The following is a 55,459-nucleotide window of genomic DNA, read 5'->3' on the forward strand; positions in this document are numbered from 1 at the left end:
ACATCCCCGACTCGGGCATCCCGGAGTCCTTCAAGGTGCTTCTCAAGGAGATGCAGTCGCTGTGCCTGAACGTCGAGGTGCTGTCCTCGGACGGCACGACGATCGACATGAAGGAGGGCGACGAGGAGGTCTTCCGGGCCGCCGAGGAGCTCGGTATCGACCTGTCCCGGCGCGAGCCCAGCTCGGTCGAGGAAGTCTAGGCAGACGTCCGGACCCGTCGGCTCACCCCGGCCGGGTCCGGACGCCCAGCCCGTCCGGGCCGCCGCGGCGGCCCCACCTACAAGATCTAAGTCACTACCCACGAAAGTAGGAAGCACGTAGTGCTTGACGTTAACTTCTTCGACGAGCTGCGCATCGGCCTCGCCACCGCGGACGACATCCGCACCTGGAGCCACGGCGAGGTCAAGAAGCCTGAGACGATCAACTACCGCACCCTCAAGCCCGAGAAGGACGGCCTCTTCTGCGAGAAGATCTTCGGCCCGACCCGGGACTGGGAGTGCTACTGCGGCAAGTACAAGCGGGTCCGCTTCAAGGGCATCATCTGCGAGCGCTGCGGCGTCGAGGTCACTCGCGCCAAGGTGCGTCGTGAGCGGATGGGCCACATCGAGCTGGCCGCGCCGGTCACCCACATCTGGTACTTCAAGGGTGTCCCGAGCCGCCTCGGCTACCTGCTCGACCTGGCCCCGAAGGACCTCGAGAAGGTCATCTACTTCGCGGCCTACATGATCACCTCGGTCGACACCGAGGCCCGCCACCGCGACCTGCCGTCGCTCGAGGCGCAGATCGAGGTCGAGAAGAAGGAGCTGGTCAACCGTCGCGACGCCGACGTCGAGGCCCGGGCCAAGAAGCTCGAGACCGATGTCGCCGCGCTCGAGGCCGAGGGTGCCAAGGCTGACGTGAAGCGCAAGGTCAAGGATGGCGCGGAGCGCGAGATGAACGCCATCCGCAAGCGCGCCGACCTGCAGATCGAGCGCCTCGACCAGGTCTGGGACCGGTTCAAGAACCTCAAGGTCCAGGACCTCGAGGGCGACGAGATGCTCTACCGCGAGATGCGGGACCGGTTCGGTCTCTACTTCGAGGGCGGCATGGGCGCTGCGGCGATCCAGAAGCGCCTGGAGACCTTCGACCTGGAGGCCGAGGCCGAGCTGCTGCGCGAGATCATCGCCACCGGCAAGGGTCAGAAGAAGACCCGCGCCCTCAAGCGGCTCAAGGTCGTCACCGCCTTCCAGCAGACGGCCAACAGCCCGATGGGCATGGTTCTCGACTGCGTCCCGGTCATCCCGCCGGACCTGCGCCCCATGGTGCAGCTCGACGGTGGTCGGTTCGCGACCTCGGACCTGAACGACCTCTACCGTCGCGTGATCAACCGCAACAACCGCCTCAAGCGACTCCTGGACCTCGGTGCGCCCGAGATCATCGTCAACAACGAGAAGCGCATGCTTCAGGAGGCCGTCGACGCGCTCTTCGACAACGGCCGCCGTGGTCGCCCGGTCACGGGCCCCGGCAACCGTCCGCTGAAGTCGCTGTCCGACATGCTCAAGGGCAAGCAGGGCCGGTTCCGGCAGAACCTGCTCGGCAAGCGCGTCGACTACTCCGGCCGTTCGGTCATCGTCGTCGGCCCGCAGCTGAAGCTGCACCAGTGCGGTCTGCCCAAGCAGATGGCGCTCGAGCTGTTCAAGCCGTTCGTGATGAAGCGTCTGGTCGACCTCGACCACGCGCAGAACATCAAGTCGGCCAAGCGCATGGTCGAGCGTGCCCGTCCGGTCGTGTGGGACGTCCTCGAAGAGGTCATCACCGAGCACCCCGTGCTGCTGAACCGTGCGCCCACGCTGCACCGCCTCGGCATCCAGGCCTTCGAGCCCCAGCTGGTCGAGGGCAAGGCCATCCAGATCCACCCGCTCGTCTGCACGGCGTTCAACGCCGACTTCGACGGTGACCAGATGGCTGTGCACGTGCCGCTGTCCGCCGAGGCCCAGGCCGAGGCGCGCATCCTGATGCTGTCGAGCAACAACATCCTCAAGCCGGCCGACGGTCGACCGGTGACCATGCCCACCCAGGACATGATCATCGGCCTGTTCCACCTGACGTCCGACCTCGAGGACGGTCTGGGTGCAGGTCGCGCGTTCCGCTCGGCCGCCGAGGCCCGGATGGCATTCGACGCCGGTGAGATCGAGCTCGGCTCGATCGTGAAGATCCGGCTGCAGGACGTCGTGCCGCCGGTCGGCTACAAGCTGCCCGAGGGCAAGGAGCTGCGCCCCGACGGCACCGTCGACAGCCTCACGCTGGAGACCTCGCTCGGCCGGGCGCTGTTCAACCTCACCCTGCCGATGGACTACCCGTTCGTCGACGCCCCGGTGGACAAGAAGCGTCTCTCGGCGATCGTCAACGACCTCGCCGAGCGCTACCCCAAGGTGCAGGTCGCGGCCTCGCTGGACGCGCTGAAGGAGACCGGCTTCTACTGGGCGACCCGTTCGGGCACCACGGTGGCCATCTCCGACGTCGTGACGCCGGCCAACAAGGAGGCCATCCTCGATGGCTACGAGGCCAAGGCCGTCAAGGTCCAGGTGCAGTTCGAGCGCGGTCTGACCACCGACGACGAGCGCCGTCAGGAGCTCATCGAGATCTGGCAGCAGGCGACGAACGAGGTCTCCAAGGAGATGGAGGCCAACTTCCCCCGCCGCAACCCGATCTTCCGGATGGTCAACTCCGGTGCTCGTGGTAACTGGTTCCAGCTGCGTCAGATCGCCGGCATGCGTGGCCTGATGGCCAACCCGAAGGGTGAGATCATCCCGCGGCCCATCAAGGCGAACTTCCGCGAGGGCCTGTCGGTGGTCGAGTTCTTCATCTCGACGCACGGTGCCCGCAAGGGTCTCGCCGACACCGCGCTGCGGACCGCCGACTCGGGCTACCTCACCCGTCGCCTCGTCGACGTGTCGCAGGACGTCATCATCCGTGAGGACGACTGTGGCACCGAGCGCGGCCTGATGATGCCGATCGCGGTGCGCACCGAGTCCGGGGCCCTGCGGGCCCACGACGACGTCGAGTCGTCGGTCTACGCCCGCACGCTCGCGGAGGACGTCGTCGTCGACGGCGAGGTGCTGGCCCAGGCCGGCATCGACCTCGGTGACGTCGTCATCGACCGCCTCGTCGCGGCCGGTGTGGAGCAGGTCCGGGTCCGCTCGGTGCTCACCTGTGAGTCCCGCGTCGGCACCTGTGCCGCGTGCTACGGCCGCTCGCTGGCCACCGGCAAGCTGGTCGACATCGGTGAGGCCGTCGGCATCATCGCGGCCCAGTCCATCGGTGAGCCCGGCACCCAGCTGACGATGCGTACCTTCCACACCGGTGGTGTGGCGGGTGACGACATCACGCAGGGTCTGCCGCGTGTCGTCGAGCTGTTCGAGGCGCGCACCCCCAAGGGTGTCGCCCCGATCGCCGAGGCCACCGGTCGCGTCACGATCGAGGACACCGACAAGGCTCGTCGCATCGTGCTGGTCCCGGACGACGGGTCCGACGAGCACAGCTACCCGGTCTCCAAGCGTGCGCGCCTGCTGGTCGGCGACGGTGACCACATCGCCGTCGGCACCCAGCTCACGCAGGGTGCGATCGACCCGAAGCAGGTCCTGCGCATCCTCGGCCCGCGTGCGGTGCAGATGCACCTCGTGGACCAGGTGCAGGCGGTCTACCGTCAGCAGGGTGTGTCGATCCACGACAAACACATCGAGGTCATCGTCCGGCAGATGCTGCGCCGGGTGACGATCATCGAGGCCGGCGACGCCGAGCTGCTCCCGGGCGAGCTCGCCGAGCGTGGCCGCTTCGAGTCCGAGAACCGTCGCGTCGTCGCGGAGGGTGGCCGTCCGGCCTCGGGTCGTCCCGAGCTGATGGGCATCACCAAGGCGTCGCTGGCGACCGAGTCGTGGCTGTCGGCCGCCTCCTTCCAGGAGACGACCCGCGTCCTGACCGAGGCTGCCATCAGCGCCAAGAGCGACCCGCTGCTCGGCCTGAAGGAGAACGTCATCCTCGGCAAGCTCATCCCGGCCGGTACGGGCCTGCCCCGCTACCGCAACGTCAAGGTCGCTCCCACCGAGGAGGCCAAGGCGGCGATGTACTCCATGCCGGGGTACGAGCAGTTCGACTACACCGCGTTCGGTCCGGGCACGGGTGAGGCGATCCGTCTGGACGACATCACCCTGGGGTTCACCGACCGGGCGTAGCAGGTCATCGAGCCCGACCGGGCGTAGTACCAAAGCACCATCACGGGGCCGTTCCCAGCATCATGGGAGCGGCCCCGTGCTTGTGCCGGCACAACCCCTGACAAGAGCTTTCGCGACGAGCAGGAGATGAGGACGAGGTGGAGCAGGTGACCGCGATCGACCGACCAGCAGACCACAGAGAGGCTGATGGATACGCGTCCTTCCTGGACCGACGCTACTTCGGCGCCCTCGACGGGCTGCGGGCGCTGGCGATCATTGCCGTGATCTGGCACCACACCCGGGTCGAGACCTACGGCGGGCTGTCCGCGGGGGAGTACGGCGTCGACCTGTTCTTCGCGATCAGCGGCTTCCTCATCACCACGCTGCTGCTGCGCGAGCGCCGGGCGAAGGGCCGGATCAGCCTGCGCAACTTCTACGTGCGCCGCACGCTGCGGATCTTCCCGCTCTACTACGCCGTGCTGGCGCTCTACGTGGTGCTCACCTTCGTGCTGCGCCGCGACACCCCGGAGGGGCAGCAGTTCTTCGCCAACCTGCCGGCGTTCGCGACCTATACGAGCAACTGGTTCGTGGACTTCCAGGCCGGGGTCTCGACCACCTTCTACTTCGCCTGGACGCTCGCGACCGAGGAGCAGTTCTACCTGTTCTGGCCCGGGCTGCTGGTGCTGCTGCTCGCGCTGCGGCCGCGCCGGTTGTCGCCGGCGGCGCTGCCGGCGCTGGCCCTGCTGGCCCTGTGCGCCGCGAGCGTCGTGGGCTGGGTGCTGCGCGACCAGGTCGGCTTCGCGGACGCGGCGCTGTGGGTGCGGATCCTGGCGAGCCTGGCCGTCCCCATCCTCTGCGGCGCCCTCCTCGCCCTGGTCGTAGACCGTCCGCGCGGCTACGCGGCCGTCGCGCCGGTGCTCGCGCGGCCGTGGAGCCCGGTGGTCCTGGCCCTCGTCGTGGCCGTCGCCGTCGTCGCCGACCTGCACCGCCAGGCGCTCGGGGTGCTGCTGGCCGTGCTGGTGACCTCGCTGTGCCTGCGCGAGGACGGACCGCTGTTCACCGTGCTCGCGTGGCGACCGCTCAAGGCGATCGGGGTCGTCTCCTACGGCATGTACCTCATGCACATGCTCGCCGTGAACCTGGTCGAGGCGGGGTTGTCCAGGCTCTCGGTGGGCCCCGGGCCGGTGCTGTTCGCGCTCACCCTGCCCGTGGTCTACGTGGCCGCGTATCTGTCCTACCGGTACTTCGAGTCGCCCATCCTGGCGCTCAAGAAGCGGTTCGCCTAGCGGCCTACCACGTCCGGGCGCGCAGGTCGGGGATCTGGGCCGGGATTTGGGGGCGGAGTCCGCCAGGCGGTATCCTTGATTGATGTGTCGTGTCCTGGGTGACCGCACGCGATCAGCTCGGACCGGACGCCGCAACGCGCCTGCGCCCTGGCGGTCGTGAGATCGACCCCCGGACATGTCCCCTTCTGCCTGGCAAACGTCCTCCAGCATGCCTGGAGGCGGGAGTGCGGGGAGGAGCACCATCGGTCGGCTCGCGCCGGGCGATGGCCACACCAAGGAGCCGCGTCCCGGGAGCAACCCCGAGCCGGCCTGACCACGAGACCCACGGAGAATTCGTGCCTACCATCAACCAGCTGGTCCGCAAGGGCCGGGAGGACAAGGTCACCAAGACCAAGACTCCCGCGCTCAAGGGCAGCCCGCAGCGCCGCGGCGTCTGCACGCGTGTCTACACCACCACCCCCAAGAAGCCGAACTCGGCGCTGCGCAAGGTCGCCCGTGTGAAGCTGACCTCCGGCATCGAGGTCACCGCCTACATCCCCGGCGTCGGCCACAACCTGCAGGAGCACTCCATCGTGCTCGTGCGTGGCGGTCGTGTGAAGGACCTCCCCGGCGTGCGCTACAAGATCATCCGTGGCTCGCTCGACACCCAGGGTGTCAAGAACCGCCAGCAGGCGCGCAGCCGCTACGGCGCGAAGAAGGTGAAGAAGTAATGCCTCGTAAGGGCCCTGCTCCCAAGCGTCCCCTCGTCGTCGACCCGGTCTACGGCTCGCCGCTGGTGACCCAGCTCGTCAACAAGATCCTGCTCGACGGCAAGAAGTCCATCGCCGAGCGCATCGTCTACGGCGCCCTCGAGGGCTGCCGCGAGAAGACCGGCACCGACCCGGTCGTCACGCTCAAGCGTGCGCTCGACAACGTGAAGCCGACCCTGGAGGTCAAGTCCCGCCGCGTCGGCGGTGCGACCTACCAGGTGCCGATCGAGGTCAAGCCGGGCCGCGCGACCACGCTGTCGCTGCGCTGGCTCACCGGCTACGCCCGTCAGCGTCGCGAGAAGACGATGACCGAGCGCCTCATGAACGAGATCCTCGACGCGAGCAACGGCCTCGGAGCCGCGGTCAAGCGTCGCGAGGACACCCACAAGATGGCTGAGTCCAACAAGGCCTTCGCGCACTACCGCTGGTAGTCGCCTCGGGTGGTTCGGGACGATCCTCGGGTCGACCCGGACCACCCACCCCGTGGGGCCGCCTGCTGCAGGCGGGGCCCACCTGGCACGGAAGCACCCGTACCACCCGACACGAGAGATGAGTAACTGACGTGGCACTCGACGTCCTCACGGACCTGAGCAAGGTCCGCAACATCGGCATCATGGCTCACATCGATGCTGGCAAGACGACGACGACCGAGCGGATCCTGTTCTACACCGGGATCAACTACAAGATCGGCGAGGTGCACGACGGCGCCGCGACGATGGACTGGATGGAGCAGGAGCAGGAGCGCGGCATCACCATCACGTCCGCCGCGACGACGACCTTCTGGGAAGGCCACCAGATCAACATCATCGACACCCCGGGTCACGTCGACTTCACGGTCGAGGTGGAGCGCTCGCTGCGCGTGCTCGACGGTGCCGTCGCCGTCTTCGACGGCAAGGAGGGCGTCGAGCCCCAGTCCGAGACGGTGTGGCGCCAGGCCGACAAGTACAACGTGCCGCGCATCTGCTTCGTCAACAAGATGGACAAGCTCGGTGCCGACTTCTACTTCACCGTGAAGACCATCGTGGACCGCCTCGGTGTCGAGCCGCTGGTCATGCAGCTGCCGATCGGGTCGGAGAACAACTTCCAGGGCATGGTCGACCTGGTCTACATGCGTGCGCTCACCTGGCGCGGCGAGGTCAAGATCGGTCAGGACTACGAGATCGAGGAGATCCCCGAGGACCTGCGCGAGCAGGCCGAGGAGTACCGCAACAAGCTCGTCGAGCGCGTCGCGGAGTCCGACGAGGAGCTGCTCGAGAAGTACCTGGGCGGCGAGGAGCTGACCCCCGAGGAGATCAAGGGGGCCGTCCGCAAGCTGACGATCGCCGCCGAGGTCTACCCGGTGCTTTGCGGCTCCGCGTTCAAGAACAAGGGCGTCCAGCCCATGCTCGACGCGGTCGTCGACTACCTCCCCTCGCCCCTCGACGTCCCGGCCGTGCAGGCCCACGACGCCAAGGACGAGGAGGTCATCGTCGAGCGTCACCCCGACGCGACCGAGCCGTTCGCGGCCCTCGCGTTCAAGGTGATGAGCCACCCGTTCTTCGGGCGTCTCACCTACGTGCGTGTCTACTCCGGCGAGGTCGCCTCCGGCACCCAGATCGTCAACTCCACCAAGGGCAAGAAGGAGCGCGTCGGGAAGCTCTTCCAGATGCACTCCAACAAGGAGAACCCGGTCGAGAAGGCGTCCGCCGGCCACATCTACGCGATGATCGGCCTCAAGGACACCACCACCGGTGACACCCTGTCCGACCCGGCGCACCCCGTGCTGCTCGAGTCGATGTCCTTCCCGGAGCCGGTCATCCACGTGGCCATCGAGCCCAAGACCAAGGGTGACCAGGAGAAGCTCTCCACGGCGATCCAGAAGCTCGCCGAGGAGGACCCGACCTTCACCGTCCGCCTGGACGAGGAGACCGGCCAGACCGTCATCGGCGGTATGGGCGAGCTCCACCTCGACATCCTCGTCGACCGCATGCGGCGCGAGTTCAAGGTCGAGGCCAACGTGGGCAAGCCGCAGGTCGCCTACCGCGAGACCATCCGTCGGTCGGTCGAGAAGTTCGACTACACCCACAAGAAGCAGACCGGTGGGTCGGGCCAGTACGCCAAGATCCAGGTGTCCTTCGAGCCGCTGGACACCGCCGAGGGCAAGCTGTACGAGTTCGAGAACAAGGTCACCGGTGGCCGCGTCCCGCGCGAGTACATCCCCTCGGTCGAGCACGGCATCGAGGAGGCCATGCACCAGGGTGTCCTCGCGGGCTACCCGATGGTCGGCGTCAAGGCGATCCTGCTCGACGGTGCGGCGCACGACGTCGACTCCTCGGAGATGGCGTTCAAGATCGCCGGCTCGATGGCCTTCAAGGAGGCCTCCCGCAAGGCCGACCCGGCCCTGCTCGAGCCGATGATGTCCGTCGAGGTCCGCACCCCTGAGGACTACATGGGCGACGTCATCGGTGACCTCAACTCCCGCCGTGGCCAGATCCAGGCCATGGAGGACATCAGCGGCGCGAAGGTCGTGCGTGCGCTGGTCCCGCTGTCCGAGATGTTCGGCTACGTCGGTGACCTGCGCTCCAAGACCCAGGGCCGCGCCAACTACACCATGCAGTTCGACTCCTACGCCGAGGTCCCGCGGACCGTGGCCGAGGAGATCATCAAGAAGACCCGAGGCGAGTAACCGATTCGGTGAGTCTGGCGCACACGCGCTAGACTCACGGATTGCGTCTCAATCAGCATTACCCCACCAGACGACGCCACGTCCTGCTTGGTCGTACGGCGTAACACCAGACAAGTCCTGAGGAGGACCCCAAGTGGCGAAGGCGAAGTTCGAGCGGACCAAGCCGCACGTCAACATCGGCACCATTGGTCACATCGACCACGGTAAGACGACGCTGACGGCTGCGATCTCGAAGGTTCTGCACGACAAGTACCCGGACCTCAACCCCTTCACGCCGTTCGACGAGATCGACAAGGCGCCGGAGGAGAAGCAGCGCGGTATCACGATCTCCATCGCGCACATCGAGTACCAGACGGAGTCGCGTCACTACGCGCACGTCGACTGCCCGGGTCACGCGGACTACGTGAAGAACATGATCACCGGTGCGGCTCAGATGGACGGCGCGATCCTCGTGGTCGCCGCCACCGACGGCCCGATGCCGCAGACGAAGGAGCACGTCCTCCTGGCCCGCCAGGTCGGCGTTCCCTACATCGTCGTGGCGCTCAACAAGGCCGACATGGTCGACGACGAGGAGATCATGGAGCTCGTCGAGATGGAGGTCCGCGAGCTGCTGTCCTCCTACGAGTTCCCGGGCGACGACCTCCCGGTTGTCAAGGTCTCGGCGCTCAAGGCGCTCGAGGGTGACGCGGAGTGGGGCCAGTCGGTCCTCGACCTGCTGTCCGCCGTCGACGAGTACATCCCCCAGCCCGAGCGCGACATCGACAAGCCGTTCCTGATGCCCGTGGAGGACGTCTTCACCATCACCGGTCGCGGCACCGTCGTCACCGGTCGTATCGAGCGCGGCATCCTCAAGGTCAACGAGGAGGTCGAGATCGTGGGCATCCACGACAAGTCCTCCAAGACGACCGTCACCGGCATCGAGATGTTCCGCAAGCTGCTCGACGAGGGTCGTGCGGGCGAGAACGTCGGTCTGCTGCTCCGCGGCATCAAGCGCGAGGACGTCGAGCGCGGCCAGGTCGTGTGCAAGCCGGGTTCGATCACCCCGCACACCGAGTTCGAGGGCTCTGTCTACATCCTGTCCAAGGACGAGGGTGGCCGGCACACGCCGTTCTACGACAACTACCGTCCCCAGTTCTACTTCCGCACCACGGACGTGACTGGTGTCGTGCACCTGCCCGAGGGCACCGAGATGGTCATGCCCGGCGACAACACCGAGATGAAGGTCGACCTCATCCAGCCCATCGCCATGGAGGAGGGCCTCAAGTTCGCCATCCGTGAGGGTGGTCGGACGGTCGGTGCCGGTCGCGTCACCAAGATCATCAAGTGAGCTGACGCCGGTCCACCGGCATCGCGCACTCGAAGGGCCCCGGCCTCGAAGCACCTGCTTCGGGCCGGGGCCCTTCGGCGTGCCGCGGACGTGTCGAAGGCGTGGTGGGCCGTGCCAGGATGGACCCGTGCGCCCGTCCGTCTTCGATCGCCTCGTCCGGCCCACGCTCTACCAGACCCACGGCGGGGACGCCGAGCGGGTGCACGAGCGCACCTTGGCGCTGCTGGCCGGCGCCGGTCGGACCGCTGCCGGTGCGCAGGCGCTGGAGCAGGTGCGCCGGCGCACCCTCGTCCCCGACCCGGTGCGGGTCTTCGGGATCGACTTCCCCAACCGCGTGGGCCTCGCGGCCGGCATGGACAAGAACGGTAGAGCCCTGCCCGCCTGGGGTGCGCTCGGGTTCGGTCACGTCGAGGTCGGCACGGTCACGGCCCGACCGCAGCCCGGCAACGACCGGCCGCGCATGTTCGCCCTCGACGCCAGCGACGGCGTGCTCAACCGGATGGGCTTCAACAACGAGGGCGCCGACGCCCTGGCCCGCCGGCTGCAGCAGGCTCGCCCCGGATACCCGATCGGGATCTCGCTCGGCAAGTCCAAGGTGACCCCGCTCGCGCAGGCCACCGAGGACTACCTCACCAGCCTGCGACAGCTGCACCGCTACGCCGACTACGTCGCCATCAACGTCTCCTCGCCCAACACCCCGGGCCTGCGCAGCCTGCAGGACGGCGCCGCCCTCGACGAGCTGCTGCAGGCGCTCGTGGGGCAGACCCGGTCCCTCGCGGCGGCCGGCGGCCGGGCCCCCGTCCCCGTGCTGGTCAAGGTGGCCCCCGACCTCACCGACGCGGCCCTCGCCGAGCTGCTCGCGGTCTGCGTAGACCGTGGGGTCGCCGGGATCATCGCCACCAACACGACCCTGGCCCGGGACGGCCTCGCACCGGCCGACGCCCACCTCGGCGGCGAGCCCGGGGGAGTGTCCGGGGCGCCGCTGCGCGCTCGGGCGCTGGAGGTCGTGCGGTTCGTCGCCCGCGAGAGCGGACCCGCGCTGCCGATCATCGGTGTCGGCGGCATCGGCGCGCCCGAGCACGCCCGCGCGATGCTCGACGCCGGTGCGTCGCTCGTCCAGGTCTACTCGGCGCTGGCGCTGCACGGCCCCGGTGTGGTGCATCGCATCGCCCGTGGCCTCGCCGCGGACCCGGCCTTCGGCTAGGGTCCGACCATGGAGCTCGGATCCTTCCAGACCCTCGTCGTCGAGCAGGACGGGCCCTCGCTCGTCGTGACCATCAACCGGCCCGAGGCGCTCAACGCCCTCGCTGCCGCCGTGGTGCGTGATCTCGCGGCCCTGCTCGACGCGGTCGAGCCCCGGCTCGGCCCCGCGGTGGGGTGGCCGGTGCGCGGCGTCATCATCACCGGCGCGGGGGACCGGGCCTTCGTCGCCGGGGCGGACATCGTCGAGATGGTCGAGCTGAGCGCCGAGCAGGGCGAGGAGTACTCCCGGGCCATGCAGGCGGTCACGCTGCGGCTCGAGGCGCTGCCGGTGCCGGTGATCGCGGCAGTCGACGGCTTCGCCCTCGGCGGCGGGTGCGAGCTCGCGATGGCGTGCGACTGGATCTACGCGTCGGCGGCGTCGCGGTTCGGCCAGCCGGAGGTCAAGCTCGGCCTGGTCCCGGGCTTCGGCGGCAGCGTCCGGCTGACCCGGCGGGTCGGCATCGCCCTCGCGCGCGAGCTGATCTGCACCGGCCGGATGCTCAAGGCCGCCGAGGCGCACCGCACCGGCCTGGTCAACCAGGTCCTCGAGGACGGCGACGCCACGCTCGCCGCCGCCAAGCAGACCATCACCGAGATCGCCGCGACCTCGCCCACCGCCGTCGCGTCCGCCAAGGCGCTGATCAACGAGGTCGCCACCCTCGACGTCGCCGCCGGCCTCGACCGCGAGGCCGTCGCCTTCCACGCCGCCTTCGAGACCGAGGACAAGGTCGAGGGCGTGCGTGCCTTCGTCGCCAAGGACCAGCCCACCTTCCCGGGCCGCTGAGCCCCCAAGGGCCCCGAGGGAACGTCACGGCGAGTCAGGGCAGGGCAGGGCAGGGGCAGCGCACCAGCCCCCTCGATTTGGAGCGACGCGGGGGTCTCTGGCAGACTTGTCAGGTTGCTTGTCGCGTGGTGTGAGCCCCATGCTCGCCCACCGTCCCTCGCGAGAGGTTACTAGCACCTCGGCTCCGGCCGACGGATCTGGTGCCTGCGCGTGGGGAGCGGCAGGCCCGATCCAGCCGGATCCCTCTCGACCATCGCACGATCGGTCCACCTGCGTGGGCTGATTCGTGCCGCGAAGCGGGCGCGACACGCCCGACCGCGGGGGTCGGGGGCATGGCCGGATCGGCCAGGAACTTCACGATTCACGACGAGAGAGAGTCAGACGAGCGATGGCGGGACAGAAGATCCGCATCCGACTGAAGTCGTATGACCACGAGGTCATCGACAGCTCGGCGCGCAAGATTGTCGACACGGTCACCCGTGCCGGTGCCACCGTGGTCGGCCCCGTGCCGCTGCCGACGGAGAAGAACGTCTTCGTGGTTATCCGGTCGCCCCACAAGTACAAGGACAGCCGCGAGCACTTCGAGATGCGCACCCACAAGCGCCTCATCGACATCATCGACCCGACCCCCAAGGCGGTCGACTCCTTGATGCGTCTCGACCTGCCGGCGGACGTCAACATCGAGATCAAGCTCTAAGGGGAGTTTCACATCATGGCTACCTCTAAGAACGTCACCGGTCTCCTGGGCGAGAAGCTCGGGATGACCCAGGTCTGGGACGCCGACAACCGGCTCGTCCCGGTCACCGTCATCAAGGCCGGCCCCTGCGTCGTGACCCAGGTCCGCGCGGGCGACAAGGACGGCTACGAGGCCGTGCAGATCGCCTTCGGCGAGATCGACCCGCGCAAGGTCAACCAGCCGATGACCGGTCACTTCGAGAAGGCCGGCGTGTCGCCGCGCCGCCACATCGTCGAGCTGCGCACCGCGAACGCCGCGGACTACGCCGTCGGCCAGGAGATCACCGCGGAGGCCTTCGAGGCCGGCACGGCGGTCGACGTGGTCGGCACGACCAAGGGCAAGGGCTTCGCGGGCGTCATGAAGCGTCACGGCTTCAAGGGCGTCTCGTCCTCCCACGGTGCGCACCGCAACCACCGCAAGCCCGGCTCGATCGGTGGCTGCTCCACCCCGGGCCGCGTCTTCAAGGGTCTGCGCATGGCCGGCCGCATGGGCGGCGTCCGCCAGACCACCCAGAACCTGCAGATCCACGCCGTGGACGCTGACAAGGGCCTGATCGTCGTCAAGGGTGCCGTTCCCGGTCCCCGCGGTGGCCTCGTCCTCGTGCGCACGGCCGCCAAGGGGGCCTGAACCCGATGACGACCATCGACATCGTCGACCTGTCCGGTGCCACGAACGGCACCGTCGAGCTGCCCGCCGAGATCTTCGACGTGCAGACCAACGTCCCGCTGATCCACCAGGTTGTGGTGGCCCAGCTCGCCGCTGCGCGCCAGGGCACGCACGCCACCAAGACCCGCGGCGACGTCCGCGGCGGTGGCGCCAAGCCCTACCGCCAGAAGGGCACCGGCCGCGCCCGTCAGGGCTCGACCCGTGCGCCGCAGTTCACCGGTGGTGGCGTGGTCCACGGCCCCCAGCCGCGTGACTACAGCCAGCGGACGCCCAAGAAGATGAAAGCGGCTGCCCTGCGCGGCGCCCTGTCCGACCGCGCCCGCGGCGGCCGCGTCCACGTGGTGGCCGGCTTCGCGGCGGACGTGCCGTCGACCAAGGCTGCTGCGTCGCTGCTCGGTGGCCTGACCGAGCGCCCGAACCTGCTCGTCGTCCTCGACCGTGAGGACACGGCCGGCTGGGCCTCGGTGCGCAACATCGCCAGCGTCCACGCCCTCGTGGCGGACCAGCTCAACACCTACGACGTGCTGTGCGCCGACGACGTGGTCTTCACCCAGGCCGCCCTCGAGTCCTTCGTGTCCCGGGGCAAGGCCGACGCCAAGGAGGACACCAAGTGAGCACGGTCAAGGACCCCCGCGACATCCTGGTCGCGCCGGTCGTCTCGGAGAAGTCGTACGGCCTGATGGACGAGGGCAAGTACACCTTCGTCGTCGACCCGCGCGCCAACAAGACCGAGATCAAGATCGCCATCGAGGAGATCTTCAAGGTCAAGGTCGCGTCGGTGCACACGCTCAACCGCCAGGGCAAGACCCGTCGTACGCGGTTCGGCATCGGCAAGCGTAAGGACACCAAGCGCGCGATCGTCACCCTCAAGGAAGGGTCGATCGACATCTTCGGAGGAGCCGGCGCCTGAGCCGGGACCGAGGACTGACGAGACTCTAGGGAAGACAACATGGGTATCCGTAAGTACAAGCCCACGACGCCGGGTCGTCGTGGCTCGAGCGTGGCGGACTTCGTCGAGGTCACGCGTAGCACGCCCGAGAAGTCTCTGGTGCGCCCGCTGCCGAAGACCGGTGGCCGCAACAACCAGGGCCGTATCACCACGCGCCACATCGGCGGTGGCCACAAGCGTGCCTACCGCGTCATCGACTTCCGTCGCCATGACAAGGACGGCGTGCCGGCGAAGGTCGCGCACATCGAGTACGACCCCAACCGCACCGCGCGCATCGCGCTGCTGCACTACGCGGACGGCGAGAAGCGCTACATCCTGGCCCCCAACCGGCTGAGCCAGGGCGACCGCATCGAGAACGGCCCCGGCGCCGACATCAAGCCGGGCAACAACCTCCCGATGCGCAACATCCCCGTCGGTACGGTCATCCACGCCATCGAGCTGCGTCCCGGTGGCGGTGCGAAGATCGCCCGCTCCGCCGGTGCCCGTGTCCAGCTCGTCGCCAAGGACGGCCCCTACGCCCAGCTGCGTATGCCCTCCGGCGAGATCCGCAACGTCGACCTGCGCTGCCGCGCGACGATCGGTGAGGTCGGTAACGCCGAGCAGAGCAACATCAACTGGGGCAAGGCCGGCCGCATGCGCTGGAAGGGCAAGCGCCCCACGGTGCGCGGTGTGGCCATGAACCCGATCGACCACCCGCACGGTGGTGGCGAGGGCAAGACGTCCGGTGGTCGTCACCCGGTGAGCCCCTGGGGCCAGCCGGAGGGCCGCACCCGCAAGCCGGGCAAGCCGAGCGACAAGCTCATCGTCCGTCGTCGTCGTACTGGCAAGAAGCGCTGATAGGAGCCTTTGGACATGCCTCGTAGCCTGAAGAAGGGCCCCTTCATCGACGACCACCTGCAGAAGAAGGTGGACGCCGCGAACGAAGCGGGCAGCAAGAACGTCATCAAGACCTGGTCGCGTCGTTCGGTCATCGCACCGGACTTCCTGGGTCACACCTTCGCCGTCCACGACGGTCGCAAGCACGTCCCGGTGTTCGTCACCGAGTCGATGGTCGGCCACAAGCTCGGCGAGTTCGCCCCCACCCGGACCTTCAAGGGTCACGTGAAGGACGACAAGAAGGGTCGTCGTCGCTGATGGCCAACAACGACAAGGAATTTGCGATGGAAGCCAAGGCTGTCGCGCGCCACGTGCGCGTCACGCCCATGAAGGCTCGCCGCGTGGTCGACCTCATCCGCGGCAAGCAGACCGACGAGGCCATCGCGGTCCTGCAGTTCGCCCCGCAGTCGGCCAGCGAGCCGGTGCTCAAGGTGCTGCAGTCCGCGATCGCCAACGCCCGCGTCAAGGCCGACCAGGCCTCGAACGCCTTCGACGAGCGCAACCTCGTCATCAGCGCGGCCTTCGTCGACGAGGGTCCGACCATGAAGCGGTTCCGTCCGCGCGCCCAGGGTCGGGCCTACCGCATCCGCAAGCGCACGAGCCACATCACCGTGCACGTCGCGCAGCTGGAGAACACCAAGGGAGGAACCCGCTGATGGGTCAGAAGGTCAACCCGAACGGCTTCCGCCTCGGTATCACCACGGACCACACGAGCCGTTGGTTCGCTGACAGCACCAAGGCCGGCCAGCGCTACCGCGATTACGTAAAGGAGGACGTGGCGATCCGCAAGCTCATGTCCGAGGGCATGGAGCGCGCCGGTATCGCCAAGGTCGAGATCGAGCGCACCCGCGACCGCGTCCGCGTGGACATCCACACGGCGCGCCCCGGCATCGTCATCGGTCGCCGCGGCGCCGAGGCCGACCGCATCCGCGGCGAGCTCGAGAAGCTCACGGGCAAGCAGGTCCAGCTGAACATCCTCGAGGTCAAGAACCCCGAGCAGGACGCCCAGCTGGTCGCCCAGGGCATCGCCGAGCAGCTCTCGGCCCGTGTGTCCTTCCGCCGCGCCATGCGCAAGGGCATGCAGTCCGCCACCCGCGCCGGTGCCAAGGGCATCCGGGTGCAGGTCTCCGGCCGCCTCGGCGGCGCGGAGATGAGCCGCACCGAGTTCTACCGCGAGGGTCGGGTGCCGCTGCACACGCTGCGCGCGAACATCGACTACGGCTTCTACGAGGCCAAGACCACCTTCGGTCGCATCGGTGTCAAGGTCTGGATCTACAAGGGCGACGTGACCGCCAAGGAGCTCGCGGCCCAGCAGGCCGCCGCTCCGCGCCCGTCGCGTGGCCCGCGTCGTGACGGCGCCGACCGCCCCGGCCGTGGCCGTGGCCCGCGTCGTGACGCCCCCCAGGCCCAGACCGCCGAGCCGACGGCTGCGACCGCCGACACCACGCAGGCCGCGCCTGCGCAGCAGGGAGCTGAGTCCTGATGTTGATTCCGCGTCGAGTCAAGCACCGCAAGCAGCACCACCCGGGACGCTCGGGTGCCGCCAAGGGTGGCACCAAGGTCTCGTTCGGTGACTACGGCATCCAGGCGCTCGAGCCGGCCTACGTGACGAACCGTCAGATCGAGTCGGCCCGTATCGCCATGACCCGCTACATCAAGCGTGGCGGAAAGGTCTGGATCAACATCTACCCGGACCGCCCGCTCACCAAGAAGCCCGCCGAGACCCGCATGGGTTCGGGCAAGGGCTCGCCCGAGTGGTGGGTGGCCAACGTCAAGCCCGGCCGCGTCATGTTCGAGCTGGCCGGTGTGTCCGAGCCGGTGGCCCGCGAGGCCATGCGTCTCGCGATGCACAAGCTCCCCATGAAGTGCCGGTTCGTGTCCCGTGAGGGTGGTGACATCTGATGGCAGTCGGTTCCAAGGACCTCACGCCCATCGATCTGCGTGAGTTCGACGACGCCCGTCTCGTCGACGAGCTGAAGAAGGCCAAGGGCGAGCTGTTCAACCTTCGGTTCCAGTCGGCGACCGGCCAGCTGGAGAACCACGGCCGCCTGCGCGCGGTCAAGAAGGACATCGCCCGCATCTACACCGAGATGCGCGAGCGCGAGCTCGGCATCGGTGCGGCGCCGGCGAAGGGTGAGAAGGCATGAGCGAGCAGGAGACTGGCGTGACCGAGCAGGTCAACGATTCCGAGCGCAACTACCGCAAGACCGCTCGCGGTCTGGTCGTCAGCGACAAGATGAACAAGACCGTCGTGGTCGAGGTCGAGGACCGGGTCAAGCACGCGCTCTACGGCAAGGTCATGCGGCGCACGAGCAAGCTCAAGGCGCACGACGAGCAGAACGAGTGCGGCATCGGCGACCTGGTGCTGCTCATGGAGACCCGTCCGCTGTCGGCCACCAAGCGCTGGCGCGTGGTGGAGATTTTGGAGAAGGCCAAGTGATTCAGCAGGAGTCGCGGCTGCGCGTCGCCGACAACACCGGTGCCAAGGAGATCTTGTGCATCCGTGTCCTCGGTGGCTCGGGCCGTCGTTATGCCGGAATCGGCGACACCATCGTCGCCACCGTCAAGGACGCGATCCCCGGCGGCAACGTCAAGAAGGGTGACGTCGTCAAGGCGGTCATCGTGCGCACCGTCAAGGAGCGCCGTCGTCCGGACGGTTCGTACATCAAGTTCGACGAGAACGCCGCGGTGATCCTCAAGAACGACGGTGACCCTCGGGGCACCCGCATCTTCGGCCCGGTGGGCCGCGAGCTGCGCGACAAGAAGTTCATGAAGATCATCTCGCTGGCACCGGAGGTGCTCTGAGCCATGGCGAAGATCAAGATCAAGAAGGGTGACCTCGTGCAGGTCATCAGCGGTCCCGAGAAGGGGACGACGGGCAAGGTCATCGAGGTCAACCGCGAGACCGAGCGCGTCATCGTCGAGGGCGTCAACCGCGTCACCAAGCACGTGAAGGCCGGTCAGTCGGCGCGCGGGTCGCGCACCGGTGGCCTGGTCCACACGGAGGCCCCGATCCACGTGTCCAACGTGATGATCGTGGACCCGGAGACCAAGAAGCCGACCCGGATCACGACCCGCGTCGAGCAGGTCGAGCGGGACGGTCGGACCAAGAACGTGCGTGTCCGCGTCGCGGCGCGCTCGGGTAAGGACCTGTGAGCATGACTGCCACCACTTCCGAGAAGGTGCAGCCGCGCCTCAAGGCGCGCTACGCCGCCGAGATCAAGCCGGCCCTGCAGGACCAGTTCTCCTACGAGAACGTCATGCAGATCCCCGGTGTCGTCAAGGTCATCGTCAACATGGGTGTCGGTGAGGCGGCTCGCGACAGCAAGCTGATCGACGGTGCGGTCCGTGACCTCACCGCCATCACCGGCCAGAAGCCGATCGTCACCAAGGCCCGCAAGTCCATCGCGCAGTTCAAGCTGCGCGAGGGCATGCCGATCGGCGCGCACGTCACGCTGCGCGGCGACCGCATGTGGGAGTTCCTCGACCGGCTGCTGTCGGTCGCGCTGCCCCGCATCCGCGACTTCCGCGGCCTGTCGCCCAGGCAGTTCGACGGTCGCGGCAACTACACCTTCGGTCTCAACGAGCAGTCGATGTTCCACGAGATCGACCAGGACCGCATCGACCGGGTGCGCGGTATGGACATCACCATCGTCACCACCGCCACGAACGACGACGAGGGTCGCGCCCTGCTCAAGCAGCTGGGCTTCCCGTTCAAGGAGAACTGACGTGGCCAAGACCGCCCTGATCCAGAAGGCGAACCGCAAGCCGAAGTTCGCCGTCCGCGCCTACACCCGCTGCCAGCGCTGCGGCCGACCGCACTCGGTCTACCGCAAGTTCGGTCTGTGCCGCGTGTGCCTGCGCGAGATGGCCCACCGTGGCGAGCTCCCCGGGGTGACCAAGAGCAGCTGGTGAGCTCGCTCACCGTGCGGCTCGCCGGCTAGCCCTGGCGAGCCGACACACCCCACCGGCCCTCGTGGCCATCCCCTGCACGACTCACATCACGTTCATCGAAGGTCGGACCGGCACCGCCGCGACGAAACCGCGATGAGAAAGGGCATCCGCCCCCATGACCATGACTGACCCGATTGCGGACATGCTGACCCGCGTCCGGAACGCCTCCTCGGCGCACCACGACACCGTCGCCATGCCGTACTCGAAGCTGAAGAAGAACATCGCGGACATCCTCGAGGCGGAGGGCTACATCGCCGGCTCCAGCATCGCGGACGCCGAGGTGGGCCAGACGCTGACGATCGACCTGAAGTACGGCCCGGACCGGGAGCGCTCCATCGCCGGTGTGCGCCGCGTCTCCAAGCCGGGCCTGCGCGTCTACGCGAAGTCGACCAACCTGCCCAAGGTTCTCGGCGGGCTCGGTGTCGCGATCATCTCCACCTCGTCCGGTCTTCTGACCGACAAGCAGGCGGCTGACAAGGGTGTGGGCGGGGAAGTCCTCGCCTACGTCTGGTAACCCACGGAAGGTAGAGGAGGAACACCATGTCCCGAATCGGACGACTCCCCATCTCCGTACCGATGGGTGTGGAGGTCACCATCGACGGTCAGAACGTGACCGTCAAGAAGAACAACGCCGAGCTGGCCCACGTCGTGGCCGAGCCGATCAAGGTCGAGAAGGGCGAGGACGGCAGCATCGTCGTCACCCGTCCCAACGACGAGCGTGAGTCCCGTGCGCTGCACGGCCTGACCCGCTCGCTGATCGCCAACATGGTCGAGGGCGTGACCAACGGCTTCGAGAAGAAGCTCGAGATCGCCGGCACCGGTTACCGCGTGCTCGCCAAGGGCAGCAACCTGGAGTTCGCTCTGGGCTACAGCCACCCGATCGTCATCGAGCCGCCGGAGGGCATCACCTTCGCGGTCGAGGGCCCGACCCGGTTCTCGGTCAAGGGCATCGACAAGCAGCTCGTCGGCGAGGTCGCGGCCAACATTCGCAAGCTGCGCAAGCCCGACCCCTACAAGGGCAAGGGCGTCAAGTACGCGGGCGAGCAGATCAAGCGCAAGGTCGGAAAGGCTGGTAAGTAAGCCATGGCTATCACTGTGAAGCGAGGACGGGGCAAGTCGATCGCGCGTGCGCGTCGTCACCTGCGTCTGCGCAAGCGGGTCGCCGGCACGGCCGCGCGTCCCCGCCTGGTCGTGAACCGCTCGGCGCGGCACCTGTTCGTCCAGGTCGTCGACGACACCGTGGGCAAGACCCTCGCGTCGGCCTCGACCATGGAGAAGGACCTGCGCGCCTTCGACGGCGACAAGACCGCCAAGGCCAAGAAGGTCGGCGAGCTCGTCGCGGAGCGCGCGAAGAGCGCCGGTATCACCGCTGTGGTCTTCGACCGCGGTGGCAACCAGTACCACGGCCGTGTCGCCGCGATCGCCGAGGGCGCTCGCGAGGGCGGACTGGACCTGTGAGCAACGCACCGCAGACATTCGGAAAGAGGAACATCTGATGCCAGGACCTCAGCGCCGCGGAACGGGCGCCGGGAACGGCGCCACCGGCGGGAACGAGCGCGGTGACCGTCGTGACCGTCGTGACCGCGACAACCGTCGCGACAACGCCGCGGAGAAGAGCCAGTACATCGAACGCGTGGTGACCATCAACCGCGTCGCCAAGGTCGTCAAGGGTGGCCGCCGCTTCAGCTTCACGGCGCTCGTCGTCGTGGGTGACGGTGACGGCACCGTGGGCGTGGGCTACGGCAAGGCCAAGGAGGTGCCCGCGGCGATCGCCAAGGGTGTCGAGGAGGCCAAGAAGGCCTTCTTCCGCGTGCCCCGCATCCAGGGCACCATCCCGCACCCCGTGCAGGGTGAGGCCGCTGCCGGTGTCGTGCTCCTGCGTCCGGCCGCCCCCGGTACCGGTGTGATCGCCGGTGGCCCGGTGCGCGCCGTCCTCGAGTGCGCCGGTATCCACGACGTGCTGTCCAAGTCGCTCGGCTCGGACAACTCGATCAACATCGTCCACGCGGCGGTCGCCGCCCTCAAGGGCCTCGAGCGTCCCGAGGCGGTCGCGGCGCGCCGTGGCCTGCCCCTGGAGCAGGTGGCCCCGGCCGCGCTGCTGCGCGCCCAGGCCGCCGGCGCGGCCGAGGCTGCGGCGAAGGTGGGTGCCTGATGGCTCGCCTCAAGGTCACCCAGATCCGGTCCGAGATCGGCGGCAAGCGCAACCAGCGCGAGACGCTGCGCAGCCTCGGGCTCAAGCGAATCGGCGACGTCGTCGTCAAGGAGGACCGTCCCGAGATCCGCGGGATGGTCAAGACGGTGCCCCACCTGGTCACCGTCGAGGAGGTTGAGTGAACATGGCCGACAAGGCTGCCGAGCAGGACAAGACGTCCACGCTGAAGGTCCACCACCTGCGTCCGGCCCCCGGTGCCAAGACCGCCAAGACCCGTGTGGGTCGCGGTGAGGGCTCCAAGGGCAAGACCGCCGGTCGCGGCACCAAGGGCACGAAGGCCCGCTACCAGGTGCCCGCCCGTTTCGAGGGTGGTCAGACGCCGCTGCACATGCGGCTGCCGAAGATGCGTGGCTTCAAGAACCCGTTCAAGACCGAGTACCAGGTCGTCAACCTGGACAAGATCTCGGCGCTGTTCCCCGAGGGCGGCGACGTCACCGTCGACTCCCTCGTCGCCAAGGGCGCGGTCCGCAAGGGCCAGCTGGTCAAGGTGCTCGGCACCGGCGAGCTGAGCGTCAAGGTCAACGTCACGGTCGACAAGTTCTCCGGCTCCGCCAAGGACAAGATCGAGGCGGCCGGCGGAACGGCCACCGAGGCCTGATCGTTCTACGATCGGCCGACGCGACGAACTGCCGCACGCACCCCGGGTGCCCGTCTGGGCCCCGGGGTGCGTCCGTTCCGGGGCCGGCCCCCGGTGCTACCCTTCCGCACGTTGCCTAGTCGTGCACGAACGGCGCCTCGCCCGTCGAGCGCCGAGGAGGACCCTTGCTCTCAGCATTCACCCGGGCGTTCCGGACCCCCGACCTGCGCAAGAAGATCCTGTTCACCCTCGGGATCATGGCGCTGTTCCGGGTTGGTTCGCTGACCCCCACCCCGGGCATCAGCTACTCGGACGTCCAGGCGTGCATCTCGTCCTCCGACCCGAGCTCAGGCCTGCTCGGGATCATGAACCTGTTCAGCGGTGGCGCGCTGCTCCAGCTGTCGATCTTCGCGCTGGGCATCATGCCGTACATCACGGCGAGCATCATCGTCCAGCTCCTCACCGTGGTGATCCCGCGGTTCGAGGAGCTGAAGAAGGAGGGCCAGACCGGCCAGACGAAGATGACGCAGTACACGCGTTATCTGACCATCGGCCTGGCCATCTTGCAGTCGGCGACCTACGTCACCTACGCGCGCAACCCGTCCGCGCTGTTCGGGGCCAACTGCACCTCGATCATGGTCGACCAGAACTGGTGGACCCTGCTGCTGATGGTCGTCACGATGACCGCCGGCACCGGCCTGGTCATGTGGCTCGGTGAGCTCATCACCGACCGCGGCGTCGGCAACGGCATGTCGCTGCTGATCTTCACCTCGATCGTGTCCGGCTTCCCGACGGCCATGTGGTCGGGCGTCGCGCAGAACGGCGCCAACATCGGCCGGTTCGTGCTCGTGCTGCTCGTCGGCGTGCTGATCGTCGCCGCCGTCGTGTTCGTCGAGCAGTCCACCCGCCGGGTACCCGTGCAGTACGCGAAGCGGATGGTGGGCCGGCGGATGTACGGCGGGACGTCGACCTACATCCCGCTGAAGATCAACATGGCCAACGTGATCCCGGTGATCTTCGCGTCCTCGCTGCTGCAGCTGCCGCTGATGGCCGCGCAGTTCGCCGGCCGGACCAACCCGCCCTCGTGGGCGGTGTGGATCGAGACCCACCTCGCCCGCGGCGACGGCCCGTGGTACATGGCGGTCTTCTTCGTCCTGATCGTCTTCTTCACCTTCTTCTACGTGTCCATCACGTTCAACCCCGAAGAGGTGGCGGACAACATGAAGAAGTACGGTGGCTTCATCCCGGGCATCCGCGCCGGGCGACCCACCGCCCAGTACCTCGACTACGTCCTCACCCGACTGACCGTGGTGGGCGCGCTCTACCTCGGTCTGCTGTCCCTGATCCCGCTCGTCGCTCTCACGACGATGGGCGTCGGCCAGAACTTCCCCTTCGGCGGCACCTCGCTGCTGATCATGGTCGGAGTCGGTCTGGAGACGGTGAAGCAGATCGAGTCCCAGCTCCAGCAACGTCACTACGAAGGATTCCTGCGCTGATGCAGCTCATCATCATGGGCCCCCCCGGGGCCGGCAAGGGCACCCAGGCGGCCCGTCTCGTCGAGCGCCTCGGCGTGCCCGCCATCTCCACCGGCGACATCTTCCGCGCCAACATCAAGGGCCAGACCGAGCTGGGCAAGCAGGTCCAGGCGATCACCGCGTCGGGTGGCTACGTCCCCGACGAGATCACCAACGCCATCGTCGAGGACCGGCTCGCCCAGGGCGACTGCGAGCAGGGCTTCCTGCTCGACGGCTACCCGCGCACCGTCGGTCAGGTCGAGGCGCTGGACCAGATGCTCGAGAAGGCCGGCCGGGCCATCGACCACGTGCTGGTCCTCACCGTCGACACCGACGCCGTCGTGCAGCGCCTGCTCAAGCGCGCCGAGATCGAGGGTCGCGCGGACGACACCGAAGAGGTCATCCGGGAGCGGATGGCGATCTACGCCCGCGAGACCGAGCCGCTGCTCGAGGTCTACCGTCGGCGTGGGCTGCTGCGCGAGGTCAGCGGCATGGGCGAGCTGGACGAGGTCACCGAGCGCCTGCTCGGTGCCGTGGCCCCGACCGAGCCGGCGGCACGCTGAGCATGTTCGGCAGGACCCGGATCGAGACCAAGACCGACGACCAGCTGCGCGCGATGCGCGCGGCCGGGCTGGTCGTCGGTCGCACGCTGGTGATGCTCGGCGAGCACGTGCGCGACGGCGTCACCACCGGGGAGCTCGACCGGCTGGCCGAGGAGTTCATCCGCGCCGAGGGGATGCACCCCAACTTCAGCGAGGTGCCCGGCTACCGGCACACCCTGTGCGTCTCGGTCAACGACGAGGTCGTCCACGGCATCCCGGGGGACCGGGTGCTGCGCGACGGTGACCTGGTGTCGATCGACTGTGGCTGCTACGTGCGGACGCCGCAGGGCGAGCACTGGCACGGCGACGCGGCGCGGACCTTCGTGGTCGGCGGGCGGGACGCCGCCCGGCCCGAGGACCTGATGCTCTCCGACGCGACGGAGGCCTCGATGTGGGCCGGTATCGCCGCGCTGCGGGTCGGCCACCGGCTCTACGACGTGGGTGCGGCCGTCGAGGACGAGGTCGTCGCCCGCGGCCGCCTCGAGGAGCGCGAGTACGGCATCATCGAGGACTACGTCGGGCACGGCATCGGCCGCGAGATGCACATGGACCCGCAGGTGCCCAACTACCGGGTCCGCGACAGGGGCCCGGTGGTGCGCAGCGGCACGACCGTGGCGATCGAGCCGATGGTGACCCTCGGCACCGAGCGCACCCACACCCTCGCCGACGACTGGACCGTCGTCACCGACGACGGGTCGCGGGCCTCGCACTGGGAGAACTCCGTCGCCGTCACCGACGCCGGCCTGTGGGTGCTCACCGAGATCGACGGGGGCGCGGCCAGGCTCGTCGATCTGGGCGTTCCCTACGCGCCGCTGGACTGACCGTCACACCCGGCGACCTTCGTCGAGCGCGATCTGGGCGTCCGCCAAGGCGGCGGCCTCGGGGTCGTGCGTCGCCATCAGCACCGTGGCGCCCCGCTCTGCCACCCCGCGCAGCAGGTGCAGCACCCGCTCGCGGTTGCCGTGGTCGAGCTCCGAGGTCGGCTCGTCGGCGAGCAGGACGGCCGGGGCCAGGGCCAGACCGCGCGCGATCGCGACCCGCTGCTGCTGACCACCGGACAGCTCCTCGATGAGGTGCCCGCCGGACTCGCGCAGCCCCACCGCGTCGAGTGCCGTGTCGCTGCGCTCGCCGGCCGCTGCCTGGGCGCGCCGCCGACGGGTTCGGGCGAGCAGCGGGAGCGGGACGTTCTCGCGAGCCGTCAGCGAGGCGGCCAGCCCGTTGCCCTGCGGCACGAGCGCGATCCCGACCCGCTGGGCCGTGGACAGGTCGGTGACCGCGGTGTCACCGAGCCGCACGGTGCCCACCTCCGGCTCGAGGAGCTTGGCGAGCAGCCAGAGCAGGGTCGTCTTGCCTGAGCCGGACGGGCCGGTGAGCGCCACGAGCCGGCCGGGCGCCAACGACATCGAGACGTCGTCGATCGCCGCTGCCCGGTCACCGACCGTCGTCCGTCCGGTGGTGGGGTAGCGGTAGCGCAGGCCACGCGCCTCGAGCGAGCTCATCGGGGCTCCCCTGTCGCCTGGTCCGTCTGGATGTCGTCCCGCTCGAGCAGCCACCCGTGCTCGGTGGGCTGCACCCGCACGAGCGTGCCAGGCGGCAGCGCGGCGACGATCGCCTGGGGCAGCGGGAGTGACCCGTCGACGGCAACGATGCTCAGCTCCTCGCCCCGCCGACCCTCGCCGCTGACCCGGCCGTCGCGGATGGTGACGGTGCGGGGGAGCGCCTCGGCCACGTGCGGGTCGTGGGTCACGATGATGATGGTGGTGCCGTGCTCGGCGCTGACCCGTTGCAGCGTCCCGATCACCAGGGCGCGCGCCTCGTGGTCGAGCTGGCTGGTGGGTTCGTCGGCGAGCAGCAGACCGGGCCGGGCCGCGAGGGCCACACCGAGGGCGGTGAGCTGCTGCTGGGCGGGGGTGAGGGAGCGCAACGTGGCCTCCGCCACGTCACCCAGCCCCAGCTCGTCGACCAGCGCGGCGGGAGCGGGGACGTCGGGGCGTTCTGCGCGCAGGGCCGCGCGCTGGGCGAAGGCAATGTTCTCGCGCGGCGTGAGGTAGGGGATGAGGTTGCGCATGGCGCCCTGCAGCAGGAAGCCGACGTCGGTGGCACGGTAGCGGTCGAGCTCGGCGGGGCTCATGGCACCGAGGTCGTGGTCGCCGACCCGGATGCGTCCGGCGCTCGGTCGGATCAGCCCGGCGAACAGCGACAGCAGCGTCGACTTGCCCGCACCCGAGGGGCCGAGCAGACCGACGACCTCCCCGGGCCGCACGACCAGGTCGACGCCGGACAACGCGGCCACGTCGTGTCCCTCGGCCCGGTAGATGTGGACCAGTCCGACGGTGGACACGGCCACCCCGGACCGCGGGTGCAGCTCGGTCACCGCTCCTCCCTGATCAGCCGGGGACGCGCCTCGCGCGCCTGGGCCACTCCCACAGCCACGGCCACGGGTAGGAGCAGCGCCAGGGTCACCAAGACCGCCAGCACCAGCGGCCCGGTGAGGACGGTCGTCACCGGAGGGAAGGCCGCGAGCGGCCGGGTGAAGAACGGGACCATCGGCAGCGTGAGCGCGGCACCCAGCCAGCCGGCCAGGGCGCCGATCGCGATGCCGACCAGCACGAGCACGACCTGCTCGGTGGTCGCCACCCGACGGACGTCGGCCTGGGCCAGGCCGACGACCCGCAGGGCGGCGAGGTCCGCCGTGCGGGTGCGCCAGGCCGTGTCCACCACCACGACGATGACGAGCGCGGCGACGAGCAGCGCCACCACGGCCACCACCAGGGCCAGCTGCAACCCCCAGGCGGACGCGGACCGACCCAGCCGCGCCTGCTGTCGGCGGCCCGCGCCACGTCGCTCACCAGCACGCCGCGGGCGCGCAGTGCGGACGTCGCCGGTCCGGTCATGGCATCGTCCGCGAGCCAGACCTGCATCGTGCCGGTGGTCGAGAGCGTGCTCGCGCGGGCCTGCAGGGCGGGCAGGCTGACCACTGCGACGGTGGGCAGGGCCTGTGGGCCGTAGGGCAGGGCCCGCACCTGGTGGAAGCTCATCGAGATCCCGTCCAGACCCACCCCCTGGAACACGCCGTCGGTCTGCGAGCTGGAGTCCCGTAGACCAGGGCGGGCAGGGCCCCGCCGCGTACGGTCGTCTGCGTGACCAACCGACCGGATCGGGAGGCGATCCGCAGCCCGAGCGCCGTTGGTGAACCGGCGTCGGTCACCTGGATCTGCTCGGTGAAATTGTCACCGGAGTCGGCACCCGACCCGGGCTGCCACTGCGCGACGCTGCCGATCCGGACCGGTAGCCCACGGTCCACGTGGACGTCGCGGACGACCAGGGTGCCTTGGCGCAGCGCCGGGTCGTCGTAGCGGTGCTCGATGCCGAGCCCGACCAGGGAGCAAGGCCGGCTGCAGGAGATGGGCGTGGTGAGGGTGAACGACTGCGTGGGGCCCACGCCGGCAGTCGGGACCGACCCGAGATCCACGGGGATGGTCTGGCTGCTGGCATCGGCGATCAGCGCGACGACCCCCAGTCGATCCGTGGTGACGAAGACCGGGCCGTCGCTCGGGTCTGCTCCCGGTGGGGGAGTCGGAGGCGGGCCGGCCGGTGGAGCGGGTGGGGCCTCGGTGGCGCCCGGCGGGGGCACGGCGCCGATCGCGATCGAGTCGATCGTCACCGACAGCGTGCCGCCCTGGAGGATCATGCCGTCGGACTGGGAGCCGCCGAGGGCGGTCAGGTCGAAGCGGTCGCGCTCGCGGGGGAGGGCGGCCACGTGGGCGAACCGGTCGGGCTGGACGGCGAGGGTCTTGATCGCGTCCGCCGCACCCTGCGGCACCAGGGCGACGGCGGGGCGCGGTGCCCACCCGGGTCGGCGGCCTGCACGGCCTCGACGACCGGGCCGACGCGGTGGGCGTCGGTCGTGAGGACCACCGGTGCGCCGGTCTCGACGGCGGCTCGCTGCTCGCGGTTGAGGTCTCCCGCGACGAGGGCCGCGGCCGAGAACGCGGCGAGCGAGGTGGCTACGGTCACGATGGCGAGCGTGCGCCGGACCGTGGGACGGCGGGCGATGGCCAGGGCCACCAGCGTCGACCGCACCCGACCGTCGGCGCTGCGGCGGACGGCGATCCGCGCGGCCAGGGGGACCATCAGGTGCGCGAGCACCAGGCCCACGGCGACGGCGAGCAGCGTCGGGGCCACCAGGGCAACCGGCCCGGTGACGGTGCCGCTCCACACGGTCACCAGCCCGGTGAGGGCGACCGCCACGACGACGGCGTCCCCGATGCCGACCCGCCAGCTGCTCGGGCGGGGGCTGACCCGCCGCAGCAGGTCCGACACGGGCTGGGCGAGCACCGGTCGCATGACGTAGGCGAGGGTGAGAGCAAGCACCAGCACGGTCGCGAGCAGTGTCGCGACGGCGGTCCAGGGCAGCTCGGCCGGCACGCCGTCGGGCAGCCAGGTGTGCCGCGCAAGGGTCGTGAGCCCGAACGCCACCAGGCCCCGAGCACGACACCGACGAGCGTCAGGGTCCCGAGCTCGCGGGCGAGCAGACCGGCCGCCCCGCGCGAGCCGCGTCCGCGCAGCTTGGCCAGGCCCACCTCGGGGCGGCGCTGCTCGACCAGGGCGGCCGTCACCAGCGCGAACACGACGACGAAGAGGACCACGAGCTGGGCGAGCAGCAGCGGGATGATGACCGCGGCCTGACGGCGTCCCTCGGCGAGCCGCGCGACCGACTCGTCGAGGTTGGTCGTGACCAGCGGGGTGGGCGTGAGCGTGAGGGCCGCGGTGGAGGTCTGCTCGACCAGCCCGGGGATGCGCACGTAGCTGTCGAGGTCCACCTGGTCGGGGCGCAGCTGGCGGGTGAGCGTCAACCAGGCCGACCGCCAGGGCTGGTCGAAGGTCTGCGGGGTGGTCACCCAGGCGTCGGCGAGCAGCGTGCCGGCGGAGTCGAGGGCGACCAGGCCGGAGCGTTGGTCGAGCTGCAGGCCACCCCAGTGCGCCGGGTCGGGTCGGAACTGATAGCTGCCCACGACGACGAACGGCGAGGTGAATGCCTGCTGGGCAGGGGATGCCGGGCTGCACCCCTCCCTGGCGCGGATCTCGGTGCCCGGGCGCCAGCCGCGCCGCTTCGCATCGGCCTCGGAGACGAGGATCTCGAAGGACGCCTTCGGGCAGCGCCCGGTCGTGAGGGTGAGGGATCGGCAGGTGTCGACGGGCCCGAGGATGATCGTGCTGAGCGGCGCGCCCGCCACGTCGGTGAGGACGTTGGCGGCCCACATCCCGTCCGGTGGGCCGTAGAGGCCTGCCAGGCCGGGCGGCACCACGGGTGGTCAGGGCGGCCACGGTCGGGCGGGCGAAGCCGTTGCTGGTGCCGCGCACGACCAGGCCCGACGCCGAGCTGGGGGTGTCGGAGAGCTCTACCTGCAGCAGGGCCTGCTCCACTGCGCGCTCGTAGAGCGGGGCGAAGATGGCGGCGGCGGTGGCGACGAGCGTGAGCAGGACCAGCACCAGCGCCTGTCCGCGCCGATAGGTGATGGCGTTCCGTGTGCTCACGGCCCCCCTCGATGCGGACGATGGCGCGGTACGCGCGGGCTTCGTCGGAGCGAAACCGATTTCGTCCGGGTAGACCTATGCCGTAGACTGGTGCGTCGGCTCACGTGCATCTACCTGCTGGTTTCCCCGCGGCTGGTTCGGAACCAGCAGGATCGTCCACGACGCGAGCCTGCATCACCAAGTTGCTCTAGCCGCTTGCGGCGCGCCCCCGATCTGGAGGCACGCCGACACGGCCCGACGGAATGTGGAGGACATGGCCAAGAAGGACGGTGTCATCGAGATCGAGGGCACGATCGTGGAAGCACTCCCGAACGCGATGTTCCGGGTGGAGCTCACCAACGGTCACAAGGTGCTCGCTCACATCTCTGGGAAGATGCGTCAGCACTACATCCGGATCCTCCCCGAGGACCGGGTCGTCGTTGAGCTCAGCCCCTATGACCTGACCCGAGGGCGCATCGTCTTCCGCTACCGCTGACCGGTGCTCGCACCGGACCGGCAACGCTCCCGATCCCGAACCGCTCGCCGTGGCGCCACCGTGCGCCAGGCGGGCCCAGATCCAAGGACTACTAGGCAATGAAGGTTCAGCCGAGCGTCAAGAAGATCTGTGACAAGTGCAAGGTGATCCGCCGTCACGGCCGGGTCATGGTCATCTGCGAGAACGCTCGCCACAAGCAGCGTCAGGGCTGATGGCCCCGCGAGGCGCACGCCTCGCACCTTGCTCGGAGCACAGGCTTCCGCGCATCTGAAGTACCAGCAGGACCCGGCCCCTCACGATCGTGAGGACGTCACCCTCGGCACGGAGGCCGAGGACCGGAGGCTCGACGCCACCGGAACGGTCTTGCTCCAGACCTCCGCACCTGATCAGGAGAACGATTCATGGCTCGTCTCGTTGGAGTCGACCTGCCGCGCGAGAAGCGCGTCGAGGTCGCACTGACGTACATCTTCGGCGTCGGTCGCACGACCGCCGTCAAGACGCTGGAGGCCACCGGCGTCAGCCCGGACACCCGGGTCAAGGACCTCACCGACGAGGACCTCGTCAAGCTGCGTGACTACCTCGAGGGCAACTTCCGCCTCGAGGGTGACCTGCGCCGCGAGGTTGCTGCCGACATCCGCCGCAAGGTCGAGATCGGCTCGTACCAGGGCCTGCGCCACCGTCGTGGTCTGCCGGTTCGCGGTCAGCGCACCAAGACCAACGCGCGTACCCGCAAGGGTCCCAAGCGCACCGTCGCCGGCAAGAAGAAGGCCGGAAAGAAGTAACCCCACTCACGGGCACCCACGCTCCACCGCCCGATCACGCAAGTGATCCGTTGGCCCGCAGGTCAGGGACCTGCCCGGTCGTGAGTCGGTTCACTTCACCATCCTCTTCGAATCAAGCACAGGAGAAACCAGCCACATGCCTCCCAAGGGCCGTCAGGCCGCGGCGAAGAAGGTCCGCCGCAAGGAGAAGAAGAACGTCGCCCTCGGGCACGCTCACATCAAGAGCACGTTCAACAACACGATCGTCTCGATCACCGACCCCACGGGCGCCGTGATCTCGTGGGCCTCTGCCGGCCAGGTCGGCTTCAAGGGCTCGCGCAAGTCCACGCCGTTCGCCGCGCAGATGGCCGCCGAGGCCGCTGCCCGCCGCGCCATGGAGCACGGCATGAAGAAGGTCGACGTGTTCGTCAAGGGTCCGGGCTCGGGCCGCGAGACCGCGATCCGCTCGCTCACCGCCGCCGGCCTCGAGGTCGGTGCGATCAGCGACGTGACCCCCACCCCCCACAACGGCGTGCGCCCGCCCAAGCGCCGTCGCGTCTGAGACACGGAAGGAGATAGCTGACTTATGGCTCGTTACACCGGACCCATGAGCAAGAAGTCCCGTCGTCTCAAGACCGACCTTGTCGGTGGCGACCGGAGCTTCGAGAACCGCCCCTACCCGCCCGGCATGCACGGCCGCGGGCGCATCCAGGAGAAGGAGTACCTCCTCCAGCTGCGTGAGAAGCAGAAGGCCCGCTACATGTACGGCGTGCTGGAGAAGCAGTTCCGCAACTACTACGAGACGGCCTCGCGTCGTCCCGGCAAGACCGGCGAGAACCTGCTGCGCATCCTCGAGTCGCGTCTCGACAACGTCGTGTACCGCGCCGGCCTGGCCCGCACCCGTCGTGCGGCCCGCCAGCTCGTCACGCACGGCCACTTCCTGGTGAACGGCGTCCGCGTGGACATCCCGTCCTACCAGGTGTCGCAGTACGACATCATCGACGTGCGCCCCAAGTCGGTGAACGCGTTCCCGATCGAGCTGGCCCGCCAGACCTACGGCGAGCGTCCCGTCCCGGCGTGGATGCAGGTCGTGCCCGGTTCGCTGCGCATCCTGATCCACCAGCTGCCCGTCCGCGAGCAGATCGACGTGCCCGTCGAAGAGCAGCTGATCGTGGAGCTCTACTCCAAGTAAGCGGCACCACGACACGTGGCGGTGGGCCGGGTCTCGGCCCGGACCACCGCCATCGGTCTAAGACCTCGGTCTGCTCCGGTAGACCGTCCGGTCGGGCACGGACAGAGCTGCCCGGCCGCCCCGCAAGGGGATACATGCGACGTCATATAGCGGGCGTCCATGGGAAGGAAGAACAGTGCTGATCGCACAGCGCCCCGTGCTCTCGGAAGAGGTCATCTCCGAGGCGCGGTCCCGTTTCACCATCGAGCCCCTCGAGCCGGGCTTCGGCTACACCCTCGGCAACTCGCTGCGGCGCACGCTGCTGTCGAGCATCCCGGGTGCCGCCGTCACCAGCCTGCGCATCGACGGCGTCCTGCACGAGTTCTCGACCGTCCCCGGAGTCAAGGAGGACGTCACCGAGTTCATCCTGAACATCAAGGGCCTGGTCGTCTCCTCCGAGCACGACGAGCCCGTCGTGATGTACCTGCGCAAGCAGGGCCCGGGTGCCGTCACCGCCGGTGACATCACGCCGCCCGCCGGTGTCGAGGTGCACAACCCCGACCTGCACATCGCCACGCTCAACGAGAACGGCAAGCTCGAGATGGAGCTCACCGTCGAGCGCGGCCGTGGCTACGTCTCCTCCGCGCAGAACAAGTCCGGCGAGCAGGAGATCGGCCGCATCCCGGTCGACTCGATCTACTCCCCGGTCCTGGCCGTGACCTACAAGGTCGAGGCGACCCGTGTCGAGCAGCGCACCGACTTCGACCGTCTGGTCGTCGACGTGGAGACCAAGAACTCCATGTCCCCCCGTGACGCCATGGCGTCGGCCGGCAAGACGCTGGTCGAGCTGTTCGGCCTGGCCCGCGAGCTCAACGTCGAGGCCGAGGGCATCGACATGGGCCCGTCGCCGACGGACGCCGCGCTCGCGGCGGACCTGGCGCTGCCGATCGAGGACCTCGACCTGACCGTCCGGTCCTACAACTGCCTCAAGCGCGAGGGCATCCACACCGTCGGCGAGCTCGTCGCCCGCAGCGAGGCCGACCTGCTGGACATCCGCAACTTCGGCGCCAAGTCGATCGACGAGGTCAAGGCCAAGCTCGTCGGCATGGGCTTGCAGCTCAAGGACAGCCCGCCCGGGTTCGACCCGAGCTCCATCGCCGAGGCCTACGACGGCTACGACGACGACGCCGCCCTCGAGGACGAGCAGTACTGACCGCCCGCTGGTGGCCCGAGAGGTCGGGCCATCGCGTACTAGAAGTGACCAGTGCCGCGGCAGCGGACGGTCGAAGAACAAGGAGACAACATGCCTACCCCCACCAAGGGTCCGCGGCTCGGCGGAGGTCCGGCCCACGAGCGGCTGATCCTCGCCAACCTGGCGACCCAGCTGTTCGCCAACGACAAGATCACGACGACCCAGGCCAAGGCCAAGCGGCTGCGTCCCCTGGCCGAGCGTCTGATCACCTTCGCCAAGCGCGGTGACCTGCACGCCCGTCGTCGGGTGCTCACCGTCGTCCGGGACAAGGGCGTCGTGCACCGCCTGTTCGTCGAGATCGCGCCGGACATGGCCGACCGTCAGGGCGGCTACACCCGCATCACCAAGATCGGGGCCCGCAAGGGCGACAACGCGCCGATGGCGGTGATCGAGCTCGTCCGCGAGCCGATCGCCAAGAAGGCCACCGTCCGCGAGGCCGAGGCCGCCACCCAGCGCGCCGCCAAGGACGCTGCGGTCGTCGCCGACGCCGAGGCCACCGCTGCGGCGCCGGCCGAGGACTCGGTCGAGACCACCGACGGTGGGTTCGGTCCTGACTCGCACGCCCCGCTCGAGGACGGCTCCGCCCCCGAGGGTTTCCCGGTCAAGGGCAACAAGGACTCGATGAGGTACCACGACACCGACTCGCGCTGGTACGACCAGACCGTCGCCGAGGTGTGGTTCAAGGACGCCGCTGCCGCCGAGGCCGCGGGCTTCACCGCCCCCGGCGATGCGTCCACGGACTCCGCCGAGTCCGCCGACGCCGAGGACTCCGAGGACGACGCGAAGGCCTGATCGCCTCGCTCGCTCTCCGAGCTGTCATCCGCAGCCCCGTCCCTCCACCTGGAGGGTCGGGGCTTCGGCGTCGAGCGCTTCCGCTTGCCGACCCCTCGACCTGAGAGGACGCTGTGCGCATGACGGTTGACGGTGTGTCTGAAACTGTTTCTGAGGCGGGGCAGGTCGAGCGGCGTGCGGTGCTGAGCGGTGCGGTCGTGCTGCTCGGTGGCGCCCTCGTCGCGGGGGCCGGGCCGGCGAGCGCGGCGGGGCTGACGGTCCGCAGCCAGCTCGACCGCGCGGTGCGGGGTGCGATCGGCTCCCGCACGTCCTCGACCGGGCTCGCCCTGGTCGACGCCCGCACCGGCGCCACCTACTCGTTCAACGGCGGCTGGACGAACGAGTGCGGCTCCATCGTCAAGGTCCTCATCGTGGCGGCCGCCATACGACGGGCGCGCTCGCGCGGCGCCTTCCTCGACGGCACGCAGCAGTCGTGGGCCCGACGCGCGATCGTCGTGAGCGACAACGCTGCCGCCCACGCGCTCTACAGGTATGCGGGGGGTTTTGCCGCGATCCGCTCGACCGCGGCCGCGTTCGGGATGGGTGCGACCTCGCGCGCTGCCGCACCGAGCAGCTGGGGGCGCACCCGGACCTGCGCCACTGATCAGGTAGCCCTCGTGCGGGGCCTGCGCTACGGCACCGGTGCGCTGCGCTCCTCGGACCGGGCGTACCTGCTGGAGCTCATGCGTCAGGTGACCGGCTCGCAGCGCTGGGGCGTGGGCATCGTCGACACCGATGCGGCGACGACCGCGTGGCTGAAGAACGGGTGGGTGCCGCTGGCGCCCGACGGCAGCTGGCGGGTCAACTCCGTCGGGCACGTGCGGGGCCACGGTCGGGACTACTCGCTCGCCATCCTCAGCACGCGCAACGGGTCGATGGGCAGCGGAGTGGCGCGGGTCGACGCGGTCTCGCGCGCGGTCTACGGGTCGCTGGCACAGCCGCTGCGGTGAGCTCACGCCCGCCGCGGGTCCGACGGCACCGGCGCTCGCGGACAGTAGGCTGACGGGATGCGTCTGCGGGTCGACTTCGGCTATGACGGCACGGACTTCCACGGGTGGGCGGCGCAGCCGGGGCTGCGCACCGTCGAGGGCGAGCTCGGCGCCGCCTTTACGACGATCCTGCGGGCCGCGGAGCCGGTCAGTCTCACCGTCGCGGGCCGCACCGACGCCGGCGTGCACGCCCGCGGCGCCGTGTGTCACCTCGACGTCGCCGACGACCTGCTCGTAGCCCTCCCGGGCCGGTCCGCACGCGACCCGCTGGACGCGGCCCTGACCCGCCTCGGCGGTGTCCTGCCGCCCGACCTGGTGGTGCGCTCGGTGCAGGAAGCACCACCCGGCTTCGACGCGCGCTTCTCGGCGCTGTCGCGCCGCTACCGCTATCGGATCTGCGACGACCGCGCCCGGCTGGACCCGCTGCGCCGCCGCGACACCGTGGTGGTGAAGCGGCCGCTGGACGTGGCCGCCATGGACGAGGCGGCCCAGCAGCTGCTCGGGCTCGGCGACTTCGCGGCGTTCTGCAAGCGGCGCGAGGGGGCGACCACGATCCGCACGCTGCTCGACCACCGCTGGGAGCGGGACGCCGACGGCACGATCGTCGGCACCGTGCGCGCCGACGCGTTCTGCCACTCCATGGTGCGCGCGCTCGTCGGCGCGGTGGTGCCCGTGGGGGAGGGGCGCAAGCCGGTGAGCTGGCCCCTCGAGGTGATGACGGCTGGTCGGCGCGACCCCGGCGTCGTCGTCATGCCGGCGCACGGGCTGTGCCTGGAGGAGGTCGAGTACCCGCCCGACGACGAGCTGGCGCTGCGGGCCGAGGAGGCCCGGGCCGTGCGCACGCTGGGGTAGGTGCGGGTGCGTGCTGGCCCGGCGTGGCTCAGGCCTCTGACGGGAGCGTGTAGCCGTACTGCAGGATCGGGATGAAGATCAACGGCGCGAGCAGCAGGAACACCGCCTGCACCACGTGAGCTCGCGGCCAGCGCCGCAGGCCCACATAGCCGATCAGCAGCCAGGTCGACACCTGGATGGCCTCCCACCACGTGGGCACCCCGAGCCTCGACACGAGGATCTCGTACGCCGCGTAGACCATGGCGGCCACGAACCAGACCTTGGCCAGCAACAGCCAGGGCGGGTCCGTCGTCCACGTCCGGTCATGTCTTCCAGGCCCCTGAGCCGCGCGCCCCCGGAGTTGAGTCCCCGATAGTGGTGTAGCGCGGTCGCTGTCCTCGTCCCGGTAGTGGACGTGGGTGCGGCCACCGCGTGATCCTTCGAGTCAACCTTCCACAGAATCCTCGAACGGAGTCATCACGATGACCGCACCACACATTGTCGACCCTGCCGGCCTGCTGAGTGAAGCCCTGTCCGAAGCATCGCCGGACCTGATGCGCAGCCTGCTGCAGACCATGATCAACGCGTTGCTGTCCGCGGACGCCGACGCGGTGGTCGGGGCCGAGTACGGCCAACCCAGCGCCTCGCGGACGGCGCAACGCAACGGCTACCGCCACCGCGACCTCGATACCCGCGTCGGGACCGTGGATGTCGCGATCCCGAAGCTGCGGCAAGGCACCTACTTCCCGGAGTGGCTCCTCGAGCGCCGCAAGCGGGCAGAGTCCGCGCTGATCACCGTCGTCGCCGACTGCTACCTCGCCGGAGTGTCCACCCGCCGCATGGACAAGCTCGTCAAGACGTTGGGGATCGACTCGCTGTCCAAGTCCCAAGTGTCACGGATGGCGAGTGATCTGGACCAGATCGTCGAGGACTTCCGCCACCGGCCCCTGGCCGACGCAGGGCCGTTCACGTTCGTGTCCGCGGACGCGCTGACGATGAAGGTCCGCGAAGGCGGACGCGTGGTCAACGCCGTCGCGCTGATCGCGGTCGGTGTCAACGCCGACGGGCACCGCGAAGTCCTCGGGCTCCGCATCGCGACCAGTGAAACCGGGCCGGCGTGGAACGAGTTCTTCGCCGACCTGACCGCCCGCGGCCTGACCGGCGTCCGCTTGGTGACCTCCGACGCCCACCAAGGCCTGGTCGAGGCCATCGCGGCGAACCTGCCCGGCGCGACCTGGCAACGCTGCCGCACCCACTATGCCGCGAACCTGATGTCGGTGACCCCGAAGAGTATGTGGCCGGCCGTGAAAGCGATGCTGCACAGCGTGTACGACCAGCCCGGCAAGGACGCCGTCCAGGCGCAGTTCGACCGGCTGCTGGACTACGTCGACGGGAAGCTGCCCGAGGTCCACGAGCACCTCGACGCCGCCCGCGCGGACATCCTCGCCTTCACCGCCTTCCCCAAAGACGTGTGGAACCAGATCTGGTCGAACAACCCCGCCGAACGCCTCAACCGCGAGATCCGCCGCCGCACCGACAGCGTGGGGATCTTCCCCAACAGGGCAGCGATCGTGCGCCTGATCGGAGCCGTCCTGGCCGAGCAAACCGATGAATGGGCCGAAGGACGCCGCTACCTCGGCCTCGACGTCCTCGCCCGCTGCCGCATCAACCTCATCACCGACACCGACACCGACACCGGCCCCGAGATCGGAGGCGACAACCTGCCCGCCCTCACAGCCTGACCCCCAACGAAGGAACACCCACCGCTACACCACTACCCGGGACTTGACCGCCCCCGGACCGCTCTGCCCGTTGCGTTCATGACAACCCCGTCCCACGAGAGCTCGTCCAATCGATCCAACGTACGCCGACGCCCGGCGGGCATGTACACCATCCGGTCCTCGGCTTCGAGCCGTCGGGTGACATCGCGTCAGTGGAGGTGGAAACCTTCCCGACCGAGCGTGAGGTAGATCCCCCGGGTAGCGGTATGTCAGTGGTGGGACATAGGCTCCGAGGCGCCTCACAGAGACGTGGGGTATCTGGTGCCGGCTCCTGGTGAGCCGCTCTGGCCTTAGGAGTCCTCGTGAGTTCACCTGCTCGCTCATCTCGTCGGTTGCTGGCTGCTCTCACCGGCGCCGCCCTCGCCGTGATGGGGCTGACCGTCCCCACCGCGTCGACCGCCGCCGCGGCGGACCCCGCGCCCGACCGCATCGTCACGCTCTACGGGTCGCTGCAGTCCGAGCTCGGCTGCACCAAGGACTGGGACCCGGCCTGCACCGCGACGGCGCTCACCAAGACCGGGCCGAGCACCTACGCGCGCACCTTCACGGTGCCTGCGGGATCCTGGGAGATCAAGGTGGCGGTCAACGGCTCGACCGACGAGGCCTACGGTGCGGGGGGCGCCAAGGGCGGGGCCAACATCCCGCTCGTGCTCAAGGGGCCGGCGGCGGTGTCCTTCAGCTACGACGACAGCACCCACCAGATCGGCATGACGCCGACGACGCTCGCCGGCGCGGCGACCAAGGCCGACCAGGCGCTCGCGACCGACAGCCTGCGCCCGCCGCTGACCCGCGAGCGGTTCTACTTCGTGATGGCCGACCGGTTCGCCAACGGGGACCGCGCCAACGACACCGGCGGGCTCACCGGTGGCCGCCTCGAGACGGGCTTCGACCCGACCGACAAGGGCTTCTACCACGGTGGCGACCTCAAGGGCCTGACCCAGCGGCTGGACTACATCAAGGGTCTTGGCATGTCGGCGATCTGGCTGACGCCGTCGTTCAAGAATCGCCCGGTGCAGGGGACCGGAGCCGACGCGAGCGCCGGCTACCACGGCTACTGGATCACCGACTTCACCCAGATCGACCCGCACCTCGGCACGAACGCGGACATGAAGGCGCTCGTCGCCGCGGCGCACGCCAAGGGGATGAAGGTCTTCTTCGACATCATCACCAACCACACGGCCGACGTGCTCGACAACAGCGCGAAGAAGTACGACTACGTCTCGAAGGCGACCGTCCCCTACAAGGACGCGAGCGGCACCCCCTTCGACGACCGCGACTACATCAACAAGACGTTCCCGCCCCTGAGCGCCGCGACGTCGTTCCCCTACCCGCCGGTCTTCCGGACCGAGGCGGACCGCACCGTCAAGGTCCCGGCCTGGCTCAACGACCCGACGATGTACCACAACCGCGGCGACTCGACCTACGCCGGCGAGTCCTCGACCTACGGCGACTTCGCGGGTCTGGACGACCTGTTCACCGAGCGCCCCGAGGTCGTCAAGGGGATGGGTGACATCTACAAGTCGTGGGTCGACTTCGGCATCGACGGCTTCCGCATCGACACGGTCAAGCACGTGAACCTCGAGTTCTGGCAGCAGTGGGCGCCGAGCGTGCTGGAGCACGCGCGATCCCGCGGCAACAAGGACTTCTTCATGTTCGGCGAGGTCTACGACGGTGACCCGAAGGTCATGTCGACCTACACCACGGCCGGCAAGCTGCAGGCGACCCTGGACTTCGGCTTCCAGGGGGCCGCGCTGGGTGCGGTGCAGGGCAAGGCGACGACCGGCCTGCGCGACTTCTTCGCCTCCGACGACTGGTACACCGACACCGACTCCAACGCCTACGAGCTGCCGACCTTCCTCGGCAACCACGACATGGGCCGGGTCGCGATGATGCTGTCCAAGGCCGGCTACACCGGCTCGGACCTGCTCAAGCGCCTCGAGCTGGCCAACGCGCTGATGTTCACCACCCGCGGTCAGCCGGTCGTCTACTACGGCGACGAGCAGGGCTTCGCCGGCGCCGGCGGTGACAAGGACGCGCGGCAGGACATGTTCGCCACGAAGGTCGCGCAGTACGCCACCGAGGCCAACGTCCTCGGCGCCGGCGCCAAGGACCGCTACGACACCAGCTCGGTCCTCTACCGGCAGGTCGCGGCGCTGTCGGCGCTGCGCAGTGCGAACCCGGCGCTCGCCGACGGTGCCCAGGTGCACCGCTTCGCGTCGGACCAGGCGGGCATCTACGCCTTCTCCCGGATCGACAAGGCGACCGGCACCGAGTACGTCGTCGCGCTGAACACCGCAGCCACCACGGCGGGCGCCAGCTTCTCGACCTACCTGCGCAACGGTGGGTTCACGCCGCTCTACGGCTCCACGTCGACGCTGCGCTCGGGCAAGGACGGTCGCGTGACCGTGTCCGTGCCGGGTCTCGGGCTGTCGGTCTGGAAGTCCCGTAGCTCCATCCGCGGCTCCGGTGGTGGCGCCGCCTCCCCGGTCTACCTGACCTCGCCCAGCGCCGGTGGCGTGGTGGGTGGCCGCGCCGAGATCGGTGCGGCGATCCCGGCCGGGACGTTCGCCGAGGTGAGCTTCGCCTACCGGCCCGTCGGGACGTCGGCGTGGACCCCGCTCGGCACCGACGACAACGCGCCCTACCGCGTGTTCGCGGACGTGTCGGGGATGGCCAAGGGCACGCTGGTCGAGTACCGCGCCGTGGCCAAGGACCTGCGGGGACGGGTGACCGCGTCGTCCTCCTACGGCATCGTCGGGGATGCCGCTGCGGCGCCGACCGGCCCCGGCAGCGTCGGCCCGGTCACCCAGCCCGACGCCGTCTCGGTGCCTGGCGCGCACAACAGCGAGATGGGGTGTGCCGCCGACTGGGCCCCGGACTGCGCCCAGGCGCAGCTGGCGCTCGACCCCAAGGACCAGATCTGGAAGGGCACCTACGCCACGCTCCCGGCGGGGGAGTACTCCTACAAGGCCGCGATCAACAAGTCGTGGGACGAGAACTACGGTGCCGGTGGTGCGGCAGGCGGTGGCAACATCACCTACACGGCTCCGGGTGGGCCGGTGACGTTCTACTACGACCACGCCACCCACTACGTGACGAGCACCGCGCAAGGGCCGATCATCACCGCTCCCGGCTCTTACCAGAACGCTCTGGGGTGTGGCGGCGACTGGATGCCCGACTGCATGAAGCCGTGGCTGCAGGATCCGGACGGTGACGGGGTCTACACCTGGTCCTCGGCCCAGATCCCGGCAGGCAGCTACGAGTTCAAGATCGCGCACGGGCTCACCTGGGACGAGAACTACGGCGCCGGTGGGACGTTGAAGGGCGACAACATCAGCCTGAGCGTCCCCTCCGCCGGTACGGTGGTTACCCTGTCCTACACGCTCGCGACCCACCAGGTGACAGTGAAGACCTCCAAGGCCGGGTCCGCCCCTGACCTCGCGAAGGCGAAGGCCATCTGGGTGGACCGCGACACCATCGCCTGGCCGGCCTCGGCCGTCCCGGCCGGCACCTCCCCGGCGCTGCTGCGCTGGCGGCTGCACTGGGCCGCCGGCGGCGGCCTGGCGGTCGACGCGGAGTCGATCACCGCACCCGGCTCGCAGCAGGCTGGCCTGCGGTACGACCCGGCGGGTCTGCCGGCGTCCGTCGTGGCCGCCCACCCGGAGCTCAAGGGCTATCTGGCGCTGCAGCTCAGCGGGTCCGCGGCCCGCAACGCCGAGACGATCCTGCGGGGCCAGGTGGCGGTCGGCCTCTACGACGCCACCGGGCGGGTGCTGGACGCGACCGGCGTCCAGGTGCCGTTGGTGCTCGACGACCTGTATGCCCGCTCGGCGGTGAAGGCCAGCTTCGGTGCGGTGCCGAGCCGCTCCGGGGCGTTCACCTTCCGGGTCTGGGCCCCGACCGCCCAGGACGTGTCGCTGGTGACCTGGCCGGCGGGCTCGGCCGCCGACGCGCCGGTCGCCTCCGGGACGACCCGTGCCATGCAGCGGGCCTCCGACGGGTCGTGGTCCGTCACGGTCCCCCGGGCCGGTGGGATGCGCTACCTCTACCAGGTCGGTGTCTACGCACCGACCGCGAAGAAGGTCGTGCGCAACCTCGTGACCGATCCCTACTCGGTCGCGCTCACGCTCGACTCGACCCGGTCCGTCGCCATCGACCTCTCGGACCGGGCGTTCGCCCCCGCGATGTGGCGCTCGACCCCGCAACCGGTCGTGCGCCAGCAGGTCGACCAGTCGATCTACGAGCTGCACGTGCGTGACTTCTCGATCGGGGACACCACCGTGCCGGCCGAGCACCGGGGCTCCTACCTCGCGTTCGCCGACGCCGGCAACGGCACCAAGCACCTGCAGGCGCTCGCCAAGGCGGGCCTGACGACCGTGCACCTGCTGCCGACCTTCGACATCGCGTCGATCCCCGAGAACCCGGCCAAGCAGAAGTCGCCCGCGTGCGACCTGCGGTCGATGGGGCCGGCCGGCGAGGGGCAGCAGAAGTGCGTCGCGGCGGTCGCCGACCAGGACGGCTACAACTGGGGCTACGACCCGTGGCACTGGATGGCACCCGAGGGGTCCTACACCTCGACCGCGGCGGCAGCCGACGGCGGGGCGCGGGTGGCGGAGTTCCGCACCATGGTGGGAGCGCTGCACCGCGACGGCCTGCAGGTCGTGCTGGACCAGGTGTTCAACCACACGCCCGCCTCGGGGCAGGCGGACAAGTCGGTGCTCGACAAGATCGTGCCCGGCTACTACCAGCGGCTCGACGCTCAGGGCGCGGTCTACACCTCGACCTGCTGCCAGAACGTCGCGACCGAGCACGCGCTCGCAGAGAAGGCCATGGTCGACGCCGTCGTGGTGTGGGCCCGGGACTACAAGGTGGACGGCTTCCGCTTCGACCTGATGGGGCACCACAGCCGGTCGACCATGCTCAAGGTGCGGGCGGCGCTCGACGCGCTGACCCCGGTCAAGGACGGCGTGGACGGCAAGCGGGTCTTCCTCTACGGCGAGGGCTGGAACTTCGGCGAGGTGGCCGACAACGCGCTCTTCGTCCAGGCCACCCAGGGCCAGCTCGGCGGCACGCACATCGCGAGCTTCAACGACCGCATCCGTGACGCGGTGCGCGGCGGTGGTCCGTTCGACGACGACCCGCGCCGGCAGGGCTTCGCGACCGGTGAGCTGACGTCCCCGAACGGTGCGGCCATCAACGCCGAGGCGGCGACCAGGCTGAAGAGCGACACCGACCTGCTCGCGCTCGGCCTGGCCGGCAACCTCAAGACCTTCGCCTGGACCGGGACGGCGGGCAAGGCCCTGACCGGCGCCACCACCCCCTACAACGGGGCGGTCGCCGGCTTCGCCGACCAGCCGGACGAGGTCATCAACTACGTCGACGCGCACGACAACGAGACGCTCTTCGACGCGCTCACCTACAAGCTGCCGACGGCGACGTCGATGAGCGACCGGGTGCGGGCCAACACGCTCGCGCTCGCGACCACGGCGCTGTCGCAGTCGCCGAGCTTCTGGCACGCGGGCGCCGACCTGCTGCGCTCCAAGAGCCTGGACCGCGACAGCTACAACAGCGGTGACTGGTTCAACACGCTGGACTGGACGGGCGCGGACAACGGGTTCGGCCACGGGCTGCCGCCCGCCGCCTCGAACTCGGCGAAGTGGCCGTTCATGAAGCCGCTGCTCGCCAACAGTGCACTGAAGCCGGGCGCGGCGGACGTGCAGCACGCGACGCAGCTGGCGCAGGAGCTGCTGCGGCTGCGCTACTCGTCGGCGCTGTTCCGGCTCGGCTCTGCCGACCAGATCAAGGCCAAGCTGACGTTCCCCGCCTCGGGGACGCCGGCGGCCCACCCGGGTGTGCTGGTCATGCGGCTCGACGACACGGTCGGCCGGCCCGTCGACCCGCAGCTGTCCGGTCTGGTCGTGGTCTTCAACGCCACCCCCACGGCGGTCAAGCAGCAGGTGCCGGGGCTCGCCGGGAAGGCGCTGACGTTGTCACCCGTCCAGGCCGGCGGCGTCGACCCGATCGTCAAGACGACCACGTGGGACGCGGCGAGCGGCACCGCCACCGTGCCGGCGTGGACGGTCTCGGTGCTGGTCCAGCGGTAGCCGCGGGGTGGCCAGGGCGCGTCAGAACTCGGTGGTGCAGGTGTAGACCTGCACCACCGTCTGGCCGTAGCTCCCGTTGGGTGGCTGCGCCTCGGGCGTCGGGCGGCAGCCGGTGAAACTCGCTCTGGTGAGGGCCGACTCGGGCCCGGAGTACAGCGCCAGGTGGACGACCCGGCCGCTGGCCCGCGGGTCGGTCGCGGAGGACGCGACGGTGGCCAGCGAGGCGTGGGCCGGGTCGACGGCGGTGACCCGGCGCACGACGTCGCTCGGCTGCCCGCCGACCAGGGCGGCGGTGGCGTCGCGGGTCCAGGCGGAGTCGTGGAGCTGGTCGGCGAAGGATGCGACGTAGCCGGTCTCGGAGTAGCCCTGGTGCACGACCACCTGGTCACCGGCCCGCAGCGTCCGGGTCAGGGCCTGGTCCACCACGGGGTGCCCCTCGACGGTGGTGGTGCTCGGCCGTCCGACGAGCAGCGGTGGCACGCAACACGCCGCGACGGCGGCCACGAGGAGCGCGACGATCGTGGCGTTGCCGACGTCGGGGTGCCGGCGCGGCCAGATCAGATGGCGCACGGCGCTCGCGCCGTAGCCGACGAGCAGGCCGGCGCCGACGGCGGTCGAGAGGTAGTAGCGCCACAGCGACACCGGCGAGGACAGCAGCGACACGAGCGTCAGGCCGACGACCGGCCCGAGCCACAGCAGCAGGGCGATCAACCAGGTCGGGTCGACGCGACGACGGCGGATGCTCAGCCAGGCGCCGAGGGCGGCGCAGGCCGAGACGAGCAGCGTGCTCGTCACGCCGACCGTCTTGAGGTCGCCGCCGGTGGCCCACGCGGTCTGCGCGACGGTCGACATCCAGGTGGGTTCGGCGATCCAGGACACCTGGCTCGCCTGGCCCCGCGAGACGACGAAGAGCGGCATCGCCGCCAGGCCGGCGAGGACCCACGCGAGCGCCACGTGCCAGAACCTCGACCGGACGCGCAGCGCCATCCAGATCAGGTGCGGCGCGATCGCCAGCCCGGAGAACAGGTGCATGTGCAGGGCGAGGGTGATGCAGACCAGGTAGATCCACCAGCGGACCCGCAGCGACAGGTGCCGCGGACGCACGATGATCACCCACGCGGCGATGGTCATGAACAGCGTGGACAGGGCGTAGGAGCGCGCCCCGGCAGCGGTCAGCACGAAGGTCGGGTTGGTGGCGATCACCAGCGCGGCGATGAAGCCGGCCATGGCGTTCCACAGGCGCCGGCCCATCAGCTGCACGAGGGTGACGGTGCCCATGCTCGCCAGCAGGGACACCAGCCGCAGACCGCTCTGCGACGCACCGAGGGTCCGCAGCACGTCGGTGAACGCGTAGTACGGCAGGAACACCCGGTCGACGTGACCGGTCGCGGTCCACAGCTGGCGCAGCGACAGGCCGCTGAAGATCCAGGTGGCGTACTCGTCACGCCACAGCGGCACCCCGTAGACCACGGGCAGCGCGAGCATCGCCAGCACGAGTGGAGGAATCACCAGCAGGACGGCCAGCACGGTGCGGCGCGACACCCAGGGCGCCGGCGGTGAGGGGAGGGGTGCCACGGAGGTCACGGCTACGGGCGCCCAGGTCGCGAGGACCGCGCGGCGCGGCGCGGGGGCGGGTCGAGCGGCAGGTTGACCTGGTAGACCGAGACCCGCTTGGCCGCGGGGTTGCCCTGCCCGACGTTCCGGTAGCGGGCGGCGAGCTCGGCCAGCTCGGCGTTGAACGACCGCAGCTGGGCGTCGGTGACCTGGATGAGGTAGTCGCGCTGCCCGGCTGCCTCGCGCCAGCGCGCCGGCCACTCGTCGGCCGTGTCGAGGTAGGCGGTGGCCTTGTCGGACAGATACGCCAGGTAGTCGCGCTCGAGCCAGTCCAGCGCCTCGGCGTCGGCGGGCTCGGAGCCGGCCGGGGGGTCTACCGGATCGGGGGCGAGGGCCCACTCCCGCCGCCGGCCGGTGCCGGCCTCGGTGTCGACCACGAGGCCGACCGCGGCCAGCCGGCGCAGGTGGTAGCTCGTGGCGCCGCTGTTGGTGCCGAGCCGACCGGCGAGGTCCGTGGCGGTGGCGGGCCCGGTCGCGAGCTCGCGCAGCAGCCGGGAGCGCAGCGGGTGCGCGCGGGCCGCCAGGCGCTCATCCGTGCTCATGAATGCATAATACCGTTGCACACTTCGTTTGCAACGATCCGCCGCGCGGACCGCATGAACGGCATCGTCGCAGGTCAGAGCCGGTGGACCGGGGCGTCGACGGGGATTTGGGTGCCCGCATCGAGGTCCGTAGACTGGAAAGTCGTTGTGCCACGCCCGACCGGGCTGCGCACGCACAGTGTTCACCTCCAGCACGTAAGGCAGACATGCGTACTTACACCCCCAAGGCGGGCGACGTCACTCGCGCGTGGCACGTGATCGACGCGACGGACGTCGTGCTCGGTCGGCTGGCCACCCAGACGGCGACCCTGCTGCGCGGCAAGCACAAGACGACCTTCGCGCCCCACGTCGACATGGGCGACTTCGTCATCATCATCAACGCCGAGAAGGTCGCCCTCACCGGCGCCAAGCTCGAGCAGAAGCGCGCCTACCGGCACTCGGGCTACCCGGGCGGCCTCAAGAGCGTCTCCTACGCCGAGCTCCTGGACAAGAACCCGGTGAAGGCCGTGGAGAAGGCCGTGCGCGGCATGCTCCCCAAGAACTCCCTGGCCCGCCAGCAGATGACCAAGCTCAAGGTCTACAAGGGCGACCAGCACCCCCACCAGGCTCAGCAGCCTGTTCCCTTCGAGATCACCCAGGTCGCGCAGTAAGTCGCGCCCCCGCGACCTGCGGAAAGCACACAGAGGAGAATCGTGGCTGACACCACCGCCGACTACGACGCTCAGCTCGACGTCGACGAGCCCGAGCTGACCGAGTTCACCAGCGAGTCCACCGCCCCGAGCGAGCCGACCCGCAAGCCCACCGCTTCGGCCCCCGGTGCGGGCACCGGCCGCCGCAAGCAGGCCATCGCCCGCGTCCGGATCGTCCCCGGCGCCGGTGAGTGGAAGATCAACGGCAAGTCCCTGGCCGAGTACTTCCCCAACAAGGTCCACCAGCAGATCGTGTCCGACCCGTTCAAGGTGCTCGAGCTCGACGGCGCCTACGACGTGCTCGTGCGCGTCACCGGTGGCGGCATGTCCGGCCAGGCCGGCGCCGTCCGCCTGGGCATCGCCCGCGCCCTCAACGGCGTGGACGAGGAGCTCAACCGCCCGGTGCTGAAGAAGGCCGGCTTCCTGACCCGCGACGCTCGCGTCCCGGAGCGCAAGAAGGCTGGTCTGAAGAAGGCGCGCAAGGCGCCGCAGTACTCCAAGCGCTGATCCCGGCGCTCAGTGCGCTCACCGCGCCCACCGCCGCGTAGCAGCGCATCGCAGCGACCCCGCCCTCTTGCCGAGGTGCGGGGTCGCTCGCGTAGTACCGTGCAGGCGATCAACCGTTCCCGACGGGCCCGCACGGCCCACCCGACAGCTTCGCCCTCTCGACAAGGAGCCCCACGTGGCACGTCTCTTCGGCACGGACGGCGTCCGTGGCCTCGCCAACCGCGACATCACCGCCGACCTCGCCCTGCAGCTGTCGGTCGCTGCGGCGCACGTCCTCGGCGAGCAGTCCCGGTCGGGCGGGCGCCGGCTCAAGGCGGTCGTCGGTCGGGACGGGCGTGCGTCGGGTGAGTTCCTCTCGGCGGCCGTGTGCGCCGGGCTCGCCTCGGCCGGGGTCGACGTGTTCGACGCGGGCGTCCTGCCGACCCCCGCGATCGCCTTCCTGACGGCCGAGATCGGTGCCGACTTCGGCGTCATGCTGTCCGCCTCGCACAACGCCATGCCCGACAACGGCATCAAGTTCTTCGCGAGCGGCGGGCACAAGCTGGACGACGCCGTCGAGGACGCCATCGAGGCCCGGCTCGCTGAGGAGTGGGAGCGCCCGATCGGCTCCGACGTGGGCCGCATCCGGCCGCTCAAGGACGGCCACGACCGCTACGTCGCGCACCTGATGTCGGTGATCCCGCACCGCCTCGAGGGCCTCAAGATCGTCATCGACGCGGCCCACGGCGCGGCCGCCCGGGTGTCGCCGCAGGCCTTCCGCACCGCCGGCGCCGACGTCGTCGTGATCGGCGCGGAGCCGGACGGGCTCAACATCAACGACGGCTACGGCTCGACCCACCTCGGCATGCTGCAGGCGGCCGTGGTCGAGCACGGTGCCGACCTCGGCATCGCCCACGACGGCGACGCCGACCGGTGCCTCGCGGTCGACCACACCGGCGCGCCCGTCGACGGCGACCAGATCATGTCGATCCTCGCCATCGCCATGCGCGAGCGCGGTGTGCTCAAGCAGAACACCCTGGTCGCGACCGTGATGAGCAACCTCGGCATGTTCCAGGCGCTGGAGCGCGAGGGCATCACCGTGCGCAAGACGGCAGTCGGCGACCGCTACGTGCTCGAGGACATGAAGGCGGGCGGCTACTCCCTCGGGGGTGAGCAGTCCGGGCACGTGATCGTGCTCGACCACGGCACCACCGGCGACGGCACGCTCACCGGCCTGCTGGTCGCCTCGCGGGTCGCGCAGACCGGTCGCACGCTCAAGCAGCTGGCCGCCGTCATGAACCGACTCCCGCAGTCGCTCATCAACGTCAAGGGGGTCGACAAGAACGGTGTCGAGGGCAACGCCGCGCTGCAGGGCGCGGTGCAGGACGCCGAGCGCGAGCTCGGCACCACCGGCCGGGTGCTGCTGCGCAAGTCGGGCACCGAGCCGCTCGTGCGCGTCATGGTCGAGGCGGAGTCCCAGGACCAGGCCTACGCCATCGCCCAGCGCCTCGCCGACGTGGTCAAGACCGAGCTGAGCCTGTAGACCGTCCCCCCGCCGCCCGGGTGCCGACACCCGGGCGGCTACACCCGGTTGCCCTGCGCCCGGGTGCCTAGACCAGCGTCGTGGCCGGGCCGATGTCGCCCAGGTGGTTGACCAGGTGGATCTGGCCGTCGACGAGCCGGTAGGTGACGCCGACGATGGCCGTCTCGCCACGGTCTACGGCACGCTCGAGGATGGTGGAGCGGTCGGCGAGCATCTCGACGGTGCGCCGCACGTGCCACGCCCCGACCTCGTCGGGCTCTACGGTGCCGGCGGTCTGCGCCTGGATGACCGACGGCATGACCTTCTCGGCGACGTCGCGGATGTAGCCCTTGGGCAGGTTCCCGTTCGCCGCACCGCCGATGGCCGCCTTCACCGCGCCGCACGAGTCGTGGCCCATGACGACGACCAGCGGCGTCGCGAGGATCTCGACGCCGAACTCGATCGAGCCGATCACTGACGGGTCGAGCACGTGACCGGCCGTGCGCACGACGAACAGGTCACCGAGGCCCTGGTCGTAGACCATCTCGGCGGCCACCCGCGAGTCCGAGCAGCCGAACAGCACCGCGAAGGGGTCCTGACCGTTCGCCAGCTGGGCCCGCCGCTCGACGTCCTGGTTGGGGTGACGCCGCTCGCCGTTGACGAACCGGTCGTTGCCGCGCAGCATCCGCTCCCACGCCTCGCGCGGGTTCTGCGGGCGGTAACCGCCCTTGACCGGCCCGAGGTCCGTGCGCAGCGGGCTCACTTCAGGCCCGCCCGGGTCGGGATGGTCAGGGCGACCGGCTTGGTGACCTCGGCGAAGAAGTCGTCACCCTTGTCGTCGACGACGATGAACGCGGGGAAGTCCTCGACCTCGATCTTCCAGACCGCCTCCATGCCCAGCTCGGGGTACTCGAGGACCTCGACGGACTTGATGCAGTCCTGCGCGAGGCGGGCCGCGGGCCCACCGATCGAGCCGAGGTAGAACCCGCCGTGCGTCGCGCACGCGTCGGTCACCTGCTTGCTCCGGTTGCCCTTGGCCAGCATGACCATCGAGCCGCCGGCCGCCTGGAACTGCTCGACGTAGGAGTCCATCCGACCGGCCGTCGTCGGGCCGAAGGACCCGGAGGCCATGCCCTCGGGGGTCTTGGCCGGCCCGGCGTAGTAGACCGGGTGGTCCTTGAGGTACTGCGGCATCTCCTCGCCGGCGTCGAGGCGCTCCTTGATCTTGGCGTGGGCGATGTCGCGGGCGACGACGAGCGTGCCGGTGAGCGACAGCCGCGTCTTGACCGGGTGCTTGGTCAGCTCGGCGCGGATCTCCTCCATCGGCCGGGTCAGGTCGATCTGGACCACGTCCGGGGTGTCGGCGCCGTCGTCGGCCAGGTGCTCGTCGGTCGTGTCCGGCAGGAAGTGGCCGGGCTCGGTCTCGAGCTGCTCGATGAACACGCCCTCGGGGGTGATCTTGCCGAGGCACTGGCGGTCGGCCGAGCAGGAGACCGCGATGGCGACGGGCAGCGACGCGCCGTGGCGGGGGAGTCGGATGACGCGGACGTCGTGGCAGAAGTACTTGCCGCCGAACTGCGCGCCGATCCCGGTGCGCCGGGTCAGCTCGTGCACCTGCTCCTCGAGCTCGACGTCGCGAAAGCCCCGCCCGGTCTCGGCGTTGCCGCTGGTCGGGAGCGTGTCGAGGTACTTCGCGGACGCGTACTTCGCCGTCTTGAGCGCGAACTCCGCGGACGTGCCGCCGATGACGATGGCGAGGTGGTAGGGCGGGCAGGCCGCCGTGCCGAGGCCGCGGATCTTCTCGTCGAGGAAGCTCATCAGCCGGTCGGGGTTGAGGATCGCCTTGGTCTCCTGGAACAGGTAGCTCTTGTTCGCCGAGCCCCCGCCCTTGGCCATGAACAGGAACTTGTAGACCGTCTCGTGCCCCGGCAGCGTGTCGGCGTAGAGCTCGACCTGGGCGGGCAGGTTGGAGCCGGTGTTCTTCTCCTCCCACATGGTCACCGGTGCCATCTGGGAGTAGCGCAGGTTGAGGCGCGTGTAGGCGTTGTAGACGCCCTGCGAGAGCGGCTCCTCGTCGACGCCGGGGGTCAGCACGTGCTGGCCGCGCTTGCCCATGATGATCGCGGTGCCGGTGTCCTGGCACATGGGCAGCACCCCGCCGGCGGCGATGTTGGCGTTCTTCAGCAGGTCGAGGGCGACGAACTTGTCGTTGTTGCTCGCCTCCGGGTCGTCGAGGATGCGGCGCAGCTGGGCCAGGTGCGCGGGGCGCAGGAAGTGGGCGATGTCGTGCATCGCCGTCTCGGCGAGCAGGGTCAGCGCCTCGGGGTCCACCTCGAGGAAGGTCCGGCCACCCGGGCCCTCGACGGTGCGCACCCCCTCGCTGCTCAGCTGGCGATAGGGGGTCTGGTCCTCGCCGATGGGCAGCAGGTCCTCGTAGGCGAACTCCGGCACGACGCACTCCTTGGGTCTGGGCTAGGGGACCAGCCTAGGGCGCAGCCGGCCCAGCAGCATCGCCGGGGCCGACGTGCGGTCCCTGGGATGGGGTGAACGCGCTGGTCGGGGGAGGGGGTGGCCTCGGTGACCTCATCGTTATCAACCCGGTAACGGTCTGGCCATTGATGTTTGTGGAACGTTCAAGCAGAGTACGTTCTCAGTGGCGGTGCCCCCACGGTCGTCGATGACCGTGGCCGCCAGACGAAGAAGTCAGGAGTGACCTAGATGCGCGCATCTACGTTTGCGAAGACGACAGCCGTCGTCGGCGCGGTGGCCTTGCTGAGTACCGGCTGTCTGCAGAACCCGAACGCCGGTGGCGGCGGGGGTGGCGGCACAGGTGGGAACGCCTACGTCGACGGCGGGAGCGCCGACGGCGACAAGGTCGTGACGATCCTCGGTGCGTTCGGAGGTGACGAGGAGAAGCAGTTCGTCGCCTCGATGGCCGAGTTCGAGAAGTCGTCCGGCATCAAGGTGCAGTACACCTCGGACCAGGACTTCACCACCACCATCAAGCAGAAGGTCAACGCCGGCGACAGCCCCGACATCGCGCTCTTCCCGCAGCCCGGTGGTCTGCTCGAGTTCGCCGCGCAGAAGAAGATCCAGCCGATCGACACCTTCCTGGACTACGACGCGATCGCCAGGACCCTCCTCCCGGGTCTGCTCGACGTGAGTCGCTACCAGGGTCGCGTCTACGGCGCGCCGATGCGCAACGCCAACAAGAGCCTCATCTGGGTCCCGAAGAAGGCCTGGGACTCGGGCAACTACGGTCAGCTCGACACGTGGCAGAACATGGTTGGTCCGGTGTCCGCCAAGGTCAAGGCCAGCAACATCGCACCGTGGTGCATGGGCTGGGGCTCCGACCAGGCCACCGGCTGGGTCGGCACCGACTGGATCGAGGAGCTCGTCCTCAAGATGTACGGCCCGGAGGTCTACAACGACTGGATCTTCCACCGCATCCCCTTCAACGACCCGCGCATCGTCAAGGCGTTCGACGAGTTCGCCAAGGTGGCGAAGACGCCCGGTCAGGTCCTCGGTGGCACCCAGGCCATCACCGCCACGAAGTTCGGCGAGGCCATGACGCCGGCGTTCGCCACGCCGCCGAAGTGCATGATGATGAAGCAGGGATCGTTCTACCAGAGCTTCCTGCCTGCGTCCGTCAAGAAGGACACCGACAACCAGGTCGAGCTCTTCGCCGCCCCGGAGTACGCCGGCGGGTTCAAGGGCAAGTCGGTGCTCGGTGGCGGTGACCTCGCTGCGCTGTTCAACGGCAACGACCCCGACTCCATCGCCGTCATGAAGTTCCTCTCCTCGGACAAGTTCGGTGTGCCATGGGCCAAGGCCGGCGGCTGGATGAGCCCGCACAAGACGTTCGACGTGGCGAACTACCCGGACAACCTGACGCGTGAGGTCGCCAAGATGGCGAACGAGGCGGACGCCATCGTCTTCGACGGCTCCGACGTGATGCCCAAGGTCATCGGCTCGGACGTCTTCTGGAAGCAGATGATCGCGTGGGTCAACGGCCAGGACAGCAAGACGACGGCCGACAACATCGAAGCCGCGTGGCCGAAGTCATGAGCACCTCGACTGCGGCAAGGCCGCCCCAGACAACCATCAGCGATGCTGACCCCGAGGCGAAGCTGAGGGCCAACCCGGTCAAGATCCTCATCGGGATCGTCGGGATGTTCCTCGTGCTCTGGGGGCTGGGCAACCTGTTCCTGGCCTTCGGTTACTACCCCGAGAAGTTCGGCAACAAGATCATCATCGGCCTGCTCGCGATCGTCGGCGGTGTCGGCGGTGCGTACGCGCTGTTCTACTTCCTCAACGTGTTCATCGAGGGACTGCCCGCGCGTCTGGCCGAGGGCGTGATTCCCTATGGCTTCCTGCTGCCGGGCTTCCTGCTCGTGGGCCTGATGCTGATCTACCCGACGTTCCAGACGATCAACTACTCGTTCGCGAACGCCGACAGCACCGCCTACGTCGGTCTGCAGAACTATCGGACCATCTTCAGTGACGGCGCCTTCTGGACGGCGATCATCAACAACGTCCTGTGGCTGCTCATCGTCCCGGCGGTCGTCGTCGCGTTCGGTGTCGTCGTCGCGGTGCTGTCCGACAAGCTGTCCGAGTTCGGCGAGCGGGTGGCCAAGAGCCTGATCTTCATGCCCATGGCCATCTCGGCCGTCGGAGCCTGGGCGATCTGGATGCTGATCTACCAGTACAACACCGCGGACAAGGGCGCCAAGGACACCGGCATGCTCAACGCGATCTGGACGACGCTCGGCGGCGAGCCGCAGGTGTGGATCCAGTTGCAGACCGGCAAGTTCAACTCCTTCCTGCTGATGATCGTGCTGATCTGGCTGCAGGCTGGTTTCGCCATGGTGCTGCTGTCGTCGGCCATCAAGGGTGTGCCGGACGACACCCTGGAGGCGGCACGCATCGACGGTGCGACGGAGTTCCAGATCTTCTGGAAGGTGGTCATCCCGCAGATCTGGGGCACGATCATCACCGTCTTCGTCACCGTGTTCATCACCGTGCTCAAGGTCTTCGACATCGTCTACGTGGCGACGAACGGTCAGTACGGCACCGACGTGATCGCGAACCTGTTCTTCAACAAGTTGTTCGCAGCCAGCGAGGCTGGGCAGGCGACCGCCATCGTCGTCGTCCTGCTCATCGCGATCACCCCGCTGATCGTCTACCAGATTCGTCACTTCCGGGCCGAGGAGAACAACCGATGAGCCAGCGCCTCATGAAGGACGGGCGCCCAGTCAGCCCGTTCTCCATCGTCACGATGGTCCTTCTTTCCATCCTGTGGACCATCCCGACCCTCGGCCTTCTGGTCACGTCCTTCCGCACGCGCGACGCGGCGGCAGCCTCCGGCTGGTGGCGTGCCTTCACCGAGGGCGGCTGGACCACGGCCAACTACTCGGGGGCCTGGAACGGCAGCGACCTGGGCACGGGCTTCATCAACAGCCTGGTCGTCGCCATCCCCGCGACCATCATCCCGATCATGTTCGCGGCCTTCGCCGCCTACGCGTTCACCTTCATGGACTTCCGGTTCAAGGAGTTGTTCTTCCTGCTGATCATCGCGGTCATGGTGGTGCCGATCCAGGTCGCCTTCCAGCCGATGCTCGACCTGTTCGGCCCGCGTGGCCTCGGGATCAGCGGTCAGTACATCGCGACGTGGATCCTCCACACGGGATTCGGCATGCCGTTGTGCATCTACACGCTGCGCAACTACATGAGCACCCTGCCGCGCTCGATCGTCGAGTCCGCGAAGATCGACGGCTGCTCGCACTACCAGACCTTCTGGCGGCTCGTGGCGCCCATGTCCATCCCGGCCATGGCTGCGTTCGCGACGCTGCAGTTCCTCTGGGTCTGGAACGACCTGCTCGTGGCCAAGCTCTTCCTCAAGAGCGAGAACACGACGGTCATCGTCAAGCTCCAGCAGCTCCTCGGCTCGCAGGGCCAGGGAGCGGAGCTGCTGACCGCGGGTGCGTTCATCTCGATCATCATCCCGATGCTCGTGTTCGTCCTGCTGCAGCGCTTCATGATCCGCGGCATGACCTCGGGTGCGGTCAAGGGCTGATCTCGTAGAACCATCGCGAGAGCCACGCGTCCGCATCGACGAAGCCCCCCGAGCCTGGCTCGGGGGGCTTCGTCATGCCTGCTTGTTCTCGGTATCCGCTGAACAGTAGGGCCGCTGGGTCAGACCTCCAGCTCGGCGCGCGTGGGCGGGTTGGCGCCCGCGCGGGCGACGGTGATGGCCGAGCAGCCGCCGGCGCGCGAGAGGGCGGGCAGGAGGTCTACGAGATGGGCGGCGCGCAGCCCCTCGCGGGCCTTGGTGGAGCCGAGGAAGCCGGCGTCGAGCAGCCCGGAGATCAGGCCGGCCATGAACGAGTCGCCCGCGCCGACGGTGTCGACGACGACGGTCTTGCCGGCCGGGAGGTCCACGATCTCGCCGGTGTTGACCACGAGGCTGGTGGACCCGCGGTGCCCGCGGGTGACGACGATCAGGCTCGGACCGTGCTGGCCCCAGCCCTGCATGACCTCGCGC

61 protein-coding genes and 1 pseudogene (2 of these 62 cut by a window edge) are annotated in these 55,459 nt (G+C 69.3%); 50 read left to right on the forward strand and 12 right to left on the reverse strand.

Annotation, left to right across the window (positions count from 1 at the left end; translation table 11 throughout):
- The 33 genes and pseudogenes from rpoB to map all read left to right on the forward strand — a co-directional run.
- Positions 1-200, forward strand: the 3' portion of a protein-coding gene (gene rpoB, locus MM440_RS08275) for a DNA-directed RNA polymerase subunit beta (protein ID WP_241443827.1). The gene continues 3,286 nt to the left of window position 1, outside the view; 200 of the gene's 3,486 nt are visible here — the last part of the coding sequence; its start codon lies beyond the left edge, outside the window; it ends in the stop codon at positions 198-200.
- A gap of 120 nt (positions 201-320) precedes the next feature.
- The gene (locus MM440_RS08280) at positions 321-4,211 is read left to right on the forward strand and encodes a DNA-directed RNA polymerase subunit beta' (RefSeq protein ID WP_241443828.1); all 3,891 of its coding nucleotides are present in this window, start codon (positions 321-323) and stop codon (positions 4,209-4,211) included.
- A gap of 146 nt (positions 4,212-4,357) precedes the next feature.
- Complete coding sequence (locus MM440_RS08285; RefSeq protein WP_241443829.1) at positions 4,358-5,476, forward strand: acyltransferase family protein; 1,119 nt, start codon at positions 4,358-4,360, stop codon at positions 5,474-5,476.
- 335 nt (positions 5,477-5,811) lie between these two features.
- Positions 5,812-6,186, forward strand: a complete 375-nt coding sequence (gene rpsL / locus MM440_RS08290; protein WP_241443830.1) for a 30S ribosomal protein S12 — start codon at positions 5,812-5,814, stop codon at positions 6,184-6,186.
- Complete coding sequence (gene rpsG / locus MM440_RS08295; protein ID WP_241443831.1) at positions 6,186-6,656, forward strand: 30S ribosomal protein S7; 471 nt, start codon at positions 6,186-6,188, stop codon at positions 6,654-6,656. The genes rpsL and rpsG overlap by 1 nt, the downstream gene beginning before the upstream one ends.
- A gap of 131 nt (positions 6,657-6,787) precedes the next feature.
- Positions 6,788-8,890: an elongation factor G gene (gene fusA, locus MM440_RS08300; RefSeq protein WP_241443832.1), complete on the forward strand. Its 2,103-nt coding sequence runs from the start codon at positions 6,788-6,790 to the stop codon at positions 8,888-8,890.
- A 133-nt stretch (positions 8,891-9,023) separates the two neighbouring features.
- On the forward strand, positions 9,024-10,217 hold the full coding sequence (gene tuf, locus MM440_RS08305; RefSeq protein ID WP_241443833.1) for an elongation factor Tu: 1,194 nt from the start codon (positions 9,024-9,026) through the stop codon (positions 10,215-10,217).
- A gap of 127 nt (positions 10,218-10,344) precedes the next feature.
- Entirely contained in the window at positions 10,345-11,421 is a 1,077-nt protein-coding gene (locus MM440_RS08310; RefSeq protein WP_241443834.1) for a quinone-dependent dihydroorotate dehydrogenase, read from the forward strand.
- Between the two features lie 9 nt (positions 11,422-11,430).
- Positions 11,431-12,243, forward strand: coding sequence for an enoyl-CoA hydratase/isomerase family protein (locus MM440_RS08315; RefSeq protein ID WP_241443835.1), 813 nt, complete (start codon positions 11,431-11,433; stop codon positions 12,241-12,243).
- A 388-nt stretch (positions 12,244-12,631) separates the two neighbouring features.
- Positions 12,632-12,940 carry a 30S ribosomal protein S10 gene (gene rpsJ, locus MM440_RS08320; RefSeq protein WP_019146773.1) on the forward strand — a complete coding sequence of 103 codons (309 nt, stop codon included), beginning with the start codon at positions 12,632-12,634 and terminating at the stop codon, positions 12,938-12,940.
- A 15-nt stretch (positions 12,941-12,955) separates the two neighbouring features.
- Complete coding sequence (gene rplC, locus MM440_RS08325; RefSeq protein WP_241443836.1) at positions 12,956-13,606, forward strand: 50S ribosomal protein L3; 651 nt, start codon at positions 12,956-12,958, stop codon at positions 13,604-13,606.
- A 5-nt stretch (positions 13,607-13,611) separates the two neighbouring features.
- Positions 13,612-14,259, forward strand: a complete 648-nt coding sequence (gene rplD, locus MM440_RS08330) for a 50S ribosomal protein L4 (RefSeq protein WP_241443837.1) — start codon at positions 13,612-13,614, stop codon at positions 14,257-14,259.
- Positions 14,256-14,555: a 50S ribosomal protein L23 gene (rplW, locus tag MM440_RS08335; RefSeq protein WP_241443838.1), complete on the forward strand. Its 300-nt coding sequence runs from the start codon at positions 14,256-14,258 to the stop codon at positions 14,553-14,555. Before rplD ends, rplW begins: the two co-directional genes overlap by 4 nt.
- A 39-nt stretch (positions 14,556-14,594) precedes the next feature.
- Complete coding sequence (rplB, locus tag MM440_RS08340; RefSeq protein ID WP_241443839.1) at positions 14,595-15,431, forward strand: 50S ribosomal protein L2; 837 nt, start codon at positions 14,595-14,597, stop codon at positions 15,429-15,431.
- 15 nt (positions 15,432-15,446) lie between these two features.
- A complete protein-coding gene (rpsS, locus tag MM440_RS08345; protein ID WP_241443840.1) occupies positions 15,447-15,728 on the forward strand; it encodes a 30S ribosomal protein S19 in 282 nt (93 codons plus the stop codon).
- 26 nt (positions 15,729-15,754) lie between these two features.
- The gene (gene rplV / locus MM440_RS08350) at positions 15,755-16,126 is read left to right on the forward strand and encodes a 50S ribosomal protein L22 (RefSeq protein ID WP_241443841.1); all 372 of its coding nucleotides are present in this window, start codon (positions 15,755-15,757) and stop codon (positions 16,124-16,126) included.
- Positions 16,126-16,953 (forward strand): 30S ribosomal protein S3, encoded by an 828-nt coding sequence (gene rpsC / locus MM440_RS08355; protein WP_241443842.1) that lies wholly within the window; start codon positions 16,126-16,128, stop codon positions 16,951-16,953. Before rplV ends, rpsC begins: the two co-directional genes overlap by 1 nt.
- Positions 16,953-17,372, forward strand: a complete 420-nt coding sequence (gene rplP / locus MM440_RS08360) for a 50S ribosomal protein L16 (protein ID WP_241443843.1) — start codon at positions 16,953-16,955, stop codon at positions 17,370-17,372. Before rpsC ends, rplP begins: the two co-directional genes overlap by 1 nt.
- Positions 17,372-17,608, forward strand: a pseudogene (gene rpmC / locus MM440_RS08365) (50S ribosomal protein L29); the annotation flags it as partial. The gene rplP and the pseudogene rpmC, both read left to right, overlap by 1 nt.
- A 5-nt stretch (positions 17,609-17,613) precedes the next feature.
- Complete coding sequence (gene rpsQ / locus MM440_RS08370; protein ID WP_241443845.1) at positions 17,614-17,910, forward strand: 30S ribosomal protein S17; 297 nt, start codon at positions 17,614-17,616, stop codon at positions 17,908-17,910.
- Positions 17,907-18,275: a 50S ribosomal protein L14 gene (gene rplN, locus MM440_RS08375; protein WP_241443846.1), complete on the forward strand. Its 369-nt coding sequence runs from the start codon at positions 17,907-17,909 to the stop codon at positions 18,273-18,275. Before rpsQ ends, rplN begins: the two co-directional genes overlap by 4 nt.
- A gap of 3 nt (positions 18,276-18,278) precedes the next feature.
- Complete coding sequence (gene rplX, locus MM440_RS08380; protein WP_241443847.1) at positions 18,279-18,626, forward strand: 50S ribosomal protein L24; 348 nt, start codon at positions 18,279-18,281, stop codon at positions 18,624-18,626.
- 2 nt (positions 18,627-18,628) lie between these two features.
- Positions 18,629-19,198: a 50S ribosomal protein L5 gene (gene rplE, locus MM440_RS08385; RefSeq protein WP_241443848.1), complete on the forward strand. Its 570-nt coding sequence runs from the start codon at positions 18,629-18,631 to the stop codon at positions 19,196-19,198.
- Position 19,199: 1 nt separating this feature from the next.
- Complete coding sequence (locus tag MM440_RS08390; protein WP_241443849.1) at positions 19,200-19,385, forward strand: type Z 30S ribosomal protein S14; 186 nt, start codon at positions 19,200-19,202, stop codon at positions 19,383-19,385.
- A gap of 154 nt (positions 19,386-19,539) precedes the next feature.
- Positions 19,540-19,938, forward strand: coding sequence for a 30S ribosomal protein S8 (gene rpsH / locus MM440_RS08395; protein ID WP_241443850.1), 399 nt, complete (start codon positions 19,540-19,542; stop codon positions 19,936-19,938).
- A gap of 26 nt (positions 19,939-19,964) precedes the next feature.
- Positions 19,965-20,504: a 50S ribosomal protein L6 gene (gene rplF / locus MM440_RS08400; protein ID WP_241443851.1), complete on the forward strand. Its 540-nt coding sequence runs from the start codon at positions 19,965-19,967 to the stop codon at positions 20,502-20,504.
- Between the two features lie 3 nt (positions 20,505-20,507).
- Entirely contained in the window at positions 20,508-20,882 is a 375-nt protein-coding gene (gene rplR / locus MM440_RS08405; protein ID WP_241443852.1) for a 50S ribosomal protein L18, read from the forward strand.
- A 37-nt stretch (positions 20,883-20,919) separates the two neighbouring features.
- Positions 20,920-21,576, forward strand: a complete 657-nt coding sequence (gene rpsE / locus MM440_RS08410) for a 30S ribosomal protein S5 (protein ID WP_241443853.1) — start codon at positions 20,920-20,922, stop codon at positions 21,574-21,576.
- The gene (rpmD, locus tag MM440_RS08415; RefSeq protein WP_241443854.1) at positions 21,576-21,758 is read left to right on the forward strand and encodes a 50S ribosomal protein L30; all 183 of its coding nucleotides are present in this window, start codon (positions 21,576-21,578) and stop codon (positions 21,756-21,758) included. Before rpsE ends, rpmD begins: the two co-directional genes overlap by 1 nt.
- Before the next feature lie 2 nt (positions 21,759-21,760).
- Positions 21,761-22,234, forward strand: coding sequence for a 50S ribosomal protein L15 (gene rplO, locus MM440_RS08420; protein ID WP_241443855.1), 474 nt, complete (start codon positions 21,761-21,763; stop codon positions 22,232-22,234).
- A gap of 164 nt (positions 22,235-22,398) precedes the next feature.
- Positions 22,399-23,709: a preprotein translocase subunit SecY gene (gene secY, locus MM440_RS08425; RefSeq protein ID WP_241443856.1), complete on the forward strand. Its 1,311-nt coding sequence runs from the start codon at positions 22,399-22,401 to the stop codon at positions 23,707-23,709.
- Positions 23,709-24,290, forward strand: coding sequence for an adenylate kinase (locus MM440_RS08430; protein WP_241443857.1), 582 nt, complete (start codon positions 23,709-23,711; stop codon positions 24,288-24,290). The genes secY and MM440_RS08430 overlap by 1 nt, the downstream gene beginning before the upstream one ends.
- A gap of 2 nt (positions 24,291-24,292) precedes the next feature.
- A complete protein-coding gene (gene map, locus MM440_RS08435) occupies positions 24,293-25,150 on the forward strand; it encodes a type I methionyl aminopeptidase (protein ID WP_241443858.1) in 858 nt (285 codons plus the stop codon).
- A 3-nt stretch (positions 25,151-25,153) separates the two neighbouring features.
- Here the strand turns inward: map and MM440_RS08440 are convergent, their stop codons facing one another.
- The 6 genes from MM440_RS08440 to MM440_RS08465 all read right to left on the reverse strand — a co-directional run bounded on the left by MM440_RS08440 (position 25,154) and on the right by MM440_RS08465 (position 29,638).
- Entirely contained in the window at positions 25,154-25,828 is a 675-nt protein-coding gene (locus tag MM440_RS08440) for an ATP-binding cassette domain-containing protein (RefSeq protein WP_241443859.1), read from the reverse strand.
- Positions 25,825-26,703, reverse strand: a complete 879-nt coding sequence (locus tag MM440_RS08445) for an ABC transporter ATP-binding protein (protein WP_241443860.1) — start codon at positions 26,701-26,703, stop codon at positions 25,825-25,827. The genes MM440_RS08440 and MM440_RS08445 overlap by 4 nt, the downstream gene beginning before the upstream one ends.
- Positions 26,700-27,113: an FtsX-like permease family protein gene (locus MM440_RS08450; protein ID WP_241443861.1), complete on the reverse strand. Its 414-nt coding sequence runs from the start codon at positions 27,111-27,113 to the stop codon at positions 26,700-26,702. Before MM440_RS08450 ends, MM440_RS08445 begins: the two co-directional genes overlap by 4 nt.
- Positions 27,114-27,363: 250 nt before the next feature.
- On the reverse strand, positions 27,364-28,152 hold the full coding sequence (locus MM440_RS08455) for a hypothetical protein (protein WP_241443862.1): 789 nt from the start codon (positions 28,150-28,152) through the stop codon (positions 27,364-27,366).
- A complete protein-coding gene (locus tag MM440_RS08460; RefSeq protein ID WP_241443863.1) occupies positions 28,050-28,580 on the reverse strand; it encodes a hypothetical protein in 531 nt (176 codons plus the stop codon). The genes MM440_RS08455 and MM440_RS08460 overlap by 103 nt, the downstream gene beginning before the upstream one ends.
- Positions 28,553-29,638 (reverse strand): hypothetical protein, encoded by a 1,086-nt coding sequence (locus tag MM440_RS08465; RefSeq protein ID WP_241443864.1) that lies wholly within the window; start codon positions 29,636-29,638, stop codon positions 28,553-28,555. The genes MM440_RS08460 and MM440_RS08465 overlap by 28 nt, the downstream gene beginning before the upstream one ends.
- Positions 29,639-30,120: 482 nt before the next feature.
- On the opposite strand from MM440_RS08465, the gene infA reads away from it, so the two are divergent.
- From infA to truA, 9 genes are all read left to right on the forward strand, one after another.
- On the forward strand, positions 30,121-30,342 hold the full coding sequence (gene infA / locus MM440_RS08470) for a translation initiation factor IF-1 (RefSeq protein WP_006946284.1): 222 nt from the start codon (positions 30,121-30,123) through the stop codon (positions 30,340-30,342).
- Between the two features lie 98 nt (positions 30,343-30,440).
- Complete coding sequence (rpmJ, locus tag MM440_RS08475) at positions 30,441-30,554, forward strand: 50S ribosomal protein L36 (RefSeq protein WP_014742835.1); 114 nt, start codon at positions 30,441-30,443, stop codon at positions 30,552-30,554.
- A 189-nt stretch (positions 30,555-30,743) separates the two neighbouring features.
- Positions 30,744-31,124 (forward strand): 30S ribosomal protein S13, encoded by a 381-nt coding sequence (gene rpsM / locus MM440_RS08480; RefSeq protein ID WP_241443865.1) that lies wholly within the window; start codon positions 30,744-30,746, stop codon positions 31,122-31,124.
- Positions 31,125-31,260: 136 nt separating this feature from the next.
- Entirely contained in the window at positions 31,261-31,665 is a 405-nt protein-coding gene (gene rpsK, locus MM440_RS08485) for a 30S ribosomal protein S11 (protein ID WP_241443866.1), read from the forward strand.
- A gap of 24 nt (positions 31,666-31,689) precedes the next feature.
- The gene (gene rpsD, locus MM440_RS08490) at positions 31,690-32,295 is read left to right on the forward strand and encodes a 30S ribosomal protein S4 (RefSeq protein WP_241443867.1); all 606 of its coding nucleotides are present in this window, start codon (positions 31,690-31,692) and stop codon (positions 32,293-32,295) included.
- 175 nt (positions 32,296-32,470) lie between these two features.
- Positions 32,471-33,487, forward strand: coding sequence for a DNA-directed RNA polymerase subunit alpha (locus MM440_RS08495; protein ID WP_241443868.1), 1,017 nt, complete (start codon positions 32,471-32,473; stop codon positions 33,485-33,487).
- Positions 33,488-33,577: 90 nt separating this feature from the next.
- Positions 33,578-34,318 (forward strand): 50S ribosomal protein L17, sunset domain variant, encoded by a 741-nt coding sequence (gene rplQ / locus MM440_RS08500; protein WP_241443869.1) that lies wholly within the window; start codon positions 33,578-33,580, stop codon positions 34,316-34,318.
- A gap of 119 nt (positions 34,319-34,437) precedes the next feature.
- Entirely contained in the window at positions 34,438-35,307 is an 870-nt protein-coding gene (locus tag MM440_RS08505) for a serine hydrolase (protein WP_241443870.1), read from the forward strand.
- Between the two features lie 57 nt (positions 35,308-35,364).
- Complete coding sequence (gene truA, locus MM440_RS08510) at positions 35,365-36,198, forward strand: tRNA pseudouridine(38-40) synthase TruA (RefSeq protein WP_241443871.1); 834 nt, start codon at positions 35,365-35,367, stop codon at positions 36,196-36,198.
- A gap of 28 nt (positions 36,199-36,226) precedes the next feature.
- Here truA and MM440_RS08515 read toward each other — a convergent pair whose 3' ends face one another.
- Complete coding sequence (locus MM440_RS08515) at positions 36,227-36,448, reverse strand: hypothetical protein (RefSeq protein WP_241443872.1); 222 nt, start codon at positions 36,446-36,448, stop codon at positions 36,227-36,229.
- Positions 36,449-36,659: 211 nt separating this feature from the next.
- Here MM440_RS08515 and MM440_RS08520 point away from each other — a divergent pair, with 211 nt between their 5' ends.
- Both MM440_RS08520 and pulA read left to right on the forward strand, forming a co-directional pair.
- Positions 36,660-37,919: an IS256 family transposase gene (locus tag MM440_RS08520; RefSeq protein WP_241441527.1), complete on the forward strand. Its 1,260-nt coding sequence runs from the start codon at positions 36,660-36,662 to the stop codon at positions 37,917-37,919.
- A gap of 341 nt (positions 37,920-38,260) precedes the next feature.
- On the forward strand, positions 38,261-44,062 hold the full coding sequence (gene pulA, locus MM440_RS08525) for a pullulanase-type alpha-1,6-glucosidase (RefSeq protein WP_338155623.1): 5,802 nt from the start codon (positions 38,261-38,263) through the stop codon (positions 44,060-44,062).
- A 21-nt stretch (positions 44,063-44,083) separates the two neighbouring features.
- On the opposite strand, the gene MM440_RS08530 is transcribed toward pulA, so the two are convergent.
- Positions 44,084-45,637: a glycosyltransferase family 39 protein gene (locus MM440_RS08530; protein WP_241443873.1), complete on the reverse strand. Its 1,554-nt coding sequence runs from the start codon at positions 45,635-45,637 to the stop codon at positions 44,084-44,086.
- An 11-nt stretch (positions 45,638-45,648) separates the two neighbouring features.
- Complete coding sequence (locus MM440_RS08535) at positions 45,649-46,218, reverse strand: ArsR/SmtB family transcription factor (protein WP_241443874.1); 570 nt, start codon at positions 46,216-46,218, stop codon at positions 45,649-45,651.
- Between the two features lie 206 nt (positions 46,219-46,424).
- Between MM440_RS08535 and rplM the strand changes: the two genes are divergently transcribed.
- The 3 genes from rplM (at position 46,425) to glmM (ending at position 48,936) form a co-directional block, all read left to right on the forward strand.
- Positions 46,425-46,868 (forward strand): 50S ribosomal protein L13, encoded by a 444-nt coding sequence (rplM, locus tag MM440_RS08540; RefSeq protein ID WP_241443875.1) that lies wholly within the window; start codon positions 46,425-46,427, stop codon positions 46,866-46,868.
- Positions 46,869-46,910: 42 nt separating this feature from the next.
- Positions 46,911-47,414, forward strand: coding sequence for a 30S ribosomal protein S9 (gene rpsI, locus MM440_RS08545; protein WP_241443876.1), 504 nt, complete (start codon positions 46,911-46,913; stop codon positions 47,412-47,414).
- A gap of 175 nt (positions 47,415-47,589) precedes the next feature.
- Positions 47,590-48,936, forward strand: coding sequence for a phosphoglucosamine mutase (glmM, locus tag MM440_RS08550; protein ID WP_241443877.1), 1,347 nt, complete (start codon positions 47,590-47,592; stop codon positions 48,934-48,936).
- A gap of 67 nt (positions 48,937-49,003) precedes the next feature.
- On the opposite strand, the gene MM440_RS08555 is transcribed toward glmM, so the two are convergent.
- Entirely contained in the window at positions 49,004-49,678 is a 675-nt protein-coding gene (locus tag MM440_RS08555; protein ID WP_284283491.1) for a carbonic anhydrase, read from the reverse strand.
- Positions 49,675-51,366, reverse strand: coding sequence for a fumarate hydratase (locus MM440_RS08560; protein ID WP_241443878.1), 1,692 nt, complete (start codon positions 51,364-51,366; stop codon positions 49,675-49,677). Before MM440_RS08560 ends, MM440_RS08555 begins: the two co-directional genes overlap by 4 nt.
- Before the next feature lie 312 nt (positions 51,367-51,678).
- Between MM440_RS08560 and MM440_RS08565 the strand changes: the two genes are divergently transcribed.
- Genes MM440_RS08565 through MM440_RS08575 form a run of 3 tightly spaced genes read left to right on the forward strand, consistent with a single transcriptional unit; the run spans position 51,679 to position 54,991 of the window.
- Positions 51,679-52,983 (forward strand): ABC transporter substrate-binding protein, encoded by a 1,305-nt coding sequence (locus MM440_RS08565; RefSeq protein WP_241443879.1) that lies wholly within the window; start codon positions 51,679-51,681, stop codon positions 52,981-52,983.
- Positions 52,980-54,140 (forward strand): carbohydrate ABC transporter permease, encoded by a 1,161-nt coding sequence (locus tag MM440_RS08570; RefSeq protein WP_241443880.1) that lies wholly within the window; start codon positions 52,980-52,982, stop codon positions 54,138-54,140. The genes MM440_RS08565 and MM440_RS08570 overlap by 4 nt, the downstream gene beginning before the upstream one ends.
- The gene (locus MM440_RS08575) at positions 54,137-54,991 is read left to right on the forward strand and encodes a carbohydrate ABC transporter permease (RefSeq protein WP_241443881.1); all 855 of its coding nucleotides are present in this window, start codon (positions 54,137-54,139) and stop codon (positions 54,989-54,991) included. The genes MM440_RS08570 and MM440_RS08575 overlap by 4 nt, the downstream gene beginning before the upstream one ends.
- 119 nt (positions 54,992-55,110) lie before the next feature.
- Here MM440_RS08575 and MM440_RS08580 read toward each other — a convergent pair whose 3' ends face one another.
- Positions 55,111-55,459 carry the final stretch of a carbohydrate kinase family protein gene (locus MM440_RS08580; protein ID WP_241443882.1) on the reverse strand. The gene runs 578 nt beyond the window's last position, so only the last 349 of its 927 coding nucleotides appear in the window; the start codon falls outside the window, past its right edge; the stop codon is at positions 55,111-55,113.

The organism is Arsenicicoccus piscis (genome assembly GCF_022568835.1).
GTDB lineage: Bacteria > Actinomycetota > Actinomycetes > Actinomycetales > Dermatophilaceae > Arsenicicoccus > Arsenicicoccus piscis.

What these genes read in the sequence shown, in the direction of transcription:
- rpsG (WP_241443831.1), top strand. Translation starts at nt 6,186, where the DNA reads ATGCCTCGTAAGGGCCCTGCTCCCAAGCGTCCCCTCGTCGTCGACCCG.
- MM440_RS08315 (WP_241443835.1), top strand. Translation starts at nt 11,431, where the DNA reads ATGGAGCTCGGATCCTTCCAGACCCTCGTCGTCGAGCAGGACGGGCCC.
- rpsJ (WP_019146773.1), top strand. Translation starts at nt 12,632, where the DNA reads ATGGCGGGACAGAAGATCCGCATCCGACTGAAGTCGTATGACCACGAG.
- rplC (WP_241443836.1), top strand. Translation starts at nt 12,956, where the DNA reads ATGGCTACCTCTAAGAACGTCACCGGTCTCCTGGGCGAGAAGCTCGGG.
- rplD (WP_241443837.1), top strand. Translation starts at nt 13,612, where the DNA reads ATGACGACCATCGACATCGTCGACCTGTCCGGTGCCACGAACGGCACC.
- rplB (WP_241443839.1), top strand. Translation starts at nt 14,595, where the DNA reads ATGGGTATCCGTAAGTACAAGCCCACGACGCCGGGTCGTCGTGGCTCG.
- rpsS (WP_241443840.1), top strand. Translation starts at nt 15,447, where the DNA reads ATGCCTCGTAGCCTGAAGAAGGGCCCCTTCATCGACGACCACCTGCAG.
- rplV (WP_241443841.1), top strand. Translation starts at nt 15,755, where the DNA reads ATGGAAGCCAAGGCTGTCGCGCGCCACGTGCGCGTCACGCCCATGAAG.
- rpsC (WP_241443842.1), top strand. Translation starts at nt 16,126, where the DNA reads ATGGGTCAGAAGGTCAACCCGAACGGCTTCCGCCTCGGTATCACCACG.
- rplP (WP_241443843.1), top strand. Translation starts at nt 16,953, where the DNA reads ATGTTGATTCCGCGTCGAGTCAAGCACCGCAAGCAGCACCACCCGGGA.
- rpsQ (WP_241443845.1), top strand. Translation starts at nt 17,614, where the DNA reads ATGAGCGAGCAGGAGACTGGCGTGACCGAGCAGGTCAACGATTCCGAG.
- rplX (WP_241443847.1), top strand. Translation starts at nt 18,279, where the DNA reads ATGGCGAAGATCAAGATCAAGAAGGGTGACCTCGTGCAGGTCATCAGC.
- rplE (WP_241443848.1), top strand. Translation starts at nt 18,629, where the DNA reads ATGACTGCCACCACTTCCGAGAAGGTGCAGCCGCGCCTCAAGGCGCGC.
- rpsH (WP_241443850.1), top strand. Translation starts at nt 19,540, where the DNA reads ATGACCATGACTGACCCGATTGCGGACATGCTGACCCGCGTCCGGAAC.
- rplF (WP_241443851.1), top strand. Translation starts at nt 19,965, where the DNA reads ATGTCCCGAATCGGACGACTCCCCATCTCCGTACCGATGGGTGTGGAG.
- rplR (WP_241443852.1), top strand. Translation starts at nt 20,508, where the DNA reads ATGGCTATCACTGTGAAGCGAGGACGGGGCAAGTCGATCGCGCGTGCG.
- rpsE (WP_241443853.1), top strand. Translation starts at nt 20,920, where the DNA reads ATGCCAGGACCTCAGCGCCGCGGAACGGGCGCCGGGAACGGCGCCACC.
- rpmD (WP_241443854.1), top strand. Translation starts at nt 21,576, where the DNA reads ATGGCTCGCCTCAAGGTCACCCAGATCCGGTCCGAGATCGGCGGCAAG.
- rplO (WP_241443855.1), top strand. Translation starts at nt 21,761, where the DNA reads ATGGCCGACAAGGCTGCCGAGCAGGACAAGACGTCCACGCTGAAGGTC.
- MM440_RS08430 (WP_241443857.1), top strand. Translation starts at nt 23,709, where the DNA reads ATGCAGCTCATCATCATGGGCCCCCCCGGGGCCGGCAAGGGCACCCAG.
- map (WP_241443858.1), top strand. Translation starts at nt 24,293, where the DNA reads ATGTTCGGCAGGACCCGGATCGAGACCAAGACCGACGACCAGCTGCGC.
- MM440_RS08440 (WP_241443859.1), bottom strand. Translation starts at nt 25,828, where the DNA reads ATGAGCTCGCTCGAGGCGCGTGGCCTGCGCTACCGCTACCCCACCACC.
- infA (WP_006946284.1), top strand. Translation starts at nt 30,121, where the DNA reads ATGGCCAAGAAGGACGGTGTCATCGAGATCGAGGGCACGATCGTGGAA.
- rpmJ (WP_014742835.1), top strand. Translation starts at nt 30,441, where the DNA reads ATGAAGGTTCAGCCGAGCGTCAAGAAGATCTGTGACAAGTGCAAGGTG.
- rpsM (WP_241443865.1), top strand. Translation starts at nt 30,744, where the DNA reads ATGGCTCGTCTCGTTGGAGTCGACCTGCCGCGCGAGAAGCGCGTCGAG.
- rpsK (WP_241443866.1), top strand. Translation starts at nt 31,261, where the DNA reads ATGCCTCCCAAGGGCCGTCAGGCCGCGGCGAAGAAGGTCCGCCGCAAG.
- rpsD (WP_241443867.1), top strand. Translation starts at nt 31,690, where the DNA reads ATGGCTCGTTACACCGGACCCATGAGCAAGAAGTCCCGTCGTCTCAAG.
- rplQ (WP_241443869.1), top strand. Translation starts at nt 33,578, where the DNA reads ATGCCTACCCCCACCAAGGGTCCGCGGCTCGGCGGAGGTCCGGCCCAC.
- MM440_RS08505 (WP_241443870.1), top strand. Translation starts at nt 34,438, where the DNA reads ATGACGGTTGACGGTGTGTCTGAAACTGTTTCTGAGGCGGGGCAGGTC.
- truA (WP_241443871.1), top strand. Translation starts at nt 35,365, where the DNA reads ATGCGTCTGCGGGTCGACTTCGGCTATGACGGCACGGACTTCCACGGG.
- MM440_RS08520 (WP_241441527.1), top strand. Translation starts at nt 36,660, where the DNA reads ATGACCGCACCACACATTGTCGACCCTGCCGGCCTGCTGAGTGAAGCC.
- MM440_RS08535 (WP_241443874.1), bottom strand. Translation starts at nt 46,218, where the DNA reads ATGAGCACGGATGAGCGCCTGGCGGCCCGCGCGCACCCGCTGCGCTCC.
- rplM (WP_241443875.1), top strand. Translation starts at nt 46,425, where the DNA reads ATGCGTACTTACACCCCCAAGGCGGGCGACGTCACTCGCGCGTGGCAC.
- MM440_RS08570 (WP_241443880.1), top strand. Translation starts at nt 52,980, where the DNA reads ATGAGCACCTCGACTGCGGCAAGGCCGCCCCAGACAACCATCAGCGAT.
- MM440_RS08575 (WP_241443881.1), top strand. Translation starts at nt 54,137, where the DNA reads ATGAGCCAGCGCCTCATGAAGGACGGGCGCCCAGTCAGCCCGTTCTCC.